Source organism: Paenibacillus ginsengarvi (assembly GCF_003626695.1).
In the GTDB taxonomy this organism is placed as follows: Bacteria; Bacillota; Bacilli; order Paenibacillales; family NBRC-103111; genus Paenibacillus_AB; species Paenibacillus_AB ginsengarvi.
The window spans coordinates 287764-344253 of the sequence record NZ_RBAH01000001.1 but is presented as its reverse complement, the minus strand read 5'-3'; the positions used below and the strand labels follow the sequence as shown (position 1 = coordinate 344253).

Here is a 56490-nt window from a genome sequence, read left to right as displayed (position 1 = left end):
GCCATACGCCCAATGATCCGCCGGAACGTCGCGGAACAATTGCGCAGGAGCGGAATCGTCCGTATCGAGAGCTTTGCTGCGTGACAGAATCGCTGCTATTTCCGCGCGGCTGATTGGCTGGTCCGGTCTGAACGTGGAATCGGGATAACCGTCCACAATGCCGTAATCGATGGCGGTTACGATTTGCGTCTTATACTTACTCTTGCCGATATCGGTCCAAGCGGAGCCGGCATCGCCGGACAGAAACAGCTGCTTCGTTTTGACCAAATAAGCTACGAATTCGGCGCGGGTAATGCGCTGCTCCGGCTTGAATAGCAGCTTGCCGCCTGCGGTATAACCGTCTATGGCCTGTTTGCGCCACAACGTGCGGATCGTCTGTTCGGCCCAATGGCCTCCGATGTCGGCGAACTCGGTGGGAATGCCGTTTAACCCCAGCACATAGTTAACGATGGCTTCGTATTCTTCTTCCCGCAGCGTTCCGGGGTCGTTTTCCGGCATATTGGTACTAATGAAGGCGTACGCTTTGTCGTACGCACCGTATTTTTTCTTGAACTTATCCGAAACGAGTGCCGGATAACGTCCCGAACCGGCTCCTTCGGCGGCGTGGCAGGAGAGACAATTTTGCTTGTACAGCTCTTCTCCGGCAGCGGTGCTCATTGGCTCTGGAGCGGAGAATGCGGAAGTAGCTTGCTCGCGGAAGCACAATGCCGCAATGGCCAAAAAGGCGAAGGTCGTGATGCCAGCCAGCGCCAGCCGATTGCGGGTATAACGTTTGCTATTCGTCATAGCGGGATGCTCCTTTCTTTGGCGGAGGGGCGATCAGACTCCCGGTCATTTTAGCATCCAAATATGACATTCTTATGACGGCGCCGCTCCCGCAGGCGCGCAAAAGCCCGGTCATCGATTGATGACCGGGCTTTTCGCTGTAATGGTTACAACTCTTCGGTGTCGTCTGCCGCCGTTTGTTTGGCATCCTTTTTCTTATGCTCTTCTCTATGCTTGCCCCAGTCTTTCCAATCTTTCTTCGTTACAAGCATCTTGAGATGCTCGGGCAGCTTCGCTCTGATCAGATCGGCTTTTTCCTGCGTAATTTTGCCCGCTTTGACCGCTTCCTCGACCTTTTGCATGCGCAGTGCCATCATCTTCTCAACGAGGGCCGCTTCGTCGATCCCTTTCGCTTTGGCAAGCTCGGCCAAGCTTTTTCCGCCTTCGAGCTGTTTCTTCAGCTCATCCGGCTGCATGCCGATGACGGCGGCGGCGTCCTCGAACAGGAAAAAGCGCTTGTGCCCGTGCTTCGACTCGTGGGTGCCTTCCTTTTCAGGACCCTCCTTGCCCGGAGCTTCCTTACCCGGAGCTTCTTTTTCCGGAGCGGCTTTTTCCGGTCCTTTTTTCTCCGGCGCTTCCTTCCTCATCTCCGGAGCCGACTGAAGTCCGTACGCATGAAGAGGCTGTCCCGATGCGGAAAATGCGATAGTCCCCGACAGGCCGAGGACGAATGTACCGATAGCTAGCCGTTTGAGCGCGTTTCGGGTGTTCATGGAACTTCACCTTTCCTTTCGTCTGAATTCCCGGTTAGTTTGTACCAAACTTTGGAGAATCATACGAAATTTATCCGGCAGGCGAGCCCTTAGTTCGCTTTAGAAGGCGATTCGGTATAGCGGCATAACTTGTTCGAACGTTTGCTTGATCGTTTCTGCGAAACGATCGGGGGACGCGAGCAGCGGATCTCCGCGTTCGATGCGAATGCCGCACAGCGCCTCCGTCTTTTTGACCTGCTGCAGCTTGTCGATCATAAGCGCAAAGTCGTTTTTCGACATATCGCCATGCCGCATCGTATCCGGCTGCATATGGTCCGTGGACCAGCGATAGTCGGCGGGAATTTGTTTGCGAATGGAGGTAAGCTTCTTCTCGAGATGGCGGGCGAACGTCTCCTTATTGCCGCTCTCGTAAATTACGGCAAATTGCACGAATAGGTGGGTAGACCATAGCCCGACCTGAAAATGGGGATGAGCCTTGTAGCCTTTTTTATTGTTCGCCCATGCTACCCATGTATCCGCCGGCGGGTTAATCGTTCGGCGGGCGTGCTTCGCGACGTGAGGAAACATCGGCTCCCCGCACTGGGCGGAAAGGAACGGTGCCAGCTCGTCGCCGAGCAACGTCAGCTTCGGCCGGACCCGCTCGATCAGCGCTTGCATGCGCGGCACCAAACCGGGGATCGTGAATACGTCGAAATCGGATGATTCGAATGCAGGAAATGTCATAAAGCCCTCCTATGTAACGACTGACGGTAACCTATCAATTTTACACTACAACAAAGTCGAAGCGGGAGCAAACTGTAAGCTTATTCTAGTCGAGCTTTGTCGGCTGATGTATAATAATGGGTGAATCCCGCACAGATGAAGGATTGGGAGAGGAGAGCCTGATGAATAAAGGTCGCTTGAAAAAAACGTTGCTTTTGACGGCAACAATGGGGGTCGTATTCACGAGCGGCGTATACGCCAAAGACACTTTGCAAAAGGTGGAAGCTTATTTGCGGCCCGACTTCAAGGTCGAGGTTAACGGAAAAATCGTCAAGGAAACGCCGCTCATCTATGACGGCAGCAGTTATTTGCCGTTCAAAACGATAGGGGAGCTGCTTGGAGCGGTAGTCAGCTGGGACGAGAGCAAAATGACGATCAAGCTGGCGATGCCGGTTCAGCCGCAGCCTGGCAAGGGGACAAGCGCCGGCGAAGACGGGGAGAAGGAAGCGGACGGCGAAACGGGAAGCGGCTCCGAGACGGTGAAGAAGCCGATCGTGCCGCCCGATGTCAAGGTGGAAGAATCGTTTACTTTGGACACGCCGATCGCCTACAATTTTGTATACAAGGGTGTCAATTACCCGACGCTGGTCAATTTGTACAAGGACGACACGTATTTGCGCTGGAAGGATATCAGCAATATCCCGATCGACGTCGGCAATCCGAAGCTGACGAAGGAGAAGCTGACCGGGGAGATGTACGTGCATCTCGACCTGGTGAAGCCTTACTGGGGCGATGAGGTGAAGGGAGACAAGCGGAAGTACGCGATCGTCGAGCAGGGCGAAGTGAGCGAGGCGAAGCTGCAAGCACTGAACGACTATTTCGGCGTATACGAATCCGGCTATACGATCAAGCCGCTCGAGAACGAGAACGAATATTCGGTACTGGCGAGAGGCAGCGATAAATGGTTTGTGCAATATAACATCCGTTTTTGGCAGTCGTATGACGGCAAATGGAACGTTTCCAGCACCGGTTGGAAAACGTACCCGAAGGAATCGACAAAAACGCCTTGATCGGTTGCCAAACGGTATACATACATAAGCGGCAGTTAGGGGGAGCTCCACAGCGGGCTTCCTTTTTGTGTCCCGTGTCGGACGCTTCCCGCTTTTTTTGCGTTCCACTTAAAAAATAATCAATAATCCAAGTTGCTAAAACATATGATCCATAATAAGATAGTTGTAAGCAAATAAGTTGTCTGAACATTCTGTCAAAGCCCCTGCATTCGCCTGGACGCGAGAGAACATCATGGCAAGCGAGTTTTGCGGCCATATCCGACGGATCGGCTCTCGGAGCAGACGACGCAAGAGATTTTTGATGATGCGACAATGGATGCTTACTGGTTTCAAGGAGGGGATTGCCGTGAACAAAAGCTATGAAGTGGAGTACTGCAACCTGGAGTTGCGTTTTGACCGCCGGCAAATCCGCAACTTCATTAAATCGCTCATTCAGGAAGGATACTCCTTGTATTGGAACGAAAACGAGCAGCAGTTCGTCATTTCGATCCGCACCGGCCGTAAGCTGATCAAACTGAAATTTCAACGAATCGGAGACCGCTACAAAATTATCGGAGACTATTCGTTTAAGGACGAGAAGCTGTCTGAGCTGATGGAGAAGATGATCGGTGATACACGCGGCCATGCGATCGTCAAACGTTTTCGGGAGCGCCAGATCGTTATCGAAAACATTATGTTCGGCGAAATCATCCGCATGGTGGAGATATCGGGGGTCGAGCATAAGGTGTTATTCCAAAAAGAGCCTGTCGTTACGATCGACGAGATGATTCAAGCGTTCAAGTCCAAACGTGCGGAAGAAAGAATCGCCGTCCTCCGGCTCGAGCTGGATTACGAGCTGGCCACGCTCCACGACGCCATCGCAGCCGGGGACGAGGAGAAGATCGTCAAATCCAAAGAACGGTTAAAGGATATGCGCAGCGAGATGCTGCAGCTGGAAATGTAAAATGGGGCATAGCGTAATTCCGTGACAGCCGTCTCCGGTACCTGTAAAGGTCCGCATGGAGACGGTTGTTCTTGTTTACGGGGCTTTGCCGGGGTTATTTTATGCGGGAAAAAGCCGGCGAAACCGCTGTTTTTCTTTCTTGTTAACGTGTGCATAGTGTGCTATGATCAAAACGACAAGAGGTGGTAGGATGAACGTTACGATCAAGGATATCGCCAGAATGGCAGGCGTGTCGCATACGACCGTATCGCGTGCGCTGAACGACAGCCCGCTTATTCACGAAGAGACGAAGCGCAAAATAAGAGCGATCGCGGAGCGGCTCGATTATACGCCGAACTACAGTGCGAAAAGTCTGGTTTTGGCGCGTTCTTATCATATCGGGCTGTTTTTCTCGACGCTGTCGATGGGGACATCCTCGAACTTCTTCCATGAGGCGGTTAAAGGGGTTCACAGTGCCGTCAGCTCGAAATACCATCTAATCGTCAACGCGATCGACGACTACGACGGCAACTTTACTCCCGTCACGCGCAAAACGTTCGACGGCGTGCTCGTGATGAGCCAGAGCGACGGCGACGAAGCGTTCATCCGGTACGTGGCTGACAAGAATATTCCGCTTGTCGTGCTCAATCGCAATGCCGAACGGCTCTCTCCGGTCAGTGTGCTGGCCGACGATAAAGCCGGCGTGTTTCGAGTAGTGGAGCATATGATTTTGCAAGGGCATCGCCGAATTGCGATCATTGAGGGCAAGCAGTCGTTCAAATCGTCAACGGCGCGGAAGGACGGCTATTTGCAGGCGCTGGAGCGGTACGGCATCGAAACCGACAAGTCGCTTCACGTTGTCGGGGGTTATACGCTCGAAGGCGGGTATAGGGCGATGAAGGATCTGCTGTCCGTCCAACCGCTGCCGACCGGCGTGTTTTGCTCGAGCGACGAGATGGCTGTCGGGGCGATGAAGGCGATCGCCGAAAAAGGCTTATCCGTTCCGGATCATATATCGGTAGCGGGATTTGACGACGATGTGTTCTCGGCGTTTTTGTCGCCTGCGCTGACGACGGTCAAACGGCCGGTGGAAACGATCAGCCGCATCGGAGCCGAGAAGCTGCTCGCGGATATCGAACGCGGCGCTCCGACGAAGGAGACGGTGTATGTGGATACGGAGCTGCTGGTGCGCGAGTCGGTGAAGAGGATTTGACGGAGCTTAAGTGGAGTGGCGAAAAACAGGAAAGCGGCAATAAGAGATGGTGCGAGGAGGACGGAGTGAAAGATGTGAGCTCCACCCCTCTTGAAATCGTATCCTTTCATGGATAGTAGTCGGGTAGGATACAATTTCAAAGGTGGCCGCAAGCTTTCCGCTTCACCTCTTTCCCCCCTCGGCATTTCAAGTATCTCTTATTGGCTTTCCCGTCACGATTAACGGCAAGCTCCGCGCAAATATAAGGAATAGGAATAGAAACAAAGAGGCAACAACCCTAAGGAGGCAAGGCAGAACATGAGCATTCTACGGACACTTCTGGACGATATCCCGATTCCGCAAATGGTGCGAATCCGGCAAAAGTTTGACGGCACGAAGGTGGACGATTATCTCGGCGCGCTCCGCGAGGAGCTGAAAAAGCCCGGAGCGATCGATTCGATCCGCAAAGGAGAGCGGGTCGCGGTTGCCGTGGGAAGCCGCGGCGTTGCGCATATCGCCGAATTTACGCGGCTAACGATCGACGCCATCAAGGAAGCCGGCGCCGAGCCGTTCATCGTCCCTTGCATGGGCAGCCACGGCGGCGCGACAGCCGAAGGGCAGCGAGACGTGCTGCACCATCTGGGCGTCACCGAAGAAGCGATGGGCGCCCCGATCCTGTCTTCGATGGAAGTTGTGAAAATCGACGAGATGGCGAACGGCCTTCCCGTTTATGTGGATAAATACGCCTACGAAGCCGACGCCATCGTCGTCATTAACCGCGTGAAGCCGCACACCGCCTTCCGCGGCCGGATTGAGAGCGGCATCATGAAGATGATCGCGATCGGGCTCGGCAAGCAGAAGGGGGCCGAGGCGTGCCATCAGCTCGGCTTCAAATATATGGCCGAGAACGTGCCGGATATGGCCAACCTGATGCTGAAGAAGCTGCCGATCCGCTTCGGCGTGGCGCTCGTGGAGAACGCCTACGACGAAACATGCCGGGTCGAAGTGCTGCCTGCGGCGAATATCGAAGCCCGCGAGGAAGAGCTGCTGATGGAAGCGAAGTCGCGCCTGCCGAAAATTTTGTTCGATCAGATCGATGTGCTCGTGATCGACTACATCGGCAAAAACATAAGCGGCGACGGCATGGACCCGAACGTCACGGGCCGTTATCCGACTCCGTACGCGCACGGGGGACCGGACGTATCGAAAATGCTCGTGCTCGACTTGACGCCGGAGACGAAAGGCAACGCAAACGGAGTCGGAACGGCCGACTTTACGACGCAGCGTCTGACCGACAAAACCGATTGGCCCGCGACGTACGCGAACGGCTTGACGTCGACCGTTTGTGCGCCGACGAAACAGGCGACGACGCTCGAAAACGACTTGTACGCGATCAAGGCGGCGGTCAAAACGTGCAACATCCTCGATTATACGAAATGCCGGCTCGTGCGCATCCGCGATACGCTGCACCTGGGTGAAATCGAAATCTCGGTGAACCTGCTGGAAGAAGCTCGCAAACATCCGGACATCGAGGTGCTCACCGAGCCGTACGATTTGAAGTTCGACGATGAGGGGTATTTGCCGAAATGATAAGCCAAAGCGCCAAGCGGTATGTCATAGCCGCAGATTTGGGGACAACGAGCACGAAAACGCTCGTGATCGACCGGGAGGGCCGCGTCGTAGCCGGCCATTCGATCGAATATCCGATGCATACGCCTACGCCCGACCGGGCGGAGCAAAATCCGCTCGAAATTTTCGCCGCCGTCGTCCGCGGCATCCGGGAAGTAATAGCGAAGGCCGGCATCTCCGGCACAGACGTGCTTTGCGTCTCGTTCAGCTCGGCCATGCACAGCCTGATCGCTGTGGACCGTGAGATGAACCCGCTTACGGCCTGTATTACGTGGGCCGACAATCGCAGCGTCGACTATGTAGCTCCGCTCAAGGAACAGTGGAACGGACACGGCATTTATCTGAATACCGGTACGCCTATCCATCCGATGTCTCCGCTGCTCAAGCTGATGTGGTTCAACCGGCACGAGCCGGAGCTCGTCAGCCGCACCTACAAGTTTATCGGCATCAAGGAGTTCGTGTTCGCGAAGCTGTTCGGCGAGTGCGTGATCGATTATTCGCTGGCGAGCGCGACCGGTCTGTTCAACCTGCGTCGTCTCGAATGGGACGAGGAAGCGCTGCGCGTTGCCGGCGTATCGAAGGAGCAGTTATCCGAGCCGGTTTCAACCACGCACGTTATGCAGGGACTGTCCGCCGAATACAGCCGCGACATGGGGCTGCCTGTGGACACGCCGTTCGTCGTCGGCGCTTCCGACGGCGTACTCGCCAATCTGGGCGCAGGAGCCTACGAGCCCGGCGTGTACGCGGTCACGATCGGCACGAGCGGCGCCGTGCGCGGCACTGTGAACGAGCCGCTTACCGATCCGCAGGGACGTTTGTTCTGCTATGCGCTCAAGGAAGACTTCTGGGTCGTCGGAGGTCCGATCAACAACGGCGGTATTATGCTTCGCTGGGTGCGCGACCAGCTCGCTACGCTGGAGGCGGAGGAAGGACGCCGCCGCGGCATGGACCCTTACGACTACTTGACCGAGCTGGCTGCGCAAGTGGCTCCCGGCTCCGACGGTCTTCTGTTCCTGCCGCTGCTTGCAGGAGAGAGAGCCCCGTACTGGAACGCCAACGCGCGCGGCGTCTTTTTCGGCCTGTCGCTGTTCCATGAGAAGAAGCATATGATCCGCGCCGTGCTGGAAGGTGTCGTGTACCGGATTCATTCGGTCGCCGTAGCGCTTGAGGAGCTTGGAGGCCAGGCGAAGGAAATTCGCGCTTCCGGCGGTTTCGCCCGTTCGCCGCTTTGGCGTCAGATGATGGCCGATACGATCGGCACGACCGTAACGGTGCCGGATTCGATCGAAAGCTCGGGACTTGGAGCGGCGCAGCTCGGCCTGCTTGCCCTTGGGGAAATCCGCGACTTCTCGTCGATCGGCGATTGGGTGCGCACAACGGCCCGCCATGAGCCGAACATGGCAAACAACGCGGTATACCGCGAATTGACGACGATTTACAGCTCGGTTTACCATCAGCTCAAGGATCAGTTCGACGCGATTGCCGCGTTTCAAAAAAAACACGTATAAATCGGGAGGGCTCTACTTATGAATTTGTTCGACTTGTCTGGCAAAACGGCGGTAATTATCGGCGGCAACAGCACGCTGGGAGGTTCGATGGCAGTAGCGCTCGGAGGACACGGCGCAGATGTGGCGATCGTAGGCCGCAACATGGAGAAATGCGAGCAAGTAGTGAAGCAGATTGAAGAAGTAGGCGGCAAAGCGAAAAGCTTCAGCGCCGATGCGACCAGCACGGAAGATTTGCAGCGCGTTCTGACCGAGGTGCTGGCGTGGACGGGCCGCGTGGACGTGCTCATGAACTGCCCGGGCAAAAACAGCGCGACGCCGTTTTTCGAAATTACGATGGAAGAATGGGACTCCATTATGGATGTCAACCTGAAGGGCGTCGTGCTGGCGTGTCAGGTGTTCGGCAAATATATGGTGGAGAAGGGTGAGGGCGGCAGCATCATCAATATTTCGTCCGTATCGTCCGAGCCTCCGCTGTCGCGGGTATTCACGTATTCCGCATCCAAAGCCGCCGTCAACAATTTGACGAAAAATTTGGCGCGCGAATTTGCGCCGAGCCGCGTACGCGTTAACGCCATCATTCCAGGCTTCTTCCCGGCCGAGCAAAACCGCAAAATTTTATCGCCGGAACGCATCGCTTCGATCATGACCCACACGCCGATGAACCGGTTCGGCGAAGCGCAAGAGCTGCAGGGCGCAGCCGTGTATTTGGCTTCGGAAAAAGCGTCCGGTTTTGTGACCGGTTCGCTGCTTCGGGTGGACGGCGGATTTGGGGCTATGACAATTTAACGAAAATCGGATAGAATAGAATAGTGTTTTACTTCCTACATTCGGATAAAGGGTGGTAACGAATCCATGTCGAAACAACAAATCGGCGTCGTAGGTCTTGCCGTCATGGGCAAAAACCTGGCGCTCAACATTGAAAGCCGCGGCTTTACCGTATCGGTGTACAACCGTTCCCGTGAAAAAACCGACGATATGATGGCTAACGAGGCAAAAGGCAAAAACCTGGTGCCTACATATTCACCTGAGGAATTCGTGCAATCGCTTGAGCGTCCGCGCAAAATTTTGCTGATGGTTATGGCCGGCAAGCCGACTGACGATACGATTAACCAGCTCGTTCCGCTGCTTGACGAAGGCGATATTTTGATCGACGGGGGCAATGCGTACTTCCCGGATACGCAGCGCCGCAACAAGGATCTGGAAGCTCGCGGCATCCGTTTCATCGGAACCGGCGTATCGGGCGGCGAAGAGGGCGCGCTGAAAGGCCCATCCATTATGCCGGGCGGCCAAGAGGATGCGTACAAGCTTGTCGAGCCGATCTTGACGGCGATCTCCGCCAAAGTGAACGGCGATCCTTGCTGTACGTATATCGGTCCGGACGGAGCGGGTCATTACGTCAAGATGGTGCATAATGGCATCGAGTACGGCGATATGCAGCTCATTTGCGAAGCGTATCAATTGCTGCGCGACGTTCTTGGCCTGAGCACGGAGGAACTGCACGAGATTTTCGCGGAATGGAACAAGGGCGAGCTGGACAGCTACCTGATCGAGATTACGGCCGACATCTTCACGAAGGTTGATCCGGATAGCGGCAAACCGATGGTTGACGTCATTCTCGACAAAGCGGGCCAAAAGGGCACCGGCAAATGGACAAGCCAAAGCGCGCTCGATCTCGGCGTACCGTTGTCGATCATTACGGAATCGGTATTCGCGCGTATGCTGTCCGCGATCAAGGACGAGCGCGTACAAGCCAGCAAGCTGCTGAAAGGTCCGCAAAACGTGCCGTCCGCTCCAGACAAGGCAGCATTCGTCGAAGCGGTTCGCAAGGCGCTGTACGCCAGCAAAATTTGCTCTTATGCGCAAGGGTTCGCGCAAATGCGTGCCGCTTCCGACGAGTACAACTGGAACCTCAGCTACGGCAACATCGCGATGATTTTCCGCGGCGGCTGCATCATCCGCGCCCGTTTCCTGCAAAACATCAAGGACGCTTACGATCGCGAGCCAGGTCTCAAAAACTTGCTGCTGGACCCGTATTTCAAGGAAGTCGTGGAGTCGTACCAAGATGCATGGAGACAAGTCGTTTCCGCAGCCGTATCGCGGGGCATTCCGGTACCTTGTTTCGCATCCGCGCTGGCGTACTACGACAGCTACCGGTCGGAGCGGCTTCCGGCCAACCTGCTGCAAGCGCAGCGGGATTACTTCGGAGCGCATACGTTCCAAAGAGTGGATAAAGAGGGAACGTTTCATTTCCACTGGATGGACTGATTTAGCGTCCGGGCGAGGTCGAGTCGGACAGAAGGCCAAAGGCCGCTTCCCGCAGCGAATGGCGGAGGCGGTCGGCTTCGCTCACACAGCTCGGCCTGCGCTGCAGAAGCATCGTGGCGGCTTCGGCGAAATGTTGAAAGTTTTTGAGGAGGCGTGGCTGCGGCAGATCCAGAAGTCTGGGGTCCTGCTCGGCCACCTTTTTTTTGACATATTCCAGCACCCAGACGACGTCATCCTTGCACAGCGTATGGGTCGGATGAAGAATGCGCTCGAGCCTGGTCTCCGGCGGGTTCGGGTATGCAGCCTGTTGCATCGTGTATAGGTTCATCTCCTTTGAGGGACGAATGGGGTCTACTATTAATCATTACTATCCAAAGTGGAAATTATTCACAAATAATTGAATATGGAGGGCCGCGCATGCAAAATATTGTACTGGTCGGCTTTATGGGAACGGGCAAATCGACGGTTGCAACCTTGCTTGCCGAGCGACTAGGCTGGAACAAGGTCGATCTGGACACGTCGATCGAGGAGGCGGAAGGCGCATCCATCCCGCAGCTGTTCACGGAGAAGGGGGAGCCGTATTTTCGTCAAGCCGAAACGGCGGCGCTCAGACGCGAGCTGGAAGGCCGAACCGGGCAAATTATCGCCACCGGCGGCGGCGCCGTGCTCGCCGAGGCTAACCGAGCGATTATGCTCGCGAACGGTCTTGTCGTGGCGCTGACGGCGAATGTAGAGACGATCCTTAGCCGCGTACAGAACGATCCGAACCGGCCGCTGCTGCAGGGCAATGCGCAGAAGTCGGTACCGGAGCTGCTGGAGAAGCGCAAGCACGCGTACGATTTTGCGCCGGCCAAGATCGATACGTCGGACAAATCGGTTGAACAGATCGTGGAGGAAGTGATTCGTCTGCTTGGTGCGAAATAACCTCAAGCTGGGGGAAACGATACTCGCGGTCTTCCCGAAAGAAAAAAGCTGTAAGGCGACGGCCCTACAGCTTTTCCCAGGCGAGCATGCCGCCGGTCATATTTTTTAATCCGGATACGCCCAGCGATTGCAAATAGTCGCACGCCCGTCCGCTTCTGGCGCCGCTGCGGCAGACGAGCACGATTTCGCCGGTTCGTTCGATTTCCGCGTATCGCTCCGGCAATTGTCCGAGCGGAATATGCTTCGCTCCCGGAATCATGCCCGCAGCGACTTCCTCGTCTTCGCGCACGTCGATGATAGTCAGGCTCTCTCCGCCGTTTAAACGCCGTTTGATCTCGGCCGGCTCGATTGCGCCGATGTCACTCATAGATCAGCCCTCCTGTTGAATCGTCCAAAATATTCGGGTTACAATCAAAACTATCATAAGGAATCGGTGGCGGGAAGTCAACGAAGCGAAGGAGGGGCTGCGGTTGCGGGCTCTTTATATGTATATAGGAATCGCAGGCGCAGCGGGAGCGCTAAGCAGGTATGGCGTCGGGGTGCTGACGGATTCGTTTGCGCCTGCAAGCGTCGTACCGCTGGCGACTTTGCTGTGCAACTATACGGGCAGCTTTATTCTCGGCTGGGTGACGGGCGGCGGAGCCGCGCGGCTGCGTTTACCCGACAAAGGAAAAATTGCGCTTACGAGCGGTTTCGTCGGCTCGTACACCACCTTCTCTACATTTAGCATGGAAACGGTGCGGATGACGGAGGACGGCAGGTACGGCCAGGCGCTGCTCTATGTGCTCGTCAGCTTGTGGGGCGGCTTGCTGTTAGCCTGGCTCGGCGTCAAATCCGGCGAGCGATTGCTTCGGAGAGGGGAACGTTCGTGACCGGATTACATTTGCTGCTCGTTGCAGGAGGCGGCTTTCTCGGAGCGGTCGCCCGGTACGTTATGTCCAAAAAGATCGCGGAGCGATTCCAAACGGCCGTCCCGTATGGTACACTGACAGTAAATCTGTCAGGCTCGTTTCTGCTTGGGCTAATGATCGGCTCCGGCCGAGGGACAGACTTCTTATTATTTGCCGGTACGGGCTTTATGGGAGCGTATACGACGTTTTCCACGTTCAAGCTGGAGAGCGTGACTCTCGCGGGACAGTCGCAGTTCGGCAAGTTTGCAGGTTATATGGGGGTAACGTACTTGCTAGGTCTTGTTTTGGCTTATACGGGCTATTGTCTCGGGCGGCTATTATGATCCTTTCGCTCCGAACGTGCCAAAGGCGTACCCGGTTATGAAGTTGCAGCGTTTATGAAGAGGAGAGATCAAGCAACGATGAAGGCGATTGTGAAACAAACTCCGGTTCTGGAAGGTGACATTAACGCTCTTTCCTCCAAAAACTATACGACCCGTTACATGCTCGTAGGCGCGCTCGCCGACGGCACGAGCACGATTCGGTTCCCTGCGCACAGCGAGGACAGCGATGCCATGCGGCGCTGCATCCGCGACCTTGGCGCGGAACTGATTGAAACGGACGACACGATGACGATCCGGGGCTTCGGTCGCCATCCGAAGGCGGTCAGCGAGCTTGACGTCGGCAATGCGGGAGCGGTGCTCCGATTTCTGATGTCCGTTGCCGCTTTTTGTCCGGACGTTACTTTCGTTAACAAATATCCGGATTCGCTCGGCAAACGGCCGCATAGCGACCTGATTACCGCGCTGAGCGGGATGAACGTCTCGATCGATCATAATGGCGGCAAGCTGCCGATTACGATTCGCGGCGGTCAGCCAAAGGGCGGACGGATCGAAGTATCCGGAAACGTCAGCTCTCAGTACTTAAGCTCCTTGCTGTTTATGACGCCGCTGCTGGGTGAGGACAGCGAAATTGTGGTTCTGCACGACTTGAAATCTAAAGTCGTAGTCGGCCAAACGCTTGAAGTTATCGCTCAAGCGGGCATCCAGATCGAAGCCAGCTCCGATCTGATGCATTATCGCGTGCCCGGACGGCAACGCTATGAACCGAAGGAATATATCGTGCAAGGCGACTACCCGGGCTCTGCCGCGATTTTGGCCGCTGCTGCGGTCACGCAGTCGAACGTGCGCGTTCTTCGTCTGGAAGAGACGAGCAAGCAGGGCGAACGTGCCGTAATCGACGTGCTGCGCGCAATGAACGTGCCGCTGACGCATGAGAGGGGCATTGTGCACGTAAAGGGCAACGGCAAGCTGAAGGCGGTCGAATTCGACGGCGACCATTTTACCGATGCGGTGCTTGCTATGGTGGCGGCGGCCGTGTTCGCAGAAGGCACTTCCCGCTTCTATAACGTCGAGAACCTGCGATACAAAGAGTGCGACCGTATTACGGATTACTTGAACGAGCTTCGCAAAGCCGGGGCCGACGTCGAAGAGACGCAGAGCGAGATTATCGTGCATGGCAAACCGGAGGGGGTAGAAGGGGGCGTCGAGATCAACGCTCACTACGACCACCGTGTCATTATGGCGCTTACGGTCGTCGGTCTTCGTTCGAAGCAAGGACTGACGATCAACGACGCTCATCACGTAGCCAAATCTTATCCGCAATATTTCGATCACTTGAAATCGATCGGCGCCCAGGTGGAGCTTGTAGACTAAGGCGCCGCTTCCCCTACTACACGAAGCGAATGAGATGGTAGAGTAAATGGTTATATTGCAGAACATAGCCAAGTATATACTGACCTTGTTCCTTATTCTGGGGCTGGTTTTCTCCAGTGGCGTATTCACCGTGCTTCTGTATGCCAAAGTAACCGGCAAAGAGTTTCTGGCGGAGCCCGCTTCGGTCGTTATGGCTGAAGCAAACGAAGGAAAAGCGGCGAAGCCGGCCGACGAGAAGCCGCAGCCTCCACCGAAGCCCGCTTCGGCGATGCTTGATGCACCCGTCGTCAAACAGCTGCCGGAGCTTCCGCCCGGCTGCGAAATCGTAAGCCTGACGATGCTGCTTCATTATTACGGCGTAAACAAGAGCAAGATGGAGCTAGTCAAGGAAATGGTTAAGGACCCGACGCCGGCGAAGTGGGAGAACGGCCAAATCGTCTATTGGGGCAATCCGAATACAGGCTATGTAGGAGACGTAACCGGCAAGTCGCGCGGGTTCGGCGTTTATCATTCGGGCTTGTTTCCAACGCTTAAGGACAATGTGCCGACCGCCGTCGATTTGACCCAATCCGATTTTGACGTCATCGAGAGGCAGATCGCGAACGGATTTCCCGTTATCGTTTGGACGACGATCGATTACGCCGTTCCGAAAAAATGGGTGACTTGGGATACGCCGATCGGCCCGATTGAAACAACGTTTATGGAGCATGCGGTGCTGATGGTCGGCTATGACGAGCAGCATGTATACGTCAACGACCCGCTTAGCGGGAAGAAGTCGCATCCGATCGCGAAGCAGCAATTTCTGGCAACGTGGGAAGCGATGGGCAAGCAGGCGCTTTCTTACCATTAATCGGCATCATGCCGGTACTTAAATGGAGGCGATGGGTATGGCATTTGAGAATCCTTCCAGAGACAAAATCAAGGAACTGCTGGAGCAGACGAAAACGATTGCCGTTGTCGGTCTGTCGGACAAGCCGGATCGCACTTCGTACATGGTGGCCCAGGCAATGCAGATGAAGGGCTACAAAATTATTCCCGTCAATCCGACCGTGCAAACGGTGCTTGGCGAGAAAAGCTATGCGTCGCTTACCGACATCGAAGAACCGGTCGATATCGTCAACGTGTTTCGCAGAAGCGAAGAAACGGTGCCGGTCGCCGAAGCGGCCGTGCGCATGAAGGTTAAGCCGAAGGCGTTTTGGCTTCAGCAAGGCATCTTGAATGAGGAAGCGGCTGCTGTCGTGGAAGCCGAAGGCATCGAGGCGATCATGGACCGCTGCATCAAGGTAGAGGATTCCATTTTGCTGCCTCGCAGGTAATTACTTTCAGCCATAAAAGCAGCGCCGCACGTGAACAATAGTAAAGGCTTCAGCTCGGGAGCTTCCTTCGTACAAGGAAACCGTCTGCTGAAGACTTTGCTATTTTTTTGTCCAAACGATATGAGGAGGAGCGAGAATCATGCCTATGCAGCAGCCCAATCAGCAACAAAACCAGCAGCAGCAAAACCAGAACATGACGGCCGACCGTAATACCGTGTCGGACAAAGAGCTGCATTACTTGAAAGATTTCCTGTCCTGGGAACTGCTCGCCGTTAAAAAATGCAAGGATGCGGCTGATGCCTGCACCGATCCGGCCATTCGCCAAATGATCGAGCAGACGGGGCAAAAACACGTAGCCCATTACGAGTCGCTGCTTGCCGAGCTGCACGCTTAACCTTAACCAATCGACGACATAAGAAGGGACGGGATGAATGTGTCTATGCAAATCGCCATGCCGCAAACCGGTCAACTGCCTCAGGTGAAAACGCCGGAGTTCAACGACCGCGACCGGATCAATGACATAATGTCCTACGAGAAATATTTGACTTCCGGCTACAACACGGGATTGAACGAAATGCAAAATCCCCGGCTGCGCCAAAAAATCGGCATGATGCTGCAGGATGCCCATCAAACGCAATTTCAGCTGTTCGATCTGATGTTCCAAAAAGGCTGGTACAAAATGAAAGCGGCGGATACACAGGAAATCAGCCAGGCGCAGCAGCAATTCGCGAATTACAAAACGCAGCTGCCCGCGTTTACCGTACATTAATCGTGTCGCCTTATCCGTGGCCCTGCGGATAGGGCTTTTTTCGCTTTTGACAAAAAGAAGTGGAAGCTTTACGATGGATGGGAAAGGGGGGACATGAACTGAACTGGACAGGTAATCTGCAGCAATTCGGCCGTTCGCTCATGATTCCGACGATTGCGCTGCCGGCGGCGGCGATTTTGCTGTTCCTCGGCAATTTGCCGTGGGACCTTGTCGGCATGGACCGATTCGGTGAAATATTAACGTATACGGGTACCGCCATATTTACATACTTGCCGTTTCTGTTCTCGATCGGTGTCGCTTTAGGCTTGACGCAAAATGCGGGGATCGCCGGAATGGCCGCGCTGCTCGGCTATTTTATTTTTTTCTCGCTGACGAAAACATACATGGGCATGTTCTTCGAGCTGGGCGTTGCCGGCGGCGTCATGATGGGGGTGCTGGCCGCTCTCTCGTACCATCGGTTCAAATCGATCCAACTGCCCGAATACATCCAGTTTTTCGGCGGTCAGCGGTTTGTGCCGCTGTTTATGAGCTTTGCCTCGATTATTTTCTCTGCGGTCGTCATCCAGGTCGGTCCGACCGTCAAGCTGGTGCTCGACCGGTTCGGAGCATGGATTCTGGCGAACGGCGAGATCGGCACGTTCGTTTACGGTGTCGCTTACCGGCTGCTCGTTCCGTTCGGACTCCATCACATTCTGAATAATGTCGTCTGGTTTCAGATCGGACCGTACATGCGCGATGACGGCCATGTCGTCTACGGCGACCTGCCCCGCTTTTTCGCGGGGGACCCCGATGCGGGCATTTTCATGGCGGGGCTATACCCGATCATGATGTTCGCGTTGCCTGCCGTAGCCTTTGCGATCATTCACGAGGCGCGCGAGGATTTGAAGCCGAAAGTGAAAGCGACCTTTTTGACCGCGGCGCTCACTTCGTTTTTAACCGGCGTTACCGAACCGATCGAGTTTGCTTTCCTGTTCGTAGCTCCGTATTTGTTCGTCGTGCACGCGCTGTTGTCCGGTGTCGCCATGTGGCTCGCCTATGTGCTCGGCATTCATCACGGCTTCTCGTTCTCGGCGGGTGCGATCGACTTTGTCATCAACGAGCATCTGGCAACCAACGGACTGCTGCTGATTCCGATCGGGCTGTTGTTCGCCGCCGTGTATTATGTGCTGTTCCGCTGGGCAATCCGCCGCTTTCAACTGCCTACCCCGGGGCGCGAGGAGGGCTCTTCGCTCGAAGAGTGGGCCGGGGATGTACGCTACCGGGCGCCGCTTATTCTTCAAGCGCTCGGGGGAAAAAACAACGTCAGCCAGATCGAGGCGTGTATTACCCGGCTGCGGCTTACGCTCGCCAACGACAAGCAGATGGATATTAATGCGCTCAAGCATCTGGGGGCCGCAGGCGTCATTCGTCTTGGCGGAGGAAACGTGCAGGTCGTGTTCGGAACGTTTTCCGAGCTGATCCGCGAGGAAATTGTCCGTGTCATGCAGAAGGAATTCAAGCAGGTTCATTTCCATGCGCCCGTGCAGGGCAATATGATCCCGCTGGATGAAGTGCCGGATGCGATTTTCGCTCAGAAGCTGGTCGGAGACGGCGTGGCGTTTTACCCGGAGCGAGGGGAGCTAGTGTCCCCGGTTTCGGGAACGGTCGTGCATATTTATCCGACGATGCATGCGATCGGGCTGCGCACCGAGGAAGGGCTTGAAGTGCTGCTACATATCGGCATCGATACGTCCAATTTGCCGGGCAAATGGTTTTATGCCGCCGTCAAGGAAGGCGATGAGGTGACGATCGGGCAAACATTGATCCGGTTCGACCTGCAGAAGATCAAAAAACACGCGAAGTCGCTCGCCACACCAATGGTTATTACAAATTCGAATATAGTCCAGAAATGGGCGTTCGCTCCGTTCAAGCATGTCAAGAAAGGTCAAGCGTCCGTCATGTCGGTCATTATGAAGGAGCCCGGCAACGAGCAGGCGGGGCAATCAGGAGGTGATACACCGCATGGTTAAAGGGGGCGGAGGAGCAGTCGGCATCGCCATCGGCAAAGCGTTCGTCCTGCCCGACTTTGAGTGGGACATTAGCGACTATCAGATCGACGTGAGCGATATGGCGTTTGAATTCGAGAAGCTTCATGAAGGCGTGCGCGTATCGAAGAGCGAGCTTCAGCAGATCAAGCAGGAAATTGCCGAGGTGCTCGGCGTCGAGGAATCGAACATTTTTGACGCCCATCTGGCTATTCTGGAAGATCCGGTGTTCATGAACGAGGTCGCCGGCATCATCCAGCGCCAGTACAAGGCGGCGGAGGTTGCCGTTAAGGAAGTCGTGGATAAGTTCGTCGGCATGTTCGATCTGCTCGACGATGAGTATATGAAGGAGCGAGCGCTCGATATCAAGGACGTCGGGACGAGGCTGCTGAAGCATCTGCTCGGCTCGTTCGAGGAGGCAAAGCCGCCGGAGGATCAACCGTTCGTCATCGTCGCCAAGGAACTGACGCCCTCTCAGTTGGCCCATCTGGACCCTTCAAGGCTGCTCGGCATCATTACCGCATCGGGCGGGAAAACGTCCCATACGGCCATCATGGCGCGGGCGATGGGCATCCCGTTCGTATTCGGCATCGAGGGCGGCATTCAGACGGGCGACCTCGTAATTTTGGACGGGGCGACGGGAGATGTCTACGTCAATCCGGACGAAGAGGTGGACGCCGACTACCAGGAACGACGCAGACAACTGCTGCAAAATCGCGAAAGGCTGAACTCGCTTGTCGACGTTCCGGCGGTGACAAAGGACGGGATTGCGATCAGCCTGTCCGCCAATATCGCCTCGATTCAGGAGCTGGAGCAGGCTTTGAAGCACGGTGCCAAGGGCGTAGGCTTGTTCCGCACCGAGATGCTGTACATGGACGGCCATACGTGGCCGAAGGAGGACGAACAGTTCGAGGTGTATCGCTCCGCCTGCGAGCTGCTGCAAGGCAAACCGCTTATTATTCGCACGCTGGATATCGGCGGCGACAAGCAGCTTGACTACATATCGCTTCCGGAGGAAGAAAACCCGGTGCTCGGTTATCGGGGGATTCGCATTTCGATCGATCGGCGGGATATGTTCAAGACGCAGCTGAAGGCGATCTTAAGGGCGAGCGTGTTCGGATCTATCAAAATATTGCTGCCGATGATTTCGTCCGTAGAAGAGGTCCACAAAGCGCGAGAGGTGCTCGAGCTGGCCAAGCGGGAGCTGCGCGAGGCCGGACGGCCGTTTCAAGAGCTCATTCCCGTAGGCATTATGATCGAGGTTCCCGCAGCCGCGACGATAGCCGACATGCTGGCACAGGAAGTGCAGTTTTTCAGCATCGGCACGAACGATCTCGTCCAGTACGTGCTGGCGGTAGACCGGATGAACGAGAAAATATCCCATCTGTACGAGCCGTATCATCCAGCCGTGCTGCGGATGCTGAAGCTGACGGTTGAGGCTGCGCAGCGTCACGGCATATCCGTAAGCGTATGCGGCGAGCTCGCCGGCGATGCGGATGCGCTGCCGATCTGGCTGGGCCTTGGCGTGCGCGAGCTGAGCATGGCGTTCCATTCGCTGCTGAACGTGAAGGAGCGGCTGATCGGAAGCACGGAGGAAGGCGGCAAGCGGATGATGGAAGAGCTGCTGAAGTGCAGGACGAGCGCGGAAATGAAAGAGCTGCTTCATGACGGGCGGCGGCCCGGGCAAGCGGGCTAGCGTTTGCGTTAAAGGCGGGAGCCGCACAGATACGCAGGCGGATAACGGATCGAACGAACCGGATGTTCGGACAGAACTCCGGAGAGGCGGTCCGTGTTTTTTTGCATATTTAGATACAAGTTCTATACAAGTACTTACGCTTCATTTTCTTTCGTGTTATGATGGGCTTGCGGGCCAACTCCCGCATTCCGGAATAGGCGAAAGGGGACGAATGGGAATGAAGTTTTGCTGCGCCTGCGAAAGCTTTACGCCGAGCGAGCCGATATTCATGCACGGGTTCGGAGCCAGAGAACACCCGAGCATCGGGGTTCATGATCCTTTATATGTAAAGGCGGCGATGCTTGAGGCGAACAAGGCTTTGCTTATTTTGACGATCGATGCCCTTGGTTCGGATCGCAGCTTCACGTTCGGGATCAAGGAGACGCTCCGCGAGAGGTTTGGACTGGGCCACGATGAAGTGCTCATCAACTTCTCGCACACCCACCATTCCGTATTTTTGACTGGCCCTGACGACAAGCAGCGTCGCGGAGGGTACAGTGTCGGACAGACGAAGTGGACCGAGTATGAGAGCGAGCTTGATTATTCCGCTGACGAAGCGCTGTATGTTTCGGTACGCGAAACGATTGTACGTCTGACTGATTACTGCCGCAGCCATCTGATGCCGGGAGAACTGTCCGTCGGCCGGACGAAATCGGACTTTGCCGTCAGCAGGCGGAAGCCGAACGGCAGCGGTGGCGTCGAATGGAGCCCGTACTACGAGGGCGAGATCGATAAAGATCTGTTCGTGCTGAAGCTGACGGACAGCTCCGGCGTTGTGAAGGGGATTTTGTACAACTACGGATGCCATACGACGGCGATGGGACCGGATAATTTGCTGCTGTCCAACGATTTTGCCGGGCGGACTTCGGCCGTCCTTGAGAACGCTTACCCTGGCGCCAGCGCCTTGTTTCTGCAAGGATGCGGAGGAGAGCTTAAGCCGATGAGAAGCGCCGAGGGCAACCGGTTCCGAAGCTTGTCCATTGCCGAGATGGAAGCTGCGGGAGACGATCTGGCCCGCGAGGTCATCGCCGTTCTGGAGCATGGCGCGTTCGAGCCGGTTCGCTGCTCGTTCCGATCCGCTATGGCCGATCCGCTGCTGTATACAGAGCAGACTGGGGCGGAATTGTACGAACAGCTGGCGGAGAAACACGCCGCGAATCGGTTTTACCGCAATGCGGCTTTGCGCACGATGCGGGCGATTCGGGACGGAACGGTGCTGGACCGTCTGCCGCATACTATTTGCCTCTGGCATTTGGACGAGACGACGAGCATCGTGGCGATGGAAGGGGAAGTATCCACCGATTATTCGCGGATGTTCAAAAGGCTGCTGAAGCAGAAGACAGTGCTGACGCTGGGATATACGAACGGCGTTTACTGTTATGTGCCGACGCGTAACATGATTCGCGAAGGCGGATATGAGGCGGAGTGCAATTTCTTTTTCAACCTGCGGGGACCGTTCGTACCGGAAATCGAAGATATAATCGTCGGACAAATCGTCCGGCTGGAGCAGCGGCTTTGCGAAGAGGAATAAATTTGCGAAAAAAATGAGGTGCGGCGCGCAGGCCATTTGCTGGCAGGCGGCCGTACCTTTTTTGCGCGAAGCTTCTACGCTTCGGCCATAAGATCGCAGAACGCTTTCGCGTAAGGCGGAAGATCGGGCGGCCGGCGGGAAGAGACCAGATTTCCGTCCACGACTACGGCCTCGTCCAGCCACGTTGCACCAGCGTTTTCCATATCGTCCCGAATGCCCGGCGTCGACGTCACCTTGCGGCCTGCAAGTATTTTAGCCGATACGAGCACCCAGCCGGCGTGACAGATTTGACCGATCGGTTTGCCGGAGCGGTCCATCTGCTGAACGAATTCCAGCACCTGCGGATAACGTCTCAGCTTGTCCGGCGCCCAGCCGCCGGGAACGAGCAGCCCGTCGCACGCAGACTCCAGCATGTCGTCGAAGCTTATGTCGGATACAGCGGGGACGCCGTATTTGCCGTGATACGTCTTTCCTTTGTCGGCCCCGGCCAGCAGCACGGCAGCCCCTTCTTCGCGTGCCCGATAGATCGGGTACCAGAGCTCCAGATCCTCGAATTCTTCGTCTACGAGGCAGATGATTTGTTTGCCGTTTAGTCTCATTATCGATCCCTCCATGTCCGTATTGTACCATATAACCATTGCAATTTTGGACCGATGCGTCATAATGAATATGGCCAAGGTTGAACCGGAAGCGGAACTGCCTTGGACTAGCAAAGCCAGGGAGACCCGGATGAAACGAAAACTGCGCTTTTTGCCGGCCTTGATCTGGATGGCCGTCATTTTTTATATGTCGCATCAGACAGGCTCCGATCTTGATACGATTTTGCCATTTTTTCAGCAATGGATTCCGGCCATGCACAGCTTCGATTTTGGCCACTTCATTTTATATTTCGTGCTGGCTGTCACACTGTACGGAGCGCTGCTTCCCGCCTCCGCCTCCTGGAAGGGCAAAGCGCTGGTCGTTCTGCTTTGTCTGCTGTACGGCGTCACGGACGAGTTCCATCAAATGTTCGTTCCCGGCCGTTACCCAGATGTGCTGGATCTGCGCAATGATACGATCGGAGCGGCGCTGGCCATGCTGGCCGTGTCCGTCCCCGGTGTGAAGCGGATCGTGCAAAGAAGCTTCAGCGGCTGAGTTCCGGCCGCGCCCGGTCTATAAGGCGACTTTAGCAAAAAATACTAGACGCCGAATTGAAGGAGTTTGCAAATCAAAATCGAATTAGGGTGTATCTAAATCTGTATTCGGTAGGTTGCTCCCGGCCGGGAAGGAGATCAGGTTACAGTGCAAAAATCGTGCAACTGCGGCGCGACGATGAATATTCGATTGCGCACTGTTATTTTTCAAAACAAAGTGGAGATTGCGAACGTTCCTATTTATTCATGCGAAACATGTCACCGTTCGGAAGTGTTCCCGCCCGTTAAGTCGGAGCTGACCGGCTATATTCGTACGCTCGGGGCTCAGCCGGAAAAAGGAACGGTCCTGTTCAACGACATCTCCGAGCTGGCCCATCTGTTTTACCTCGTAACGAGCAAAGAAAGCAGGCATAACTCGGTGGAAGCCGTAGTGGAAGACCGCATCAACGAACTGCTGGATTTGCTGCTCATCGCCCAGTCGCTGAACGATGACGTTTGGATGGAAGATGTGCGTACCCGATTGAAGCAGATTACGACTCACATGACGGCTACATACAAACTGTCCTGAACGGATGCGCCATTATGGCTGAAACCGCTGCCGCTCGCCAACGCAAGTTGGCTTTTTTGTCTTGTATTTGGTAATATAAGCGTTAGAAAAAGAAACGGTTCCGATCGTCTATGAGGTGAATCCGTATGGATGTAATAGAACTTACTTCGGTTAATGAGTGGCTTAGCTTGCTGGAAGCGAGCGCCGAAACGCCTGTTCTGGTGTTCAAGCACAGCACCAGCTGTCCAATCAGCGCGGAAGCTTACGAGCAGTGGCAGTCGTATATGCAATCCGGGCCGAACCCCGAGATCGAATACGCCCTTGTTCACGTCATCGAGTCTCGGCCGGTGTCGAACCTGATCGCCGATACGCTGAATGTGAAGCATGAGTCCCCGCAGGTGTTGTTTGTGAAAGGCCGGAGGGCCCAGTGGCACGACTCCCACTGGAGAATTACGGAGTCCGCGCTGCGCGAAAAACTCGGCCCGGCTGCACTGTAATCGAAATGTAACCTTGTTTTCATTGCGAAATGGGCGATTTTGTCGTATGATGGATGAAATGAATAGAAAACGTTTCCTTTCGTTTTTACACTGAATATTGGAGTAGATGATAGTGACCGTAACGATTTATGATGTTGCTCGTGAAGCCGGCGTGTCGATGGCTACCGTGTCTCGCGTAGTGAACAATAACCCGAACGTTAAGCCGCAAACCCGCAAAAAAGTATTCGAAGCGATCGATCGTCTCGGCTATCGGCCCAATGCGGTCGCCAGAGGATTGGCCAGCAAAAAGACTACTACCGTCGGCGTCGTCATCCCGGATATTTCCAACTCGATTTTTTCCGAGGTCGCCCGCGGCATTGAAGATATAGCGAATATGTACCATTACAATATTATTTTGTGCAACGCCGACAAAAAGAAGGAAAAGGAGATCCGCGTCATCAACACGCTGCTTGAGAAGCAGGTGGACGGGCTGCTGTTCATGGGCGGCACGGTGACGGAGGATCACATTCAGGCGTTCAAGACGTCCAGCGTACCGATCGTGCTGTGCGGTACGACCGATGAGAATCACCTGATGCCTTCGGTCGATATCGACCATGAAGCGGCGGCGTACGACGCGGTGAAGCTGCTTGTCGGACAAGGCCACACGAAGATCGGCATGATCAGCGGTACGCTGCACGATCCGGCTAACGGTTATGCGCGTTATCAGGGCTACAAGAAAGCGCTGGAAGAGTCCGGTCTCTCCGTAAGCGAAGATATGGTTCGCATCGGCAATTACCGTTACGAGTCGGGCTATGACGTGATGAAATATTTCCTCGAGCTGTCCGATCGTCCGACGGCGATATTCGCAGCGACGGATGAGATGGCGATCGGTGCGATTCATGCGATCCAGGATAACGGCCTGAAGGTGCCGGAAGATTTCTCGGTCATCAGCGTGGACAATATCCGGATGGCGTCGATGGTTCGCCCGCAGTTGACGACGGTTGCCCAGCCGATGTACGATATCGGCGCGGTGTCGATGCGCTTGCTTACGAAGCTGATGAACAAGGAAAATGTGGAGCTGTCGAAAGTGCTGCTGCCGCATGAAATTATTAATCGCAAGTCCGTGGCTCATGTATAATGAGCCTCTTTTTTTGCGTCTGGGTGTGAAAAAGAGATAAACTTCACTTTTGAGGGTTCTTTTCGAGGGCTCCCCCGAAAGTATTCGGAATAGGCTGCGAAGGCAAACTTCACTTTTGGGGGTTCTTTTCGGGGGCTCCCCCGAAAGTATTCGGAATAAGCTGCGAAGGGAAACTTCACTTTTGGGGGAATCATGTATGTGGAATAAAATAGGGTTAATTGGCGCTATGGTAGAGGAAGTGGAGCGGATTGAGGAACGGCTCGAAAACGAGACGGTAACCGAGCGGGCTGGCATTCGTTTCCGGGAAGGACTCTTTTGCGGCAAACCGGTCGTGCTGTGCAAATCCGGTGTCGGGAAAGTAAATGCGGCCGTATGCACGCAAATTTTGATCGACGGCTTCGGCGTTGACGCCGTTATTTTTACGGGCGTAGCAGGGGCGCTGGACCCTTCGCTCGATATCGGGGATATCGTCATCTCCACCGATTGCCAGCAGCACGATATGGACGTTACGCCGCTCGGCTTCCCGAGGGGAACGATTCCTTATGCCGACTCGTCCGTTTTTGCCGCCGATGCGTCGCTGATTGCGCTCGCTGCGGAAGCGAGCGAGAAGCTGGAGCAAGGTCATACGGTGCAGGGCCGTGTGCTTTCCGGCGATCAGTTTATCGCCGACCGCAATACTGTCAAGCTGCTGCACGAGGAGCTGGGCGGCGCCTGTACGGAGATGGAAGGGGCGGCTGTAGCGCAAGTATGCGCCATGAACGGAACGCCGTACGTCGTCATCCGCTCGATGTCCGACAAAGCGGATGGCTCGGCCCATGTCAATTTTGCCGAATTTACGGTAAAAGCGGCAGACCGGTCGTTTCGCATTGTCGAGCATATGGTTCGTTCCATGTAACATAAGCTGCTCCGACAAGGTTGTGCGAACACAGCCTGGCGCCGGGAGAGCGGAAGCGAATGTTCCGCTATAATTGGCGGATCGCCGCTGACAGGGACGATAGAGGAAGCGGAAGTTCCGTTATGGCCGCCGATTGCGCGAAAATCACTAGGTCTGCTTAGGCATAAAGGAAGTTTCGCTTCCTTTATTATGCCGCAGGAGGCCCGCGAGGCGGCAATAGCGGAACAAATAGTTCCGCTGAAGTAACGCCAAAGGCGGGGCCTACATCCATTTGCAAGCAAAACGCGCTGTCCACGGAGACGGCGCGTTTTTTCTTGCAACTTTTTATTTCGGCACATACATAAGCGAGATTTCGCGGGTTTTTCGGTTGATCTCGGTGATTTCTTTGCGTCTCGGCATCGGCGTCCAGTCATGGGCCGCATCCAGCCACGTATGCGGCAGCTCCAATGGGCTTCGCTTCGTCCACTCCGACAGCCAGGTCTCCGGCAGCGCAAGCCGCGGCTCGCGCTTCATGCGCTCCAGCAGAGGGTGCTCGATCATCGTAAGCCAGAGGAAGCTCCAAGCGCGCGGAACGACCCGCCAGATGTCATAACCGCCGCCGCCAAGCGCGACCCAACGTCCGCCGCAATACTGGTGGGCGAGCTGATGAATCGTTTTCGGCATCTCCAAATAAATGCGCGTACTGCAATGAACGTGGGCGAGCGGGTCAAGCGCGTGGGCGTCGCAGCCGTGCTGGCTGATAATAATATCGGGCTTGAAAAAACGGACAACGCGTTCCATCGCCTCATTGAAGCCTTCCATCCAGGAATCGTCTTCCGTATAGGGCTCCACGGGCACGTTGATGCACATGCCGTAACCTTCGCCTTCGCCGCGTTCGTTCGCCGCGCCGGTGCCGGGAAACAAATATTTGCCGGTTTCGTGGAACGAAAGCGTACAAACGTTCGGGTCGTGATAAAACGACCATTGAACGCCGTCGCCGTGATGGACGTCGGTATCGACGTACAGCACCTTGACGTCATACTTTTTGCGGATGTAAGCGATTGCTACGGAGGCGTCGTTATAGACGCAGAAGCCTGCCCCTTTATTGGGCAGCGCATGATGCAGCCCGCCGCCCAGATGAAGGGCGTGGTCTGCCTGACCGGTCATGACGATGTCGGAGGCGACGATCGAGCCACCGGCAACTTGCCGCGTAATATCATGCATGCCGGTGAAATAGGGGGTGTCCTCGGTATCCAGGCCGAACCTCTCGCTATCTGCGAGCGCCTGTGCGGTCGGCTCCGGCTCGCTTAACGCCTTCACTTCGTTTACATACTCCGGCGTATGCACTAGCAGTATTTCCTCTTCGGTTGCCATGCGCGGCTTACGGATTTGCGAGGGATCGAGCGCTCCGATTTTGTCCAGCAGGTCGCGTGTCATGAGCAGCCGCTCCGGATCGAACGGATGTGTATCGTTAAAGCGATATTGCAGCTCGTTCTCGTGGAAAACGTACACCGCGTTTTTGCTCATTGGGCATTTCCTCCGTCATCTTAAAACATAAACCGCTGATGGAACCGAATCGTATCGAATTGTTCCACCGAGGACTGCGGAACTTCCTTGCCGATGCGAACCATCAGGCAATTAGCCGGGTGCGAGCATATTTCCGGATCGTCTGTGGCGTACCAGATCATATCGACCGATTTCATCAGCTTTTCCATCATTTTTCGGTAATCCCATACGTTCGACAAGCTGCCTTTCAAATCCCAATGCCAGTAATACTCAGTCGTAAATACGATCATATTCTCAAGCTGCTCTTCCAAAAAAGCGAGCCGGATCATTTTTTTGCCGAGACCGATCGCTCGGTAATCGTCGGCTACTTCGATAGCGCCAAGCTCCAGCAAGTCTTTCATATTTCCTTCGGACCAGCGCTCCATCTCGTCCGCGTAGTGAAACGTCACATAACCGACGATAGTCGAGCCGTCGCGGGTCAGTATAATACGCCCTTCCGGTAATTCCGATATTTCCACCAGCGCTTCGTGCTGCTCGTTCGGCCGCCGAAATGCGTCGAGATCGGGATGCATCGTCAGCGTTCGCAGATGGTCCGGCTTCACCGGTCCTTCGACGAGCAGCGTTCGCCCGTCATATTCGATTTCCAGCGAGTGGTACAATTTGCGGTGCTCCATGAACTGGCTTCTCCTTTCCGGATGCGGTCATTATGTCCAAAAGCCCCTAAGACACTTATAACAGATATAGGAGCTATTGAAAAGCAATGTAAGCGCATTAGCCTTATGATATAATAGGGATGACACAAAACTTTCATCCTGCGGCGTGATTGCAAACCGGCAAATGATGTACGGTTTGCAATCACGCCCTAGAGCGCCGCGTTTTCGAATGAGCTTGACGAAATCATGAGGGTACAGGAGGGAAAGAATGAGCAGCGTTCAACCGGAAGTATTACAAGCGACAGCAGTGGATGCCAACCTGAAGAGCTACGAGGAAGCCCGTCGCACGTTCGACTGGAGCGAAGTGGAGAAGGCGTTCTCCTGGCATACGACCGGCAAGGTGAATATGGCGTACGAAGCGATCGATCGTCATGCAGAAGCGGGGCTGGCTGACAAGATAGCGCTGTATTACAGCGACGCGAATCGCAGAGAAGCCGTCACTTTCGGGCAAATGAAGGCGAATTCGAACAAATTCGGCAACGTGCTTCGCAAGTTGAAGGTGGCGAAAGGCGATCGCGTTTTTATTTTTATGCCGCGCACACCCGAGCTGTATGCCGCGCTTCTCGGCACGATCAAGATCGGAGCGATCGTCGGCCCGTTGTTCGAAGCGTTCATGGAGCAAGCGGTCCGCGACCGGCTGGAGGACAGCGAAGCGGTTGCGATCGTAACGACGCCTGCGCTATTGCCGCGCGTGCCCGTCCGCGATCTGCCGCATTTGCGTCATGTAGTGGTCGTAGGCGATTCGGCTGAAGTCGGGGCGGAGCATGTCGATTTTTATAAAGAGATGGAGCAAGCGTCCGAGGAGCTGGCGATCGAGTGGATGGACCGCGAGGACGGACTTATTCTGCATTATACGTCCGGCTCGACGGGAAAACCGAAGGGCGTATGTCATGTCCATAACGCCATGATTCAGCACTATTATACAGGCAAAATCGTGCTCGACCTGAAGCAGGATGATATATACTGGTGTACGGCCGACCCTGGGTGGGTAACCGGCACGAGTTACGGCATATTCGCACCGTGGCTGAACGGGGTGGCGAATGTCGTTCGCGGCGGACGGTTCAAGCCCGAGGACTGGTATGGCACGATCGTAGATAACAAAGTAACAGTCTGGTATAGCGCTCCTACGTCTTTCCGGATGCTGATGAGCGCGGGAGACGATCTGGTCAAGCAGTTCGATCTGTCGAGCTTGCGCCATGTGCTCAGCGTTGGAGAGCCGCTTAACCCGGAAGTCATACGCTGGGGACTTAAGGTGTACAATCACCGCATTCACGATACGTGGTGGATGACCGAAACCGGCGGCCAGCTCATCTGCAATTACCCGAGCATGGATATTCGCCCGGGCTCGATGGGCAAGCCGATTCCGGGCACGGAAGCGGCCATTCTGGACGACAGCGGCAACGTGCTGCCTCCGAACCGGATGGGCAATCTGGCGATCAAGACGCCGTGGCCGTCGATGATGCGCAAAATTTGGAATAATCCGGCCAAATACGAGGAGTATTTCCGAATGAACGGCTGGTACGTGTCGGGCGACTCTGCTTACATGGACGCGGACGGTTATTTCTGGTTCCAGGGACGCGTCGACGACGTTATCAATACGTCCGGGGAACGTGTCGGTCCGTTTGAGGTGGAGAGCAAGCTGGTCGAACATCCGGCGGTTGCGGAGGCGGGCGTCATCGGCAAGCCGGACCCGCTGCGCGGCGAGATTATCAAGGCGTTCATTTCCTTGCGAGCCGGTTTCGAGCCGAGCGACGAGCTCAAGGCGGATATCGCCAAATTCGTTAAACTCGGCCTTGCGGCGCATGCCGCTCCGCGCGAGATCGAATTCAAAGACAAGCTGCCGAAAACCCGCAGCGGCAAAATTATGCGCCGGGTGCTGAAGGCGTGGGAGCTTGGCCTGCCTACGGGCGATTTATCTACAATCGAAGATTAATCGACAATTCCATACGAAAAGGCCCTGATGCGAAAGATCAGGGCCCTTTTGCGCTGTTATTAAGGTTTCTTTACTTTGTACGGAACGGCGGGAGAGTGCTTCGACTCGCCGGCGTCGTTGACGGCGACGACTTGATACCAGCCGTCGTACACAATGGCGTAATAATTCAGTTTGTTCGAATCGCTCGATTGCAGCTTTTTGAACGGGCCGCCTTCTTTTTCGCTGTAATAGACGTCATACCGTTTGACAAGCTCCGTTTTCGGATTGTCCGACCAGCTGATTTCGATGCCGGCCCCTGACGATTTGACGCTGACATTTTTCGGCGTCGACGGCGGCGTTTTCGCTTGGGTACCGCCATTCGTTTTCGGATCACCCGGCTTGGCATCGCCCGGTTTAGTGTCGCCGGGTTTAGTGTCACCTGGTTTGGAATCGCCCGGTTTTCCGCCGGTTCCATTAGCTCCGGTGTTGCCGTTGCCCTGCCCGCCGTTTTGTTCGTTTGTCTTCGGAACTCCGAACGGATCGAGCGGGGAACCGATATCGAACGAGCTGCCGTCGGCGAGTACGGCCTTGCTCGGCTTCGATTCTTTGCCGCTTACGTCGACAGCGGTAACGTAATACGCGGCAACGGCTTGGGAGCCCACAATATCCGTAAACAGACGATCCTGGTCGGACAAGACGACCTTGCCGTTCATCCGCTGAAACCCTCCTCCCGGGGTAGACGCTTTGTACAGCCGGTACCCGACGATATCGGCGCTGCCGGCTTCCTGGAACGCGATTTCCACTTTATCGCCGGTGTGCTTGAGCGTCACTCCGCCCGGCGGATTCGGCGCTTGACCATCATCAGCTCGAGGGTCTACTTCATAGGCGGCATCGTTCGTATAATCGAGCGGGTAATAGTGTGAAATGTTCGGCCTGTTGTCGGCCGGCAGTTTCGGCAGTATCGCCTCGATCTCTTTAATGATGTCGGCAATCGGTTTTTCGCGCTTTACGACCGTTTTCTCCAGCACCATGTCGGCCGGCGTGCCCGCCTGCGGCAAGTACACTTTGCCGTCGTAAGCTACGTAGCTTTGCTTAACGAGCACCTGATCTTCCTCGGTCGGAATGAACTTTTTGTTGAACAGGTCCGTCGTCGTTTTGCCGGCGGCTCTCGTTTGCTCATTCGGCAGCTTGCCCGAATAAGCGGAAACGGACATGCTGACGATACCTGCGGGCTTCGTAAACTCTTTTGTCGGCAGCAGTTCCGGCCGCGTTTCCACCGTCGCGTTCATGACCTTCGCCCATATTTTGAGCGCACGCTGCGTGCCGCACCCAAGCTCGCTGTTTTTGTCGCAGCCCCTATATTTCAGCGAGTTTTTCATCTGGTCGTAGCCGGCCCAAACGCCGACCGTAATGTCCGGACTGAAGCCGATGAACCAGGCGTCGCCGTCGTTTTGCGTGGAGCCGGTTTTGCCGGCGACCGGCACTTTGCTGTAATACTTGAAATCCTTTTTCAAAATGGACGCCGTTCCCGATGTAATGACGGTTTTCATCATATCGGTCATCAGATAGGCGGTTTCCTCGGAAAATACGGTGGTTGGCTTAAGCTCGTGCTCATACACGACATTGCCTTCCGTGTCTGTAATTTTACGGATCAGGAAAGCGTCCGTAAACACGCCCTTGTTCGGAATCGAGCTGTACGCATTCGTCATTTCCTCGACGGAGACGCCTCGCGCCATCCCGCCGATTACGCCGGTCTGGGCGCTGTAGTCGCTTTTCTCGATCGACGTGATGCCGAGCTTTTTGGCGAAATCCCAAGCATTGTTAATGCCCACCACGTCGAGAAACAGCTTGATCGCCGGAATGTTGTACGACTGATTAAACGCATGACGGGCGGTAACGAGCCCGTGAAAATCGTTATCCCAGTTTTCCGGCAGGTGGAACCCTTTCGAATAGTCTTTCAAAATAACCGGAACGTCGTCGATGATCGATGCCGGGGCAATCGCGCCTTTCTCGATCGAAGGCAGGTAAGCGGCGATCGGTTTCATCGTAGAGCCGGGCTGACGCGTCATCTGGGTAGCCAGATTCATTTGCTCCTTGTAGAAATCGCGTCCTTCTATCATTCCGAGTATCGCGCCCGTTTTGTTGTCCAGAGCGACGGCGGCGATCTGCTCGATCCCTTTTTCCGGATCGTCCGGCGTAAAGTTGTTTTTGTTCTCGGATATGGCGTGCATCTGATCGTACAGCGGCTTATCGATCGTCGTGTAGATGTGATAGCCTTTGCGCAGCAAATCTTCGCGTGACTGCTTGACCGCCTCCGCGTAAGCTTCTTGCCCTTGCTTCGTATCTTTTTTTAACTCCGGATTCGCCAGCGCCGCGAGTATTTCCGACGATTGCCGTTCTACCTCGAGCATCAAATACGGGTATGTATTGTACGCTTTCGGCTCCGGCTGGGCGAGAGAGCCTTTAATATCGAAGGCAAGCGCTTCGTCGTACTGGGCCTGGGTAATGACGCTTTCCTCAAGCATTCGCTTCAGCACGAGCTTCGTACGCTCAATCGCGTAGCCGAGCCCTTTCTCGTCGAGCTCTCCGCGGCTTGTAAACGCCGAATATTTCGACGGCAGCTGCGGCAGTCCCGCCAGATAAGCCGCTTGCGGGATGTTCAGCTGATTCAGGTCGTCAATGTTGAAAATGCCTTTGGCGGCCGCCTTGATCCCGTACAGATTGTAGCCGGACGAGCCGTTGCCGTACGGTATTTTATTCAGGTACGCCAGCAAAATCTGGTCCTTGGAGAGCAGGCGCTCCAGCCGGAGGGCAAGCAGTATTTCTTTCGCTTTCCGGTTGTCGTTGCGATCCAACGTCAAAAAGACGCGTCGCGCCACTTGCTGGGTAATGGTGCTGCCGCCGGTTTGGACATCCGCATTGGTCAGCTTCTGGGTTACGGCCCGTGTAAAACCTTTCAGGTTAATTCCGTAATGTTCGTTGAATTCGTGGTCCTCGATAGCGAGTACGGCATTCCTCACCAGATCGGGGAGATCCTGAATCGTGATCGGTCTGCGGTCTTCCTCGGAGCGCAACTGGCCGATCGGGGTATCGTCTCCGAAATAGACGAAGCCGGTAATGGCATCTTCGCTAATTTTTTCCAAAATTTCGCTTTGCGACCGGACGGGGTCGTCCTTCACGAGCGCGCTGACGTAACCGAAAGCAGCGCCTGCGACCAGAAAGCCGGTGACGATTCCGGTAATAAACAGCCATTTGAGTGTTCCCAGGAAAATGCGTCCCGCCGTTCGCCATCCGTTCTTCCGGCCTACGGCGGGTTTATTGGATAAGTCCTTGGCCATTCTTCTATCCTCCTTAGGCATAACGGTGTTATTATACCACAATTTTTCTGGTTTGACTTTCGTCTTGACGGTGTGATATAACTGTTAAAACAATCACATTACGGTCAAAGCGAAGAGGGACAACGCCTGGGACCTTAGGGCCCAGGGCAAGTAAGCGAAAGGAACGAACGCATAACAGAGAACCGGCGGTTGGTGCGAGCCGGGATGCGTCCTTAGCCGAAGTACGGTCCGGAGCTGCGGAAGGGAAAGCCTTGTTCAGGCCTAGCTTTCGCCGGGGTCATCCCGTTATTTTGCCAAAGTGAAAGCGGCTCTCCGGGTACGTATAGTATTCGGATCGGCTTGCTTTAATTAGGGTGGTACCGCGGGTGAAGTCTTCTCGTCCCTTTTCAGGGGATGGGAGGGCTTTTTTGCTTTTCGTTTTGGACCGAAATGACCGGAGTTAACAGGAGGGCGTTGGCGAATGGAACATTGGAATCAGCTAAATGAGGAACAGCGCAAGGAAGCGCAGCGGCAGTTTGGCCTAATCAGCCGGGGCGTGGTGGAGATTATACCGGAAGACGGCTTGAAGGATAGCATCGCCAGATCGATTCTCACCGCCGTCCCGCTGAAGGTCAAACTGGGGATGGACCCTTCCGCGCCGGATTTGCACGTCGGGCATACGGTCGTCCTGCGCAAGCTTCGCCAGTTCCAGGAGCTGGGCCATGAAGTGCAGCTCATCATTGGCGACTTCACGGGGCGAATCGGCGATCCGACCGGCAAGTCGGAGACGCGCAAGCAGCTGTCCGAGGAAGATGTAAAGCGGAATGCAGAGACGTACCAGAAGCAAATTTACAAGCTGCTGGACCCGCAAAAAACGACGGTATACTACAATTCGGCGTGGCTCGGCAAGCTTCATTTCGCGGATGTCGTCCAGCTTGCGGCGAAGGTGACGGTCGCCCGCATTTTGGAGCGCGACGATTTTACGAAGCGGTACACGAGCGGCCAGCCGATCGGCGTGCACGAATTTTTTTATCCGCTGATGCAAGGCTACGACTCGGTAGAATTGGAGAGCGACGTCGAGCTTGGAGGGACGGACCAGAAGTTCAACGTGCTTATGGGCCGTACGCTGCAAAAGGAATATGGCAAAAGGCAGCAGTCGACGATTATACTGCCGCTGATCGAAGGACTCGACGGCGTGCACAAGATGAGCAAAAGTCTCGGCAACTATATCGGCATCGACGAGGAGCCGAACGCGGTATACGGAAAAGCGATGTCGATTCCGGACGAGCTGATGGGGAAATATTACAATCTGGCGACGGATGTGCCGAAGGAAGAGCTTGACGTCATGCTGGCAAGACTCGCAGACGGCAGCGTGCATCCGCGCGACGCCAAAATGCGGCTTGCTTACACACTCGTGCGAATGTATCACGGGGAAGCGGCGGCAGAAGCGGCACAGCAGCATTTCGTCACGGTCTTTCAGCAGCGAGCGCTGCCGGACGAAATCGGGCTGGCGGAGCTTCCGGCGTCGCAACTGACGGACGGTAAGATGCGCCCGGTGCAGCTGCTTGTAAATCTCGGGCTGCAGCAATCGAACGGCGAAGCGAAGCGGAGCGTCGTACAGGGAGCGGTGAAGCTGAACGAGCGGAAGCTGCTTGATCCGAATGAGGAAGTGACCGTAACGGACGGCGATGTTGTGCAGATCGGCAAGCGGGTATTCGTCAAAATCAAACTGGTGTAGCCGCACAAAAAAATCCCCCAAGTAAAAGCTTGGGGGATTTGCTGTATACGATTAGCGGCTGTAAAACTCGACGATTTGTTTTTCGTCGATTTCTTGTGCCAGCTCCGAACGCTCAGGCAGACGGATGAACTTGCCTTCCATCGAGGAGTCCGCAAACTCCAGGTAGTTCGGCAGGAAGTTGCGGTTAGCCAAAGCTTCCTTGATCGAGGACAGGGCGCGGCTTCTTTCACGAAGGCCGATTACGTCGCCAGTGCTTACCGTGTAGGAAGGCACGTCCACTTTTTTGCCGTTGACCGTTACATGTCCGTGAGCTACGAGCTGACGGGCGCCTGCACGGGAGTTAGCCAGACCGAGACGATACACGAGGTTGTCCAGACGGCTTTCGAGCAGGATCATGAAGTTTTCGCCGGCGATCCCTTGCATGTTGGAAGCTTTGTCGAACAGGTTGCGGAATTGCTTCTCGCCCAGACCGTACATATGGCGAAGCTTTTGTTTTTCTTGCAGCTGGATGCCGTATCCGCTCAGCTTTTTGCGTTGTCCCGGACCGTGTTGTCCCGGAGGAAATGCACGTTTCAATTCTTTGCCTGTACCGCTGAGCGAAATGCCGAGACGGCGGCTCAGTTTAAATTTAGGACCTGTATAGCGTGCCATGTATGAGTTGCTCCTTTGCACCGATAGTGTTTTGTTTTCGAAAGGGTAGCGGCGGAATAGGGGAGACGTTCCGACGCGGTAAAGCGCTGTGAAACGGGCCTTAGGGCCTGATCGTTTCCCGCCAGACAGTTCAGCCGCTGGTCAGCGGTTGCGTTTACCGTGAGGGTCGCATCGTGCGTCGCCAATCTAACAAACACCTTTTTCCACTCGACTTCTAATTTTATAAGATGAACATAGGCATTGTCAAGCGACAATAAGGCCTGTTTGGTTTGTTTGCACCGCCTGCATACGAGTTGCCAGTCTCCTTCGGCAATCTCGGTATGGAGAGGCATGCGTTCAGGAAACTTGATTGAAAATTTAATGCAGCAGGAAGCGCGATTTAGTATGATAAAGATACTGACGAATTATGTAAAGGGGCTCGCTATGAAAGAAATGCCTCCCAAGGATCGGCTTGCAGCTAGATTAATGGAAGTATTCCAACAGTTTATAGTAGAAATAGAGAAGCGTTTACCCCGAGAAGCGGATGTGTTTGCGCTGGCCGATACGGAAGCCTGCTACTTGACCCATCATACAGCCGGCGGCTCGCCGGTTTCGTGTCGGATTGGAGCTTATTTGTTTGAAAACGGAAGGCTCGCAGAGGCGATTGCCGCCGCAGGGAGCAGCGGAGCGGCGTTTGCCGTCCCAGTCCACTTGCCGATCACGGGTCCGCAGGACCCATCCTATACACTCGCCGTATGTCCCATTCCGGGCGGAGGCGGAGAATTGGTCGCCTATCTGCTGCGTATAACGGATGCTTCGGTATCCGAGGAGGAGCTTGCCTTGTCGCTGGGTTTAGCCGGCACCGCCTTCGGCGCCCTGCTGAAAGCGCAAGAAGCCGAGGAGCAGATCCGCTCGTTTCAAAGCCGGATCGATACGCACAGGCTGCGGGCGGAGCGAAAGCAGCTGTTGTACGAGCTCGGGATGCAGATCCAGTCGCGGACCGATTCCGACAATGTGCTTCGGGCGCTGATGCGAACGCTGGAGAAGCTGACTCCGGGACGCAAATATGACATTTATTTATCCCACGAAAAAGTTTGCACGATCCCGTCCGTGAAACCGCTGCAGTTTCAGCAGCGCGAGGACGACAGCAGATTCCGGGCATTTACGGAGTCCGTTCCGGTCGTTGGCCGGGGCGAATCGGGCAAGCCGGAGGAGGCCGCTTTTCCGCTGCGGGGAAAGCAGAGCGTGTACGGGGTGCTGCTGATGGAAATAGCGGACGGAAAAACGCCGGAACTGGAGACGATGCGCGAAGTGGCGATGTTGTCCGATACGGCGGGTTGCGCGCTGGAGAACGCCGCCTTGTACGAGCAATCGAATCGCCTCGTGAGCGAGCTGCGGCTCATTAACGAGATGTCGAAGCGGCTCAACCAGTCGCTCAAGCTGCAAGATATTTTTCATCTCGTCTCGACCGAGCTCAGCACGATGTTCGAAGCGGAATTTACATGCATCCTCGAATTGGACAAGCAGCGGGGGGATCTGGTTGTACGGGCCGGAGAGCCGAATACGTTTCTGGAGCGGCGTTATCCGGTGGACAGCGGATTTGCGGGGCGCATTTTGGAGACGAGGGAGACGCTGATCATCTCGGATTACGACTCGGAGAGCGGGATGAAGTCGGATTGGATGGATGCGACGTTCTCCCGCTCCATGCTCGCCTGTCCCATCCTGGTGGAGGGCGCCGCGGCCGGCGTCATTATGATCGGCCACCGGCAAGCCGACTATTTCTCCTACGAAAACTACAAGCTGCTACAGACGCTGTCGGGTCATATCGGTCTGGCCGTATCCAATGCCAGTCTCCACGCCGAAGTTCGCAAAATGATGCAAACCGACCGGCTGACCGGGCTGCTCGCGCGGCATTATCTCGACGATCAAATCGGTCAAATGCAGAAAAAAGATTATTGCGGCTCGCTGATCGTCGTCGATATCGACGATTTTAAAAAGGTAAACGATACGTTTGGCCACCAGATCGGCGACCAGGTGCTGACGCAGGTCAGCTCGATTATTCGGACGAGCATTCGGGAAGGCGACATCGCTTCGCGATGGGGAGGCGAGGAGCTTGCGGTTTATTTGACGCAGGCGACGGGAAAGCAGGCGATGGTCGTGGCGGAGCGGATTCGCGCCCGCGTCCAGGCCGAAACGTTTCCGAAAGTTTCCGTATCGTGCGGCGTGTCGGACTGGAGCTTCGAGGACGAAAAAATCAGTGTGGAATCGCTCTTTTATCGGGCGGATATGGCGCTTTATCGGGCCAAGCATTCCGGCAAAAACCGGATAAGCGCCGATTAGGCGCCTTTTATACAAATTCCCCCGAAAGTGACGTGAGCCTCTGTAGCTTAATCCTAATACTTTCGGGGGAGCCCCCTGCTTCGAAGCTTTGGCTCCACTTTGTGGGGCTCTTTTGCGCATAACAATCTTTTCCGGGGAAACGATAACCGTAAGACGGTCATCACGATAGCTGAGGAGAGATCATATGCCCATCAACCGAAATCGCAACCGGTTTCGGCGTTTCGCATTCGCTGCGGCCGCAGTGTTTCTGTGCGCGGCGCTGCTGGCGGCATGCTCGCAAGAGGGGATAAATGCCAATCCCGACGATTTGCTGAAGCAGACGATATCCGGGCTTTCCGGCACGGACGATTTTCAATTCGAAGGAACGACGCGTATAGCGGTCGGCAGTCTCCCGATGCAGGCCGGCTCTTCCTTTAAGGGCTCCGTTGCGGGCCATAACCGGCTTGTCATGTCTTTCGACGGCGACGCGGGCGGAGGAGGGACCGCCGTAATCGAATCGATTCGGGCGCGGCAGAGCGGGGGCAGCGAAACCGTCGTTTTTGACCGGAAGGAGAAGCTGTGGACGCTCCAGGATCACGATTCCGAGGGAAGCGCGGCGATGCTGCTGCCCTGGAGTCCGCTCTACAAGCTGGAGCAGCTTAACACGATGGATAAAAAGGTAGAGAGCGGACGAGACTCGACGCGTATGACCGTCCTGACCGTCACGCCGGATGCGGCGGCCATCACGAACACGATCAAAGCGGAGCTTTCACGGCAGGCGGAGGGCGTTTCAACGGACAAACAGCTCGCCGATCTTCGCGCTAAGTTCGGACTGACCGACCGGGAGGCCGAGCGGATGCGCAGCGAACTCGATCAAACCGTACGGAAAACGAAGAGCTCGATCGAGGAGGCAGGCAGCTCGATGCAGGCAAGCTCGGTGTACCGCATATGGGTAGACCGGACGAGCCGACTGCCTAGGCGCATGCAGGTTGAGACGGAAATGAATTATAGGTCGGGCGGGCAGCCGAAGCAGGAAAAAACGCATATTGACTATACGTTTACGAGCTATGAGAACCGTCCGGTTGCCAAGTAACTTATCCATGATACAATAGGAGTGTTATACATAGTCCAAGCGGGCGCGGGCGGCGCGATCCCGGGACCATGGACAGCAGGAACAGGGGGCAGCTGGGGAGGGCGCTATAGGTTGAACAATATGCTGCATCGGTTGAAGCTCAGCATCCCGCTGGCATTGTTTGCCGCCGTGGCTTATTTTGTGCTGTTTACGAAGTCGGGACAGGAGCTGCGCCACGGCGATGTGGAGCAGCTTGCGGATGTGCTGCATTCGTTCGGCATTTTTGCGGTTTTGGCAGGGATGCTGGCCATTTTTTTTCAAACATGGTTTCCGTTCATTCCGTTCGTGCTCATAGCGGGGGCCAATGCGTATGTGTTCGGCTTGTCCGGCGGCTTTGCGATTAATTACGGCGTGTCCTGCGCCGCGGCCGCATCCGCCTTTTTTATTGCAAGGTATGTGGCGCACGATTTCGTGGAATCGAAGCTGGAGAAATATGAAACGGTCCGGACGTTTAACCGCAAGCTGGAGCAGCATGGCTTTATGTACACGCTGCTTGGCCGGCTCATTCCGGTCATCCCTTCATCGCTTATTAATTTGGCCGCAGGCGTATCGAAAATGAGATTTCGCTCGTTTTTCATTGCGACCGTTATCGGCAAATTGCCGATCGTCCTGCTGGAAACGTTCATCGGGCACGATCTGATCCGGTTCAAGGAACATAAGGGCAGGCTTATGATCGTGCTGCTGTTGTTCGCCGCGCTGCTGCTCATCGGACATTGGATGAAGTCGAGGTGGGAACAGGCGCGCGACAACTCGAATCCCAAATAAAGGAGCTGCATTGCAGATGAGAGATCCAAGACTGAAAACGCTCGCCGCGAATCTGGTCGGCTATTCCATCGACGTACAGCCGGGTGAAAACGTACTGATCGAGATGATTGGCTCGGAGAGGGAGATTGTCAGTTGCCTCGTCGAGGAAGTGTACGCGAGAGGCGGGCATCCCTATGTGATCTATGAAGACCGTGCCGTGCTAAGCTCGCTGCTTCAATCGATTACGAAGGAGCAGCTCGAGGTGTGGGCGGAGATGGATCTGGCGCGGATGAAGCAGATGGACTGCTATATCGGGGTTCGCTCCGGCGATAACGCCAATGAATTGGCCGATGTGCCTGCCGATAAGCACGATATGTATAAAAGCATTTACTATAGACCGATTCATCTGGAGAGAAGGGTAAAGAAGACGAAGTGGGTCGTCCTCCGTTATCCGAATCCGTCGATGGCGCAATCGGCCAATATGAGCACCCGCGCCTTCGAAAACTTCTACTTCGACGTATGCAATCTCGATTACCGGAACATGGACGAAGCGATGAATCCGCTCGCCGAGCTGATGCGGCGCACCGACAAAGTACGGATTACAGGTCCCGGCACCGATCTGTCGTTCTCGATCAGAGGCATCGGCGCCAAAAAATGCGCCGGGCTCCGCAACATCCCCGACGGTGAAGTATACTCGTGTCCGGTGAAGGATTCGGTGAACGGCGTTATTTCGTACAATACACCAAGCGTCAATTCGGGCATTACGTTCGAGAACATCCGCTTCCGGTTCGAAAACGGCAAAATCGTCGAGGCGACGGCAAACGATTCGAAGCGGCTGAACGCCATTCTCGACACGGACGAAGGAGCCCGATATATCGGAGAGTTCAGTCTCGGCTTTAACCCGCATATTCTGCATCCGATGAAGGACACGCTGTTCGACGAAAAAATCGACGGCAGCCTGCATTTCACGCCGGGGCAAGCTTACGAGGACTGCGACAACGGCAACCGCTCGTCGGTTCACTGGGACCTCGTGCTGATCCAGCGTCCGGAATACGGCGGCGGGGAAGTGTATTTCGACGATGTGCTGATTCGCAAGGACGGGCGCTTCGTTATTCCGGAGCTGGCGGGGCTTAATCCGGAGCGGCTGAAATAGGAACTAATGCACCGAATATTTCGGGTAAAATGATCGTTGCACGAATACATGTTCCACGATAAGATAGTAATATATTCCGAAGCCGGACTTAGCGCCGCTTCAATCTATGGAGGGATTGTGTCATGTCTAGCGCTACTAACGCGGCAATTGTAGAAGTTTCGCAAACGGCCAACAAATTCAGATCTTCCATCGTTCTCCAATACGAGAACAAGTTCATCGACGTCAAGAGCATTCTCGGCCTGTTTACGACACTGCTCGATACGGGCACATACGACTTGCACGTTCACGGTCCCGATGCAGACGAAGCGACCAAAGCGATGGTCGAAGTGTTCAAGAAGCACGAGCTGCATGTAAACGTAGTAAGCGAGTAAGCCGATTCGTCTCGGAAGCGACTGTTCCGAACGTTAAGAAGACTGCCGCCGGACTTGCGAACCGCACCGCCGCTGTTAGATCGGTCTAACAACGGCGGGCGGGACGCGTCCGAGGCAGTCTTTTCCAATTAAGTACGCACGAGTTGTACGGCTTGCTCCACCGGCACGAACGTATAACCGAGGTCATTCGCTACGGCCGGGTGCGTGACAGCGCCGTGAAGCGTGTTAACGCCGCTCTGCAGCGCGATATTGTGCGAGAGAGCCTGGATGCCGTACTTGGCGAGATCGAGCGCGTAAGGCAGCGTAGCGTTCGTCAGCGCCATCGTAGAGGTGCGCGGCACGGCTCCCGGCATATTCGCCACTGCATAATGGACGACGCCGAATTTCTCGTAGGTCGGATTATCGTGGGTCGTCAGCCGGTCGACGGTTTCGAAGATGCCGCCTTGATCGATGGCGACGTCGATCAGGACCGAGCCCGGCGTCATCGCCCGAACGGCGCTTTCCGTCACGAGCTTCGGCGCTTTGGCGCCGGGGATGAGCACCGCTCCGATGACCAGATCCGATTCGGCTACCGCTTCGGCGATATGAAGCGGATTAGACATCAGCGTATGAATTTGCGTACCGAAAATATCGTCAAGCTGCCGCAGCCGTTCCGCGCTCATGTCGATAATCGTTACGTCCGCTCCGAGTCCGACGGCGATTTTGGCCGCATTCGTACCGACAACACCGCCGCCGATAATCGTCACTTTGCCGCGTTTCACGCCGGGGACGCCGCCGAGCAGGATGCCTTTGCCGCCCTTCGGGCGCTCCAGGAACTGCGCTCCGATCTGCGCCGCCATACGTCCGGCCACTTCGCTCATCGGAGTGAGCAGCGGCAGCGTCCGGTTCACCTGCACGGTCTCGTAGGCGATCGAGGTGACGCCGTTTGTTGTTAACGCTTTCGCCAGCTCCGGCTCTGCCGCCAGATGCAGGTAAGTAAACAAGATCAGATCTGGACGGAAATAACGGTATTCTTCGGCCAAAGGCTCCTTCACCTTCATGACCATATCCGCTTCCCAGACGTCCGCCGCCCCCGGGCAAACGACTGCCCCCGCCGCTATATAATCGTCGTCGCGGAATCCGCTGCCTTCGCCCGCCTTGGTTTCGATCCGCACTTCGTGACCCGCTTTCGTTAATGCCATTACACCGGCGGGCGTAAGAGCTACGCGGTTTTCGTTATTTTTAATTTCCTTCGGTACTCCGACTCTCATCTCGATCAGCTCCCACGCACGTTTTCGTTACAAGTATACGTGCGAACGAGCCGTACCGCTTCGTCCCGCAGCGAGAAAAAGAGGGCCGCTTGTTGTGAAAAATCACAAAGGCTCGCCGTCGCTCCATTTATCCGTTTTCATATCGAGAAACAAAGTCATCCGCTGGTCGACATTCGCCAGGTCGATCTCGCCGATTTCCGCGATTCGCTTCAGCCGGTAGGACAGTGTATTCGTATGCACGTGAAGGGCGTCCGCCGCTTCCTTGGCATTGCCCCCGCAAACGAGAAACGTCTCGAGCGTCTCCAGCAGATTCGATTGATGCTCGCGATCGTACGCCCTTAGCCGCTTGAGCGACGGGTTTTCGTACTTATGCAGCTTTTTTTGCTCCAGAAAATAAGGCAGGTAGCGGTAGTACCCAAGCTCGTGATAATGGACGATGGCCCCGGTTTCGGCCGGGAACAAAGCCTGAATTTGCAGGACGGTGAGCGCTTCCTTGTAGCTTTGCTCGACCGAGGTGATATCCTCGTAGACGGCGCCGATCCCTTTGGCGGGAGGCAGGCAGCCGGTGCGGTCCTGTATCTGCTGGCAGAACGAAGCCGCGAAGTCCGCGGCGCTGGCCGCAAGCTTGAGCGAATTCGCGTCGGTTACGAGCACAATGAGCTGATTGCCGGAGATGACAGACAGCACGGGGCGGACCCGCTGCGTCGTCGTAATCATGTAGTGGACGATCTGTTGAAGCTTCTCGTTCATTTCGGATACAAAATGGATAATAACGACGCAAAACGTGTCCGGCAGGACGATGCCGAGCGTTCGTGCTTTCGCCTTCGTTTGCGCTGCGGTTTGATGATGGCCGGTAAGCAGCTCCCAGAACAAGTCGCGGCGTTCCTCGTCTTCTTTGCGCCGCTGCGTTTGCAGGCGCAGCAGCTTGATTTTGGCAGCGGCGGCCGCCAGCTTGAGCTGCTTCAGCGCTTCACGGTCAAGCGGGCGATGTACCTCCAGCGCCCATATATAACCAAGCACCTGGCGATCCTTGCGGATCGATACGGCTACGCGGTCGCCCAGGCCGACGTCGTGTATCGACTTTACCCGAACGGGCTCGTCCGTTTCCATCAGCTTCGGGATGACTCCGTCCTTCCATAAACTTCCTATTACACTTTCCGGTACGCGCCTGCCGATAATCGTGGCGATCCGGGCCGGGTCGGTTTGCAAATCGTGCTTGCTATAAGCGAGCAAACGATGGTTCGCGTCTTCGATCGTGACCGGCGCCTGCAGCACTTCGCCGATCGCGTCGGCCAAAGCTTCCAGATGATCGAAGCTTCGGTTAAAAGGATTCGTTTCCGCGTTCATCCGCGCGCTCCTCACTGATTCATGGTTACGTTCTTATTGTATAGACTCGCACGTACGGATTCAATTGCAAAAATCGCCGTCCGAACGACCATATCGCTTGTGTAATCGTCCAATATCGTCTATCATATGCATATAGAGATGGATGAGCTTTGGGCAAAGGGGGATATGGTATGTCTTCATCTGACGTCATGGTCGGTTTGCATCAGAAAGCGTTGACGCTTCTTCAGGAAGATGCGGACAACATCGAGAAGCTGATTCAAATTCAGATGGAATCGTTAACGAATCGCAGATGCCCTCTTTATGAAGAGGTATTGGATACGCAAATGTACGGGCTGTCCCGTGAAATCGACTTCGCCGTCCGCGCGGGGCTGATTACGGAGGACGCCGGCAAAAACATATTAAGCGAGCTGGAGCGCAAGCTCGCCCAGCTGTACGAGGCTTTGGCCAAAAGTCGAAACGAGTAGCTCCTTGCCGAGCGCTCGTTTTTTTTTGCATGTTTATCGGAATATACGAAAAAAACCGAAGCGTATTGCTCCGGTTTTGTGCAAGATGGGCGGACTGTTCGCTAGACGAGGAAGAAAGCGATCCCGAGAATGATGTACACGACGAGCAGCAGAACGCCTTCATACCAATTCGTCGAGCCGTCCTGCGAGATCGATTTGGCGATCACGGCCGACACGGCGATAGCGGCAAGCTCGTACGTCGTGAACACGATATCCATCGTTTGTCCCATAAAAAAGCTGATGATGACGAGCACGGGGGCGACGAACAAAGCAATTTGCAGACTGCTGCCGATGGCGATTTCGACGGCGGCGCCGATTTTGTTTTTCATCGCCAGGAATACAGCGGCGCTATGTTCGGCCGCATTGCCGATGATGGCGATCAGGAACGCACCGACGAACAGTTCGGTCAAGCCGAACTTATGCGTAAATTCCTCCAGAGTGCCTACCAGCCATTCGCTGATAAAAGCGACCATGACGGTGGCGAGCAGCAAATAGAGGATCGATTTGCCTTTGCTCCAGGCAATCTCGTGCTCCTCTTCGTCTCCCGCTTCATCGCGAAGCTCATCCTTATGGGTGACCATCGAGAATAACAGCCAGAGCGCATACGCGATAACGAGAATAACGGCCACGATGAGGCTGAGCGTATTCGTTTCCTTCGTCGTAAAGCTTTTGGCGAACAACGCCGGAATAAACAAGGCGACGACAGCGAGCAGCATCATCGACGCATTGTAGCCGGCCAGTTTAACATTAAAGTTCTGCACCTTAAACTTCAAGCCGCCGATCAGCACACTCAGGCCGAGAACGAGCAGCATATTGCCGATAATCGAACCGGTAATGCTCGCCTTGACCATGTCGTGCAAGCCGTCCTTGACCAGGAAGATGGCAATGATCAGCTCCGCAGCGTTGCCGAATGTAGCGTTCAGAAACCCGCCGAGCCGCTGGCCCGCATAGTGAGCCACGCTTTCGGTCGCCTTGCCCATGAAACCCGCAGCGAAAATAACGGCGATGCAGCAGAGCGCGAATTGAAGCGTGCTGGACATCCCGCTGTAGTGGGCGATGGCGCTGAACGCGAAACTGGCGATCAAAATCGTATAAAACAACTTCTGCTTCATGGGTTCACACGCTCCCTCCGATGTACTCATTGTTCCTGTTCGTTCCAAATCCTATTCTACTATATAGGAAAAGTTTACAATTGCAAAGTAGAAATGAACGGTGTGTGAACGCCCGGTGGCGCGGTTGCGAAGCGGTGGCCGGACAAGGTACAATGGAAATATTCGCATACAAGGAGTGAGGCAAATGTCAGCCGAGAATCAAACGGGAATGATCCGCATTTCCGATGACGTTGTAGCTACGATCGCCGGACTGGCCGCACTGGAAACGCCTGGCGTGGCAGCGATGTCCGGCGGAATATCCGAAGGGCTTGCCAAACGGCTCAGCGGAAAAAACGTGCAAAAGGGCGTATCCGTCGAAGTCGGGCAGTTGGAAGCGGCTATCGATCTTCGCGTCATCGTCCATTTCGGTTCGAAAATTCAGGATGTATGCCGCGAGCTGCAGGCAAACGTGAAAGAAGCCGTAGAAAATATGACCGGACTCCATGTAGTCGAGGTTAATGTAAAAGTCGAGGGCGTCGCTTTCAAGGAAGAGGAAGCGGAAGACAAGGATGCTGCGGTTCGAATCAAATAGCGATGGATAACAAACGGCGGCGCCCCTTAGGGCGCCGCCATTTTGTTCCCGGCTACATGCCGTCAAACGTCCTGCCCCTTTTCCAGAGCTGGTTCCGGTAATAGTGATAAGACGGCAGGAAGGAGAGAACGAGGATGCCGATAATTTTCAGAAGCAGCATGGAACTTCCTCCCCTTGGCGGTGTATAACCAGATTACCACATTTTACCTGAACAGGACAGGTCGCCTTAGAGCAGCAGCTGCATGAAATGAACGTCCTGCCAGGCGTCAAATTTGTAGCCGACTTCGCGGAACACGCCGGCCGGCGCAAAGCCGAATTTCTCGTGCAGCCGGATACTGATCTCATTGCCTCCTGTAATGGCCGCGATAATAACATGAAAATTGCGTTCCCGCGCCACCCCGATCATATGGCTCATCAGCCGCGTGCCGATACCGGCGCCGCGAAAACGGCGGTCCAAATAAATCGAAATTTCGACCGTACGGTCATACGCCGGCTTGGAACGGAAGGGAGTCAGACAGCAATAACCGGCTACTTGTCCGTTTAGCTCGGCGACAAGAATCGGGAACGGATCGCCGAACTGTTCGAACCAGACGGCGCGTTCGGTTAACGTTTGCGGAACCAGATCGAAGGTGGCGACGGAATGGAGGACGGATTCGTTGTAAATGTCCAGAAGGAACGAGAGGTCTTCCCGAACCGCTCCGCGAATATGCGCTTCCATAGCATAACCTCCTCTATCTGGATGTGCGTTGTTGTTTGCGTTCCTTCGGTTCCTTGTCTACGCGGGTGCTTTCCCTGGATATGCTGAGCAGGATGCCGATGCTGCACATCGTAATAAGCAGGGAGGAGCCGCCGTAGCTGATGAACGGAAGCGTAACCCCGGTCATTGGAATCGTATTCGTGACCCCGCCCATATTGATCAGCGCCTGGATGCCGATCAGGCCGATGATGCCGGTGCCGGCCAGGCTGCCGAAGGCGTCGGGACAGCGCAGCGATACGATGATGCCGCGCCACAGAAAGAGCATGTAGCCGAACAAAAACAATAAAGTTCCAAGAAATCCGAGTTCTTCGCCGATGATGGCGAAAATAAAGTCATTGTGCGCTTCCGGCAAGTAGTGCATTTTTTGAATGCTTTTGCCGAACCCGGCTCCGGTCACTTCTCCGTGTCCGAAGGCGTACAGCGACTGTACGATCTGATAGCATGTCCCTTGCGGGTCGGAGTTCGGGTTCAAATAGCAGGCGATCCGGTCCATCCGATAGCCTGCTGTGCTCGAAGTCAGCAGGTACAGGGCCAGCACGCATCCGGAGATGAGGCCGATCAAACCTACGGCGAGAAAAATATGCTTCAGGTTGGCGCCGCCGACGACGATGACGAGCGAGGCCGCCAGCACGAGGATCATCGTCGAGCCGAAGTCCGGCTGGAGCATGATGAGTCCGGCCACGATCCCGACGATAATAACCGTCGGCAGCAGCCCTTTTTTCAGATCGCGGAACCGCTCGCCCTTCTTGCTGATCAGCAGCGCCAAATACAAGATAACGCCTACCTTGGCAAATTCCGAGGGCTGCATGTTAAACGGGCCCAGGCTGAACCAGCTTCGCGCCCCGTTTGCCTCAAAGCCGAAAAAAGGAACGAGCGCCAGCAGCACAATAATGGCGATAAAACCCGGCCGCAGCAGCGGCTTCAGCTTGGCGACCGGAATGTTCATAAGAAAAAACATGCCAACCGTGCCGACAGCGGCAAAGATGGCTTGTTTCTTCACAAAATATAGAGGATCGTTGCCGAACTTTTCCCTAGCAAGCGCCGTTACGGAGCTGGCGCTGAACACCATGACAAGCCCGAATCCGACAAGCAGGAACGTCAGCAGCAGCAGCATGAAATCCGGTGTACCCCTGCGGGTTTCGTTCATAACGATTCCGCCTTCACGATTATTCGCTCAGTTGTTTCTTCAGCTCGGCCAGCTTCTGATTGGCAATTTTGAGCACTTGATCCGGAATCGGCGATTCGTAATCAAGGCCGTGCGGGAACGTACCTCTGCCGATATAAGCTTCCTCCAGCGCCAAGATGGCGTACGGGGATTCAAGCTTGCCTTCCACGGCCCGGGAATTGAAGCGAAGGAAATATTCGGCGTTCGTCGGTTTATTTTCAATCTTCAAATCGTATGTAGCGCGGTAATATTCCCATTGCCAGCGAACGAAGCCAAGCTTGCTCGATACGCTGTCCAAATGAGCCAAATCGCTCTTTAAGCCTTTAATTCCTGCATTTTCGATAATCACGATACAACAAACCTCCTGAGCGTTCATAAATAAAGTAAAATCCGGCAGGCGTGCAATCCTTTATTCATGATAGTATGTTTCCCTTGCATGCGCAAGCCTATTAAAAACCGAGATATTAAAATTTGATGGCGATATGCGGCGAGCGCGGGTGAAACGGCATGGCCGATTTGGTACAATATAGGCAGCATGAAATAGAACTGGCAGGAGGAATAAGATGAAGGACCTATCCGCAAAGCTTGGGTTATTGTTCCCGGACATGGTAACATGGCGCCGTCATCTGCACCGCCATCCCGAGCTGTCGTACGAAGAGCGGCATACGTCCGTTTTTGTCGCGGAGCGGCTGAACGAATGGGGCGCTACTGTACGCACGAATGTCGGAGGCTACGGAGTGGAAGGAACGATTCAAGGAAGTTTGCCCGGCCCGGTTGTAGCGCTGAGAGCCGATATGGACGCGCTTCCGATACAAGACGAGAAAAACTGCGAATACGCTTCGACCGTACCCGGCGTGATGCACGCTTGCGGCCACGACGGCCATACGGCGGCTCTGCTGGCGGTTGCCAAGCTGCTCGCCGATCACCGCGAGTCGCTTGCCGGCACCGTCAAGCTGCTGTTTCAGCCGGCGGAAGAGCTCAGCCCTGGAGGGGCCGCTCCGATGATTGCAGACGGAGTGCTGAACGGGGTGGATGCCGTTTATGGCGTTCATCTGTGGACGCCTTTTCCGTCAGGCTCCGTTTATTCCGCGCCCGGTCCGATCATGGCGGCTGCGGACGAGTTTACGATCCGGATCACGGGCAGAGGCGGACACGGCGGTTTGCCGCACGAAACGGTGGACAGCATCGTGGTAGGCGCCCATCTAGTTGTAAACATGCAGTCGATCGTCAGCCGCAGCATCGATCCTACCCAGCCGTGCGTCGTTTCGGTAGGCAAGTTTATCGCCGGAAACGGCTTTAACGTTATCGCCGAAACTTGTTATATAAACGGAACTGTACGTTCGTTCGACGTGACCGTGCGCGACCGCATCGTGGAAAGGCTGCAGCAAATATGCGTGCAAACAGGGGAAATGTTCGGCGCAGACATTCAGCTCGATTACAAGCCAGGTTACCCGCCTGTCATCAACGACGAGGCGGAGACGGAACGGTTTTTCCGTGTCGCCGGCAGCTTGTTCGGAGCGGATAAGACGCGGCGCTCTCCGCTCATCATGGCCGGCGAAGACTTCGCCTACTATTTGAACCGCGTCCCGGGCTGCTTCATGTTCGTCGGAGCGGGCAACAAGGAGGCCGGCATTACGGCGCCCCATCATCATCCGAAATTCGATATCGACGAGTCGTCGATGCTGCAAGCCGCAGTCCTGCTCGCATCCATGGCGCTCGATTATTTGGATGGATACCGGAAGTCGTCAAGCTGAAGCGGTTGGCACATTCTTTCACGTATGTCTTTCATCCACGCGGAAAGCCTATAGATGCATTCGTCATATTACGAACCTTGGGAGGTACGCGCGTCCGATGAAAAAAATAAGCGAAATAATGAGCACCGACTGCGTTACGGTTACGCTTCAGGACAATTTGTACGAAATTGCCCTGAAAATGAAACAGAACGATATCGGCTTTATTCCCGTTGTCGAAGGCAAAAAGCTGATCGGTGTCGTCACCGACCGGGACTTGGTCATTCGCGGTTATGCGGAGAAGCATTCCGGCTCGACGGCGGTCAAGGAGGTTATTTCCAAGGATGTCACGACGATTTCCCCGGACGCTACGATCGACGAAGCCGCTAGGCTAATGGCAAGCCGGAAAATTCGCCGTTTGCCCGTAGTGCAAAGCGGAGAGCTGGTCGGCGTCGTTGCCATTGCCGATCTGGCGATTCGCGAAGTGTTCGTTGACGAAGCGGGACAAGCGCTCAGCGAAATTTCGGAAAACGTCGACCATGGTGCAGCGGCCGTAAGATAATTATACGGACAGAGAGAAAACGAAAACCGGATTCCCAAGAGGGGAATGCCGGTTTTCGTCTGTGTATCCCTATTCCTACTGCCCAGCCTTGCGGAAACCGGCATTTCCGGCTTCCTCTTCCGTGCAGAACATCATTTCGGCCTTCGTCTGCTCGTACGAACCGCTGCCCGGAAGGTGATAAATTTTTTCGTTTTTAGCGTTAATATTGCCTTTGATCTGCGGATTTTTGCAAGCGGCCTCGGACGGCGACGCTTTTCCCGGCTCGCTCTCTTTTCCCCATAATCCTTTTCCTTTATTGCGCGCTTCCCGCTCGACTTGGACGAACGATTTGGCGAACATGACATTCGGCGGAATCGTCATCGTATTCGCATACCCTTCCCGCAGCAGCGTTTCATTGTACATCTCCGCTTCGCCTTCGAGAAATACGTATCGGAGCAGCCGCCCATATTTGTCCGTGTCGCCTGCGTCCGCGAACAGGTAAACCGTTTTGCCGGTCAGCGTTTTTTTGGAATAGTTGCTGGCTTCCTTGCCGTATCGCTCGACGGGGCTGTTCGGCTTGACGGTCTCCGGGGTATTCATGCCGATAAGCCGGACTTTGTCGCCGTTTTTCGTTTCGAACGTATCGCCGTCGACGACCCGCTTCACTTCGGTTTGCGTATACGTTCTGCCCTTCAGTTCAGGATAGCGGTCAAACACCGCTTGCAGCTTGTCGGGTCCGTTTCCAGCACCGGACGCCCCGCCGCAACCGGCGAGCAAAGCGATCAAAAAGATAAGCGTGAGTAACCATTTTGCGCGAATGACTATAACCTCCAAAATAGGATGTTTGGCGACTTCCGACTACTATACTACCTCTTTCCGGACATGCGGTTCAATGCTTTTTCGGCAAACGGGCCCGTTTATTTCCAGCCGTTTTTTTTCATACTAATACAAAGCCGCTTTGTTTTAATGGCAATCATGATAGGTTTGAATCGACAACGGAGGCGATTGGATGCGTTACGATCCCGAACGGCCGCTCATCGTACAGAGCGATTCCGTCCTGCTGCTGGAGGCCGGGCACCCGGAAAGCGAAGAAGCCGGCGGCCGGATCAGCCGGTTCGCCGAGCTTGTAAAAACGCCAGGCCAGCTTCACACGTACCGGATGACGCCGCTTTCGCTGTGGAACGCGGCATCGTCCGGCACGACGGCGGAGCAAATACTGGATATTTTGAGCGAATACGCGAAATTTGACGTGCCGCTGCAAGTGAAGCAGTCGATTGCCCATTATGTCGGCCGTTACGGCCTGATCAAGCTGAAGGCGGCGGGCGGACGGCTTCTGCTCGTTTCCGCGGAGCCGGGACTGCTTGACAAGCTGGCCGGCTACAAATCGTTACAATGTTATTTTGCCGGGGAACCGCGCCCCGATGGTATTGAAGTGCTGCCCGCCTATCGGGGCATGCTCAAGCAGGATTTGATCCGGCTCGGATTTCCGGTACAGGATTTGGCCGGTTACCATCATGGCGAGCTGCTGCCCATCGCGCTTCGCGAGCGGCTGGATACAGGAGAAATGTTCCGTCTTCGCGATTATCAGCAGGCTGCTGCGGATGCCTTTTACAATGGGGAATCGGATCACGGCGGAAGCGGCGTCGTCGTATTGCCGTGCGGAGCCGGTAAAACCGTTGTCGGCATAACGGCGCTGGCCCGGCTGCAATGCGCGGCGCTCATCCTGACGACCAATGTCGCGTCGGTCCGGCAGTGGAAGCGGGAGCTGCTGAGCAAAACCGACCTCGATGCGGCGATGGTAGGCGAATATTGCGGCGACCGGAAGGAGGTGCGGCCGGTTACGATCGCGACTTATCAGATCCTGACGCACCGGCACCGCAAGGAGGACGGCTTTTCGCATATGTCGCTGCTGGGTATGCGGGACTGGGGGCTTATCATTTACGACGAAGTGCATTTGCTGCCCGCGCCCGTCTTCCGCGCCACCGCCGATATTCAGGCCACGCGCCGTCTCGGGTTGACGGCAACGCTCGTTCGCGAGGACGGGCGGGAGGAGGACGTCTTCTCGCTGGTCGGCCCGAAGCTGTACGAAGCGGGGTGGAAGGAGCTGGAGCATAAGGGCTGGGTGGCCAGCGTACTGTGCACGGAAGTCCGCGTGCCGCTCTCCGATCAGGCACGGCACCAATATGCGCTTGCCGAGGCACGGCACAAACACCGGATTGCAGGCGAAAATCCGGACAAGCTCGCGGTGCTCCTCGAGCTGTTGGACAGGCATGAGCAGGAGCCGACGCTTATTATCGGCCAATATTTGGACCAGCTCAGACTCATAGCCGAAACCGTAAGCATCCCGATGATTTCCGGCGAAATGCCTCACGAGGAACGAGACGATTTGTACAAGAAGTTTAATGAAGGCGAAATCCGGACGCTTGTTGTTTCGAAGGTGGCTAATTTTGCGATCGATCTGCCTGATGCGAAAGTCGCCATTCAGGTTTCGGGCAGCTTCGGCTCCCGGCAGGAGGAAGCCCAGCGGCTTGGCCGCATTTTGCGTCCGAAGCGGGACGATAACAAGGCGTACTTTTATTCGCTGGTCAGCGACGATACGAGGGAGCAGGATTTTTCGATCCACAGGCAGATGTTTCTGGTGGAACAGGGCTACCGGTACGACATTCGCCCGGCGGTTATGGAAAAAGGACAGAGGGAGGTGCCGAGGTGAAGCTCGCGGAATTGCTCGAAGGAATGCCGGAGGCGCTGCGCACAGAAATCGGCGATAAGTACGGATGGGACGGCCGCGGCGCCGAGCTTGGGCAGCGTCTTCGTTCGCCGGAGGAGATCGGCAAGCAAAACGCTTCGTTATATGATTTGGAGCGGAGCACGCTTACGCTCCTGCTGAGACGTTTCGGTTGTGCGCCGTTCGATTATGCGAAGCTGGAGAAGGCGGGACAGAAAGAGTTGTCCGGAGCGGCGATCAAGGTCGGTTTGATCCGGCTTAGCCGGAAAGGGATTGTATTTGCTCTTCGGCGTAAGTGGGGAGAGACCGACTACGTGCTGCCCGAGGACACGTTTGCGATCTGGCGCGCTTTGCTGCTGCCCTGTGACGAAAAGGAGCTGCTGTATGCGGGCGGAGATGCTGCGACCGATTCGGAATACCGGCCGGGGATGGCGGCCTATTTACTGTTCGCGCTGTCCTATCTAGCCAAGGAGGACGTAACCATTACGCAAAAAGGCGGGTTGCACAAGCGCCATGCCGGCCGTTTGTCTGCGATCGTTCCGATTCCGGACAGCGAAGCGGCGGCAGAGGCAAACGGCGGCTCGGCGGCTGTTTCGCTGCTGCTCACAGCGGCGCAGCGGCTCGGACTGCTGGAACAAAAAAACGATCGGTTAACCGTCAGCCCTGGTGGGCTAAACGACTGGTTTGCTCGGACGGAAGCAAGGATGAACAGCCGCCTGTACGACGAGTGGAAGCGGTCGTGCGGCTTACTGGAACATACGTGGCTCCAGCATGCGTGTTGTTTGCTGGAACGGCTTCCGGAAGAAAGCTGGATATCGATCGCCTCTGTTTGCGCACAATTAAAAGAAGTCGGTCCGCTGTCTTCCGGCGCTATCGTTACGACAGGGGCAGACGAATCCGGTCATCAAGCCGAACGGCTCAGCAGTACTATTCGTTCTCTTGCGGCTTGGGGGTGGGCCGAAACGGGATGTTCGCCAAGCGGCGAGCGGTTGTTCCGCTGGATCCGAAAGCCCGGGCCGTTTGAGGAGGATATCGACTGCAAACCCGATGCGGGCGCGATGCCGCCTGTTCCTGCCGCGACGCTGTTCGTGCAGCCGGATTTCGAGCTTATTGCGACCCCGGATTGCAAGTACGACGTTCGCTGGGAGCTGGAGATGATCGCCCAGCGGGTCCGGCATGAGCATATTGCGGTTTATCGGATTACGAGGGAATCGATGCTGCGGGCTTTTGACGAAGGAAGGACGGCGGAGCAAACGGTCGCTTTCCTCGAGAAGCATGCGAAGTTCGGCGTACCCGATCACGTCAGGACGTCCATTTTGCAGTGGGGCGATCAGCAATCGCAGCTTCAAATCGAAACGAAAACGGTGCTTACGTTTCGCGATGAACGTACCGCGCAGAACGTTCTTCGGGACGAGCATATCGGGCAATGGCTGGGAGAGGCGCTCGGGCCGGCGGTTTGGGAAGTTCGAGCGGACAAGGCGGAGGAGCTTCGCGCTTATTTGACGAGAAGCGGCTACAGTCCGGGAAGTAAAAAAAGGAATAGCGGGGAAGCAGCTTCACCCCGGACGGCGTGGTCCGGCGATGAGGGAGAAGGGGTTTCGGCCGTCAAGGCGGCAGGAGGCCGGGCTACTGACTATAAAGGGCTTATTTACTCAAAGCCCGCAGTGAAGTATTATGATAGTGAGCGCATCTTTTCTAAAGTGGAGGATGTATATCCCGGCTTGCAGGAAATACCGCCGATGTGGCTCAAAGATTGCAGGACGTACCACCTCTCGACTCGAAAAGAAATCGTTCAGAAGGCGCTCGAATGGAAGGCGCTGCTGAAGCTTCGCACTTCGGGCCGGGATACCGTGCTCATTCCTGTCCGAATGGACGGGACCCGGGACGACTGGGCCGTTACCGGATTCGAGCAAGCAGCCGAGGTGAGGCTGGCTCCGGACGGATGGGAGGAAATGCAGCTCATACTGCCGGGCATCAACGACTGAAGTCCGGCGAAAAGGCATGAAAGGAGGCCGGAAGCGAATGAGCGTAACCGAGGCGCATGCGCTTGATATGACGGGCATCCTCATGCAAGCGTATGAAGTTGGCGAGATGATTAACAGCTCAGCGGAAGTGGCGAACTATATCAAGTGGAAAAACGCCGTGGAACGCGATTCCGAAATTCAGGTCGCCGTGGCGGCATTTGCCAAGGCGAAGATGATGTTTGAGGAATGCGAAAGATTCGGTCACTTTCATCCGGATTACCACGCCGCGTTGGATGTTGTAAATAAAGCTGAGCAAAGGCTCGATTCGTTCGAATCGGTACGGCAGTTTAAAGAGGCGGAAACGCGTCTCGACGATTTGCTGTTTACCGTTTCGAAAACGATCGCGCACTCCGTATCGGATTCGATCAAGGTGCCGAGCAATAACCCGCTGCCGACAAACGGCTGCGGCAGCGGCGGTTGCAGCGGTGGCTGCAGCAGCTGCGGCTGACGAACAGCTTCAGCACAGCTGCAGCTTGAATTCGGGGATGATGGCGCCGACTTCGTCGCCGCTCCAATTCCGCACAGGCGGATGATGGAACGGACGCAAGGAGGCGACTTCGTCCTCCTTCAGCCAATTCAACTGGATAAGCGCTTCCACTACGGTGGGATACAGCGCTCGCTGGGAACCGTCCGTTATTTTGACGGCCAGGGCGGCATTGTCGCTTGCAGAGGTCAGCGCGAACACCCCTTCGGCTCCCATCTTCCCGACGATGCGGCCGCCTGTCGCTTGAATCAGCTGCGTGTCGAAACGGTCGGAGCCGGCGATAAAGCGCGGGTGGCGCCGGATCGAGTCGATAATGGCCGCACAGGCGCGAGCTCGCTCGCCGCCAAGCCGGGAAGGCGATCCGAACGTGGCGAAGGCGTAAGCCAGACGGTCCAGCGGCAAACCGAACACGGGAACGCCGCAGCCGTCGGTGCCGAGCGCGATTTGTTCCTCGCGCATGCCGGCCAGCTCGGCGATCGTTTGCAGCATCGCCCGCTGAACCGGGTGGTCCGGCGCGGTATACCCTTTCGTTGGCACAGCCATTAACCGGGCAAGCGACAGCATCCCGGCATGTTTGCCGGAGCAGTTGTTATGCAGCCTCGAAGGAGCTTCGCCTGTAAGCTTCATGGCGTTTGCCGTAGGTTCGTGAAACGGATAGTGGGGGCCGCAGAGAAGATCGCCTGCGGAAAGCCCCAGCTTGCCGAGAATGGCGGCTGCCGCTTCCACATGCTCCCGCTCGCCGTTATGGGAGGCGCACAAAAGCGCGACCTGCTCCCCGGTCAGTCCGAAGCGCTGCACCGCTCCCGCCTCGATGACAGGAATCGCCTGCAGCGGTTTGGCTGCCGATC

55 protein-coding genes (2 of these 55 cut by a window edge) are annotated in these 56490 nt (G+C 55.5%); 37 read left to right on the top strand and 18 right to left on the bottom strand.

What is annotated here, in order from left to right:
• From D7M11_RS01715 to D7M11_RS01705, 3 genes are all read right to left on the bottom strand, one after another.
• On the bottom strand, positions 1-786 hold the 5' portion of the coding sequence (locus tag D7M11_RS01715; RefSeq protein WP_120745408.1) for an S-layer homology domain-containing protein. It extends 117 nt beyond the left edge of the window; the window shows 786 of its 903 coding nt (coding positions 1-786); it begins with the start codon at positions 784-786; its stop codon lies off the left edge, out of view.
• Positions 787-932: 146 nt separating this feature from the next.
• Positions 933-1538, bottom strand: coding sequence for a hypothetical protein (locus D7M11_RS01710; RefSeq protein ID WP_120745407.1), 606 nt, complete (start codon positions 1536-1538; stop codon positions 933-935).
• A 99-nt stretch (positions 1539-1637) separates the two neighbouring features.
• Complete coding sequence (locus D7M11_RS01705; protein WP_120745406.1) at positions 1638-2261, bottom strand: DUF1054 domain-containing protein; 624 nt, start codon at positions 2259-2261, stop codon at positions 1638-1640.
• A 161-nt stretch (positions 2262-2422) separates the two neighbouring features.
• On the opposite strand from D7M11_RS01705, the gene D7M11_RS01700 reads away from it, so the two are divergent.
• The 7 genes from D7M11_RS01700 to gndA all read left to right on the top strand — a co-directional run bounded on the left by D7M11_RS01700 (position 2423) and on the right by gndA (position 10826).
• Complete coding sequence (locus tag D7M11_RS01700) at positions 2423-3310, top strand: stalk domain-containing protein (RefSeq protein WP_120745405.1); 888 nt, start codon at positions 2423-2425, stop codon at positions 3308-3310.
• A gap of 346 nt (positions 3311-3656) precedes the next feature.
• The gene (locus D7M11_RS01695) at positions 3657-4253 is read left to right on the top strand and encodes a hypothetical protein (RefSeq protein WP_120745404.1); all 597 of its coding nucleotides are present in this window, start codon (positions 3657-3659) and stop codon (positions 4251-4253) included.
• A gap of 190 nt (positions 4254-4443) precedes the next feature.
• Positions 4444-5445, top strand: coding sequence for a LacI family DNA-binding transcriptional regulator (locus D7M11_RS01690; RefSeq protein ID WP_120745403.1), 1002 nt, complete (start codon positions 4444-4446; stop codon positions 5443-5445).
• A gap of 297 nt (positions 5446-5742) precedes the next feature.
• On the top strand, positions 5743-7014 hold the full coding sequence (locus tag D7M11_RS01685) for a nickel pincer cofactor-dependent isomerase, group 22 (RefSeq protein ID WP_120745402.1): 1272 nt from the start codon (positions 5743-5745) through the stop codon (positions 7012-7014).
• Entirely contained in the window at positions 7011-8561 is a 1551-nt protein-coding gene (gene gntK, locus D7M11_RS01680) for a gluconokinase (protein WP_193556075.1), read from the top strand. The genes D7M11_RS01685 and gntK overlap by 4 nt, the downstream gene beginning before the upstream one ends.
• A gap of 18 nt (positions 8562-8579) precedes the next feature.
• A complete protein-coding gene (locus tag D7M11_RS01675) occupies positions 8580-9347 on the top strand; it encodes an SDR family oxidoreductase (protein WP_120745401.1) in 768 nt (255 codons plus the stop codon).
• Positions 9348-9413: 66 nt separating this feature from the next.
• Entirely contained in the window at positions 9414-10826 is a 1413-nt protein-coding gene (gndA, locus tag D7M11_RS01670; RefSeq protein ID WP_120745400.1) for an NADP-dependent phosphogluconate dehydrogenase, read from the top strand.
• Position 10827: 1 nt separating this feature from the next.
• Here gndA and D7M11_RS01665 read toward each other — a convergent pair whose 3' ends face one another.
• The gene (locus D7M11_RS01665; protein WP_120745399.1) at positions 10828-11139 is read right to left on the bottom strand and encodes a hypothetical protein; all 312 of its coding nucleotides are present in this window, start codon (positions 11137-11139) and stop codon (positions 10828-10830) included.
• A gap of 104 nt (positions 11140-11243) precedes the next feature.
• Here D7M11_RS01665 and D7M11_RS01660 point away from each other — a divergent pair, with 104 nt between their 5' ends.
• Positions 11244-11750 carry a shikimate kinase gene (locus D7M11_RS01660; protein WP_120745398.1) on the top strand — a complete coding sequence of 169 codons (507 nt, stop codon included), beginning with the start codon at positions 11244-11246 and terminating at the stop codon, positions 11748-11750.
• Between the two features lie 64 nt (positions 11751-11814).
• On the opposite strand, the gene D7M11_RS01655 is transcribed toward D7M11_RS01660, so the two are convergent.
• The gene (locus D7M11_RS01655) at positions 11815-12117 is read right to left on the bottom strand and encodes a rhodanese-like domain-containing protein (RefSeq protein ID WP_120745397.1); all 303 of its coding nucleotides are present in this window, start codon (positions 12115-12117) and stop codon (positions 11815-11817) included.
• A 118-nt stretch (positions 12118-12235) separates the two neighbouring features.
• Here D7M11_RS01655 and crcB point away from each other — a divergent pair, with 118 nt between their 5' ends.
• From crcB to D7M11_RS01605, 10 genes are all read left to right on the top strand, one after another.
• Complete coding sequence (gene crcB, locus D7M11_RS01650) at positions 12236-12622, top strand: fluoride efflux transporter CrcB (RefSeq protein WP_120745722.1); 387 nt, start codon at positions 12236-12238, stop codon at positions 12620-12622.
• Complete coding sequence (locus D7M11_RS01645; RefSeq protein ID WP_240040917.1) at positions 12619-12984, top strand: fluoride efflux transporter FluC; 366 nt, start codon at positions 12619-12621, stop codon at positions 12982-12984. The genes crcB and D7M11_RS01645 overlap by 4 nt, the downstream gene beginning before the upstream one ends.
• Positions 12985-13062: 78 nt before the next feature.
• Entirely contained in the window at positions 13063-14355 is a 1293-nt protein-coding gene (aroA, locus tag D7M11_RS01640) for a 3-phosphoshikimate 1-carboxyvinyltransferase (RefSeq protein WP_120745396.1), read from the top strand.
• 46 nt (positions 14356-14401) lie between these two features.
• The gene (locus D7M11_RS01635) at positions 14402-15205 is read left to right on the top strand and encodes a C39 family peptidase (RefSeq protein ID WP_120745395.1); all 804 of its coding nucleotides are present in this window, start codon (positions 14402-14404) and stop codon (positions 15203-15205) included.
• A gap of 37 nt (positions 15206-15242) precedes the next feature.
• Positions 15243-15671: a CoA-binding protein gene (locus D7M11_RS01630; RefSeq protein ID WP_120745394.1), complete on the top strand. Its 429-nt coding sequence runs from the start codon at positions 15243-15245 to the stop codon at positions 15669-15671.
• A gap of 139 nt (positions 15672-15810) precedes the next feature.
• Positions 15811-16065, top strand: coding sequence for a hypothetical protein (locus D7M11_RS01625; RefSeq protein ID WP_240040916.1), 255 nt, complete (start codon positions 15811-15813; stop codon positions 16063-16065).
• Between the two features lie 33 nt (positions 16066-16098).
• A complete protein-coding gene (locus D7M11_RS01620) occupies positions 16099-16440 on the top strand; it encodes a spore coat protein (protein ID WP_240040915.1) in 342 nt (113 codons plus the stop codon).
• Positions 16441-16517: 77 nt separating this feature from the next.
• The gene (locus tag D7M11_RS01615; RefSeq protein WP_420817417.1) at positions 16518-18449 is read left to right on the top strand and encodes a glucose PTS transporter subunit IIA; all 1932 of its coding nucleotides are present in this window, start codon (positions 16518-16520) and stop codon (positions 18447-18449) included.
• Positions 18442-20160, top strand: a complete 1719-nt coding sequence (gene ptsP, locus D7M11_RS01610) for a phosphoenolpyruvate--protein phosphotransferase (protein WP_120745393.1) — start codon at positions 18442-18444, stop codon at positions 20158-20160. Before D7M11_RS01615 ends, ptsP begins: the two co-directional genes overlap by 8 nt.
• Before the next feature lie 211 nt (positions 20161-20371).
• Positions 20372-21730 carry a neutral/alkaline non-lysosomal ceramidase N-terminal domain-containing protein gene (locus D7M11_RS01605; RefSeq protein WP_158606381.1) on the top strand — a complete coding sequence of 453 codons (1359 nt, stop codon included), beginning with the start codon at positions 20372-20374 and terminating at the stop codon, positions 21728-21730.
• A 74-nt stretch (positions 21731-21804) separates the two neighbouring features.
• On the opposite strand, the gene D7M11_RS01600 is transcribed toward D7M11_RS01605, so the two are convergent.
• Positions 21805-22329, bottom strand: a complete 525-nt coding sequence (locus D7M11_RS01600; protein ID WP_120745391.1) for a type 1 glutamine amidotransferase domain-containing protein — start codon at positions 22327-22329, stop codon at positions 21805-21807.
• Between the two features lie 130 nt (positions 22330-22459).
• Between D7M11_RS01600 and D7M11_RS01595 the strand changes: the two genes are divergently transcribed.
• The 5 genes from D7M11_RS01595 to D7M11_RS01575 all read left to right on the top strand — a co-directional run bounded on the left by D7M11_RS01595 (position 22460) and on the right by D7M11_RS01575 (position 25919).
• Entirely contained in the window at positions 22460-22864 is a 405-nt protein-coding gene (locus D7M11_RS01595) for a VanZ family protein (RefSeq protein WP_120745390.1), read from the top strand.
• Positions 22865-23011: 147 nt separating this feature from the next.
• Entirely contained in the window at positions 23012-23431 is a 420-nt protein-coding gene (locus tag D7M11_RS01590; protein WP_120745389.1) for a hypothetical protein, read from the top strand.
• A 125-nt stretch (positions 23432-23556) separates the two neighbouring features.
• Positions 23557-23907, top strand: a complete 351-nt coding sequence (gene ytxJ / locus D7M11_RS01585; RefSeq protein WP_120745388.1) for a bacillithiol system redox-active protein YtxJ — start codon at positions 23557-23559, stop codon at positions 23905-23907.
• A 112-nt stretch (positions 23908-24019) separates the two neighbouring features.
• Complete coding sequence (gene ccpA / locus D7M11_RS01580) at positions 24020-25024, top strand: catabolite control protein A (RefSeq protein WP_120745387.1); 1005 nt, start codon at positions 24020-24022, stop codon at positions 25022-25024.
• Between the two features lie 196 nt (positions 25025-25220).
• Entirely contained in the window at positions 25221-25919 is a 699-nt protein-coding gene (locus D7M11_RS01575; protein ID WP_120745386.1) for a 5'-methylthioadenosine/adenosylhomocysteine nucleosidase, read from the top strand.
• A gap of 324 nt (positions 25920-26243) precedes the next feature.
• On the opposite strand, the gene D7M11_RS01570 is transcribed toward D7M11_RS01575, so the two are convergent.
• Together D7M11_RS01570 and D7M11_RS01565 are read right to left on the bottom strand one after the other, a co-directional pair.
• On the bottom strand, positions 26244-27425 hold the full coding sequence (locus tag D7M11_RS01570; protein ID WP_120745385.1) for an acetoin utilization protein AcuC: 1182 nt from the start codon (positions 27423-27425) through the stop codon (positions 26244-26246).
• A 20-nt stretch (positions 27426-27445) separates the two neighbouring features.
• On the bottom strand, positions 27446-28078 hold the full coding sequence (locus D7M11_RS01565) for a GNAT family N-acetyltransferase (RefSeq protein ID WP_120745384.1): 633 nt from the start codon (positions 28076-28078) through the stop codon (positions 27446-27448).
• Between the two features lie 247 nt (positions 28079-28325).
• Between D7M11_RS01565 and acsA the strand changes: the two genes are divergently transcribed.
• Positions 28326-30050 carry an acetate--CoA ligase gene (acsA, locus tag D7M11_RS01560; protein ID WP_120745383.1) on the top strand — a complete coding sequence of 575 codons (1725 nt, stop codon included), beginning with the start codon at positions 28326-28328 and terminating at the stop codon, positions 30048-30050.
• 59 nt (positions 30051-30109) lie between these two features.
• Here the strand turns inward: acsA and D7M11_RS01555 are convergent, their stop codons facing one another.
• On the bottom strand, positions 30110-33367 hold the full coding sequence (locus tag D7M11_RS01555) for a transglycosylase domain-containing protein (RefSeq protein WP_158606380.1): 3258 nt from the start codon (positions 33365-33367) through the stop codon (positions 30110-30112).
• 460 nt (positions 33368-33827) lie between these two features.
• On the opposite strand from D7M11_RS01555, the gene tyrS reads away from it, so the two are divergent.
• Entirely contained in the window at positions 33828-35084 is a 1257-nt protein-coding gene (gene tyrS, locus D7M11_RS01550; protein WP_120745381.1) for a tyrosine--tRNA ligase, read from the top strand.
• 51 nt (positions 35085-35135) lie between these two features.
• Here the strand turns inward: tyrS and rpsD are convergent, their stop codons facing one another.
• Positions 35136-35735, bottom strand: a complete 600-nt coding sequence (rpsD, locus tag D7M11_RS01545) for a 30S ribosomal protein S4 (RefSeq protein WP_120745380.1) — start codon at positions 35733-35735, stop codon at positions 35136-35138.
• Positions 35736-36200: 465 nt separating this feature from the next.
• On the opposite strand from rpsD, the gene D7M11_RS01540 reads away from it, so the two are divergent.
• From D7M11_RS01540 to D7M11_RS01520, 5 genes are all read left to right on the top strand, one after another.
• The gene (locus D7M11_RS01540) at positions 36201-38054 is read left to right on the top strand and encodes a sensor domain-containing diguanylate cyclase (RefSeq protein ID WP_193556074.1); all 1854 of its coding nucleotides are present in this window, start codon (positions 36201-36203) and stop codon (positions 38052-38054) included.
• A gap of 184 nt (positions 38055-38238) precedes the next feature.
• Positions 38239-39126 carry a hypothetical protein gene (locus D7M11_RS01535; protein ID WP_120745378.1) on the top strand — a complete coding sequence of 296 codons (888 nt, stop codon included), beginning with the start codon at positions 38239-38241 and terminating at the stop codon, positions 39124-39126.
• A gap of 120 nt (positions 39127-39246) precedes the next feature.
• Entirely contained in the window at positions 39247-39930 is a 684-nt protein-coding gene (locus tag D7M11_RS01530) for a TVP38/TMEM64 family protein (protein WP_240040933.1), read from the top strand.
• A 16-nt stretch (positions 39931-39946) separates the two neighbouring features.
• A complete protein-coding gene (locus D7M11_RS01525) occupies positions 39947-41062 on the top strand; it encodes an aminopeptidase (protein ID WP_120745376.1) in 1116 nt (371 codons plus the stop codon).
• A gap of 122 nt (positions 41063-41184) precedes the next feature.
• The gene (locus D7M11_RS01520; protein WP_120745375.1) at positions 41185-41433 is read left to right on the top strand and encodes an HPr family phosphocarrier protein; all 249 of its coding nucleotides are present in this window, start codon (positions 41185-41187) and stop codon (positions 41431-41433) included.
• A gap of 128 nt (positions 41434-41561) precedes the next feature.
• Here D7M11_RS01520 and ald read toward each other — a convergent pair whose 3' ends face one another.
• Together ald and D7M11_RS01510 are read right to left on the bottom strand one after the other, a co-directional pair.
• Positions 41562-42683: an alanine dehydrogenase gene (gene ald / locus D7M11_RS01515; protein ID WP_120745374.1), complete on the bottom strand. Its 1122-nt coding sequence runs from the start codon at positions 42681-42683 to the stop codon at positions 41562-41564.
• A gap of 102 nt (positions 42684-42785) precedes the next feature.
• Positions 42786-44030 (bottom strand): PucR family transcriptional regulator, encoded by a 1245-nt coding sequence (locus tag D7M11_RS01510; RefSeq protein WP_120745373.1) that lies wholly within the window; start codon positions 44028-44030, stop codon positions 42786-42788.
• Positions 44031-44200: 170 nt separating this feature from the next.
• Between D7M11_RS01510 and D7M11_RS01505 the strand changes: the two genes are divergently transcribed.
• Positions 44201-44494, top strand: coding sequence for an Fpa/YlaN family protein (locus D7M11_RS01505; protein ID WP_120745372.1), 294 nt, complete (start codon positions 44201-44203; stop codon positions 44492-44494).
• Between the two features lie 101 nt (positions 44495-44595).
• Here the strand turns inward: D7M11_RS01505 and cax are convergent, their stop codons facing one another.
• Complete coding sequence (cax, locus tag D7M11_RS01500) at positions 44596-45645, bottom strand: calcium/proton exchanger (protein ID WP_120745371.1); 1050 nt, start codon at positions 45643-45645, stop codon at positions 44596-44598.
• Between the two features lie 184 nt (positions 45646-45829).
• On the opposite strand from cax, the gene D7M11_RS01495 reads away from it, so the two are divergent.
• A complete protein-coding gene (locus tag D7M11_RS01495) occupies positions 45830-46216 on the top strand; it encodes an Asp23/Gls24 family envelope stress response protein (RefSeq protein WP_120745370.1) in 387 nt (128 codons plus the stop codon).
• A gap of 226 nt (positions 46217-46442) precedes the next feature.
• On the opposite strand, the gene D7M11_RS01490 is transcribed toward D7M11_RS01495, so the two are convergent.
• From D7M11_RS01490 to D7M11_RS01480, 3 genes are read right to left on the bottom strand one after another with little or no spacing between them, the layout of a single operon-like run.
• Positions 46443-46934, bottom strand: a complete 492-nt coding sequence (locus D7M11_RS01490) for a GNAT family N-acetyltransferase (protein WP_120745369.1) — start codon at positions 46932-46934, stop codon at positions 46443-46445.
• A 13-nt stretch (positions 46935-46947) separates the two neighbouring features.
• Positions 46948-48120 carry a putative lipid II flippase FtsW gene (gene ftsW / locus D7M11_RS01485; protein ID WP_120745368.1) on the bottom strand — a complete coding sequence of 391 codons (1173 nt, stop codon included), beginning with the start codon at positions 48118-48120 and terminating at the stop codon, positions 46948-46950.
• A gap of 19 nt (positions 48121-48139) precedes the next feature.
• Positions 48140-48487 (bottom strand): YugN family protein, encoded by a 348-nt coding sequence (locus D7M11_RS01480; RefSeq protein WP_120745367.1) that lies wholly within the window; start codon positions 48485-48487, stop codon positions 48140-48142.
• Between the two features lie 214 nt (positions 48488-48701).
• On the opposite strand from D7M11_RS01480, the gene D7M11_RS01475 reads away from it, so the two are divergent.
• On the top strand, positions 48702-49892 hold the full coding sequence (locus tag D7M11_RS01475) for an amidohydrolase (RefSeq protein ID WP_120745366.1): 1191 nt from the start codon (positions 48702-48704) through the stop codon (positions 49890-49892).
• A gap of 97 nt (positions 49893-49989) precedes the next feature.
• Positions 49990-50430 (top strand): CBS domain-containing protein, encoded by a 441-nt coding sequence (locus D7M11_RS01470; RefSeq protein WP_120745365.1) that lies wholly within the window; start codon positions 49990-49992, stop codon positions 50428-50430.
• A gap of 75 nt (positions 50431-50505) precedes the next feature.
• Here the strand turns inward: D7M11_RS01470 and D7M11_RS01465 are convergent, their stop codons facing one another.
• Positions 50506-51195 carry a thermonuclease family protein gene (locus D7M11_RS01465; RefSeq protein WP_240040914.1) on the bottom strand — a complete coding sequence of 230 codons (690 nt, stop codon included), beginning with the start codon at positions 51193-51195 and terminating at the stop codon, positions 50506-50508.
• Positions 51196-51418: 223 nt separating this feature from the next.
• Between D7M11_RS01465 and D7M11_RS01460 the strand changes: the two genes are divergently transcribed.
• Genes D7M11_RS01460 through D7M11_RS01450 form a run of 3 tightly spaced genes read left to right on the top strand, consistent with a single transcriptional unit; the run spans position 51419 to position 55606 of the window.
• Positions 51419-53119, top strand: coding sequence for a DNA repair helicase XPB (locus tag D7M11_RS01460; protein WP_120745364.1), 1701 nt, complete (start codon positions 51419-51421; stop codon positions 53117-53119).
• Entirely contained in the window at positions 53116-55119 is a 2004-nt protein-coding gene (locus tag D7M11_RS01455; protein ID WP_120745363.1) for a helicase-associated domain-containing protein, read from the top strand. The genes D7M11_RS01460 and D7M11_RS01455 overlap by 4 nt, the downstream gene beginning before the upstream one ends.
• Positions 55120-55156: 37 nt before the next feature.
• The gene (locus tag D7M11_RS01450) at positions 55157-55606 is read left to right on the top strand and encodes a YlbF/YmcA family competence regulator (RefSeq protein ID WP_120745362.1); all 450 of its coding nucleotides are present in this window, start codon (positions 55157-55159) and stop codon (positions 55604-55606) included.
• A gap of 9 nt (positions 55607-55615) precedes the next feature.
• Here the strand turns inward: D7M11_RS01450 and D7M11_RS01445 are convergent, their stop codons facing one another.
• Positions 55616-56490, bottom strand: the 3' portion of a protein-coding gene (locus D7M11_RS01445) for an asparaginase (protein WP_120745361.1). It continues 136 nt past the right edge of the window; 875 of the gene's 1011 nt are visible here — the last part of the coding sequence; the start codon falls outside the window, past its right edge — the gene reads right to left on this strand; the stop codon is at positions 55616-55618.

What these genes read in the sequence shown, in the direction of transcription:
- D7M11_RS01710 (WP_120745407.1), bottom strand. Translation starts at nt 1,538, where the DNA reads ATGAACACCCGAAACGCGCTCAAACGGCTAGCTATCGGTACATTCGTC.
- D7M11_RS01705 (WP_120745406.1), bottom strand. Translation starts at nt 2,261, where the DNA reads ATGACATTTCCTGCATTCGAATCATCCGATTTCGACGTATTCACGATC.
- D7M11_RS01700 (WP_120745405.1), top strand. Translation starts at nt 2,423, where the DNA reads ATGAATAAAGGTCGCTTGAAAAAAACGTTGCTTTTGACGGCAACAATG.
- D7M11_RS01690 (WP_120745403.1), top strand. Translation starts at nt 4,444, where the DNA reads ATGAACGTTACGATCAAGGATATCGCCAGAATGGCAGGCGTGTCGCAT.
- D7M11_RS01685 (WP_120745402.1), top strand. Translation starts at nt 5,743, where the DNA reads ATGAGCATTCTACGGACACTTCTGGACGATATCCCGATTCCGCAAATG.
- gntK (WP_193556075.1), top strand. Translation starts at nt 7,011, where the DNA reads ATGATAAGCCAAAGCGCCAAGCGGTATGTCATAGCCGCAGATTTGGGG.
- D7M11_RS01675 (WP_120745401.1), top strand. Translation starts at nt 8,580, where the DNA reads ATGAATTTGTTCGACTTGTCTGGCAAAACGGCGGTAATTATCGGCGGC.
- gndA (WP_120745400.1), top strand. Translation starts at nt 9,414, where the DNA reads ATGTCGAAACAACAAATCGGCGTCGTAGGTCTTGCCGTCATGGGCAAA.
- D7M11_RS01665 (WP_120745399.1), bottom strand. Translation starts at nt 11,139, where the DNA reads ATGCAACAGGCTGCATACCCGAACCCGCCGGAGACCAGGCTCGAGCGC.
- D7M11_RS01660 (WP_120745398.1), top strand. Translation starts at nt 11,244, where the DNA reads ATGCAAAATATTGTACTGGTCGGCTTTATGGGAACGGGCAAATCGACG.
- D7M11_RS01655 (WP_120745397.1), bottom strand. Translation starts at nt 12,117, where the DNA reads ATGAGTGACATCGGCGCAATCGAGCCGGCCGAGATCAAACGGCGTTTA.
- crcB (WP_120745722.1), top strand. Translation starts at nt 12,236, where the DNA reads ATGTATATAGGAATCGCAGGCGCAGCGGGAGCGCTAAGCAGGTATGGC.
- aroA (WP_120745396.1), top strand. Translation starts at nt 13,063, where the DNA reads ATGAAGGCGATTGTGAAACAAACTCCGGTTCTGGAAGGTGACATTAAC.
- D7M11_RS01635 (WP_120745395.1), top strand. Translation starts at nt 14,402, where the DNA reads ATGGTTATATTGCAGAACATAGCCAAGTATATACTGACCTTGTTCCTT.
- D7M11_RS01630 (WP_120745394.1), top strand. Translation starts at nt 15,243, where the DNA reads ATGGCATTTGAGAATCCTTCCAGAGACAAAATCAAGGAACTGCTGGAG.
- D7M11_RS01625 (WP_240040916.1), top strand. Translation starts at nt 15,811, where the DNA reads ATGCCTATGCAGCAGCCCAATCAGCAACAAAACCAGCAGCAGCAAAAC.
- D7M11_RS01620 (WP_240040915.1), top strand. Translation starts at nt 16,099, where the DNA reads ATGAATGTGTCTATGCAAATCGCCATGCCGCAAACCGGTCAACTGCCT.
- D7M11_RS01615 (WP_420817417.1), top strand. Translation starts at nt 16,518, where the DNA reads ATGGGAAAGGGGGGACATGAACTGAACTGGACAGGTAATCTGCAGCAA.
- ptsP (WP_120745393.1), top strand. Translation starts at nt 18,442, where the DNA reads ATGGTTAAAGGGGGCGGAGGAGCAGTCGGCATCGCCATCGGCAAAGCG.
- D7M11_RS01605 (WP_158606381.1), top strand. Translation starts at nt 20,372, where the DNA reads ATGGGAATGAAGTTTTGCTGCGCCTGCGAAAGCTTTACGCCGAGCGAG.
- D7M11_RS01600 (WP_120745391.1), bottom strand. Translation starts at nt 22,329, where the DNA reads ATGAGACTAAACGGCAAACAAATCATCTGCCTCGTAGACGAAGAATTC.
- D7M11_RS01595 (WP_120745390.1), top strand. Translation starts at nt 22,460, where the DNA reads ATGAAACGAAAACTGCGCTTTTTGCCGGCCTTGATCTGGATGGCCGTC.
- ytxJ (WP_120745388.1), top strand. Translation starts at nt 23,557, where the DNA reads ATGGATGTAATAGAACTTACTTCGGTTAATGAGTGGCTTAGCTTGCTG.
- D7M11_RS01575 (WP_120745386.1), top strand. Translation starts at nt 25,221, where the DNA reads ATGTGGAATAAAATAGGGTTAATTGGCGCTATGGTAGAGGAAGTGGAG.
- D7M11_RS01570 (WP_120745385.1), bottom strand. Translation starts at nt 27,425, where the DNA reads ATGAGCAAAAACGCGGTGTACGTTTTCCACGAGAACGAGCTGCAATAT.
- D7M11_RS01565 (WP_120745384.1), bottom strand. Translation starts at nt 28,078, where the DNA reads ATGGAGCACCGCAAATTGTACCACTCGCTGGAAATCGAATATGACGGG.
- acsA (WP_120745383.1), top strand. Translation starts at nt 28,326, where the DNA reads ATGAGCAGCGTTCAACCGGAAGTATTACAAGCGACAGCAGTGGATGCC.
- D7M11_RS01555 (WP_158606380.1), bottom strand. Translation starts at nt 33,367, where the DNA reads ATGGCCAAGGACTTATCCAATAAACCCGCCGTAGGCCGGAAGAACGGA.
- tyrS (WP_120745381.1), top strand. Translation starts at nt 33,828, where the DNA reads ATGGAACATTGGAATCAGCTAAATGAGGAACAGCGCAAGGAAGCGCAG.
- rpsD (WP_120745380.1), bottom strand. Translation starts at nt 35,735, where the DNA reads ATGGCACGCTATACAGGTCCTAAATTTAAACTGAGCCGCCGTCTCGGC.
- D7M11_RS01540 (WP_193556074.1), top strand. Translation starts at nt 36,201, where the DNA reads ATGGAAGTATTCCAACAGTTTATAGTAGAAATAGAGAAGCGTTTACCC.
- D7M11_RS01535 (WP_120745378.1), top strand. Translation starts at nt 38,239, where the DNA reads ATGCCCATCAACCGAAATCGCAACCGGTTTCGGCGTTTCGCATTCGCT.
- D7M11_RS01530 (WP_240040933.1), top strand. Translation starts at nt 39,247, where the DNA reads ATGCTGCATCGGTTGAAGCTCAGCATCCCGCTGGCATTGTTTGCCGCC.
- D7M11_RS01525 (WP_120745376.1), top strand. Translation starts at nt 39,947, where the DNA reads ATGAGAGATCCAAGACTGAAAACGCTCGCCGCGAATCTGGTCGGCTAT.
- D7M11_RS01520 (WP_120745375.1), top strand. Translation starts at nt 41,185, where the DNA reads ATGTCTAGCGCTACTAACGCGGCAATTGTAGAAGTTTCGCAAACGGCC.
- ald (WP_120745374.1), bottom strand. Translation starts at nt 42,683, where the DNA reads ATGAGAGTCGGAGTACCGAAGGAAATTAAAAATAACGAAAACCGCGTA.
- D7M11_RS01510 (WP_120745373.1), bottom strand. Translation starts at nt 44,030, where the DNA reads ATGAACGCGGAAACGAATCCTTTTAACCGAAGCTTCGATCATCTGGAA.
- D7M11_RS01505 (WP_120745372.1), top strand. Translation starts at nt 44,201, where the DNA reads ATGTCTTCATCTGACGTCATGGTCGGTTTGCATCAGAAAGCGTTGACG.
- cax (WP_120745371.1), bottom strand. Translation starts at nt 45,645, where the DNA reads ATGAAGCAGAAGTTGTTTTATACGATTTTGATCGCCAGTTTCGCGTTC.
- D7M11_RS01495 (WP_120745370.1), top strand. Translation starts at nt 45,830, where the DNA reads ATGTCAGCCGAGAATCAAACGGGAATGATCCGCATTTCCGATGACGTT.
- D7M11_RS01490 (WP_120745369.1), bottom strand. Translation starts at nt 46,934, where the DNA reads ATGGAAGCGCATATTCGCGGAGCGGTTCGGGAAGACCTCTCGTTCCTT.
- ftsW (WP_120745368.1), bottom strand. Translation starts at nt 48,120, where the DNA reads ATGAACGAAACCCGCAGGGGTACACCGGATTTCATGCTGCTGCTGCTG.
- D7M11_RS01475 (WP_120745366.1), top strand. Translation starts at nt 48,702, where the DNA reads ATGAAGGACCTATCCGCAAAGCTTGGGTTATTGTTCCCGGACATGGTA.
- D7M11_RS01470 (WP_120745365.1), top strand. Translation starts at nt 49,990, where the DNA reads ATGAAAAAAATAAGCGAAATAATGAGCACCGACTGCGTTACGGTTACG.
- D7M11_RS01460 (WP_120745364.1), top strand. Translation starts at nt 51,419, where the DNA reads ATGCGTTACGATCCCGAACGGCCGCTCATCGTACAGAGCGATTCCGTC.
- D7M11_RS01450 (WP_120745362.1), top strand. Translation starts at nt 55,157, where the DNA reads ATGAGCGTAACCGAGGCGCATGCGCTTGATATGACGGGCATCCTCATG.